The sequence below is a fragment of the Pseudomonas sp. GM60 genome (assembly GCF_000282415.1).
Taxonomy (GTDB): Bacteria; Pseudomonadota; Gammaproteobacteria; order Pseudomonadales; family Pseudomonadaceae; genus Aquipseudomonas; species Aquipseudomonas migulae.
In genome coordinates, this window is sequence record NZ_AKJI01000122.1 from 1 (window position 1) to 52,646 (window position 52,646).

Annotated in this window: 48 protein-coding genes and 2 pseudogenes; 18 read left to right on the top strand and 32 right to left on the bottom strand. The window is 59.2% G+C overall.

The genetic code is table 11. The features are described from left to right. The first annotated feature begins 232 nt into the window (after positions 1-232). Together PMI32_RS04010 and PMI32_RS04005 are read left to right on the top strand one after the other, a co-directional pair. On the top strand, positions 233-1,417 hold the full coding sequence (locus PMI32_RS04010) for an acetyl-CoA C-acyltransferase family protein (protein ID WP_008033866.1): 1,185 nt from the start codon (positions 233-235) through the stop codon (positions 1,415-1,417). Positions 1,418-1,531: 114 nt separating this feature from the next. Then, on the top strand, positions 1,532-3,919 hold the full coding sequence (locus PMI32_RS04005) for a DUF3772 domain-containing protein (RefSeq protein WP_008033869.1): 2,388 nt from the start codon (positions 1,532-1,534) through the stop codon (positions 3,917-3,919). 1 nt (position 3,920) lies between these two features. Here the strand turns inward: PMI32_RS04005 and PMI32_RS04000 are convergent, their stop codons facing one another. Further along, a complete protein-coding gene (locus tag PMI32_RS04000; RefSeq protein WP_008033871.1) occupies positions 3,921-5,411 on the bottom strand; it encodes an aldehyde dehydrogenase family protein in 1,491 nt (496 codons plus the stop codon). Between the two features lie 47 nt (positions 5,412-5,458). Further along, complete coding sequence (locus tag PMI32_RS03995) at positions 5,459-5,848, bottom strand: c-type cytochrome (protein WP_008033873.1); 390 nt, start codon at positions 5,846-5,848, stop codon at positions 5,459-5,461. Between the two features lie 276 nt (positions 5,849-6,124). Here PMI32_RS03995 and PMI32_RS03990 point away from each other — a divergent pair, with 276 nt between their 5' ends. The 3 genes and pseudogenes from PMI32_RS03990 to PMI32_RS31165 all read left to right on the top strand — a co-directional run. Then, the gene (locus PMI32_RS03990) at positions 6,125-7,447 is read left to right on the top strand and encodes an alginate export family protein (protein WP_008033879.1); all 1,323 of its coding nucleotides are present in this window, start codon (positions 6,125-6,127) and stop codon (positions 7,445-7,447) included. Between the two features lie 373 nt (positions 7,448-7,820). Further along, positions 7,821-8,870 (top strand): annotated as a pseudogene (locus PMI32_RS31160) (methyl-accepting chemotaxis protein); the annotation flags it as partial. 261 nt (positions 8,871-9,131) lie between these two features. Continuing rightward, positions 9,132-9,728: pseudogene (locus PMI32_RS31165) on the top strand (methyl-accepting chemotaxis protein); the annotation flags it as partial. 124 nt (positions 9,729-9,852) lie between these two features. On the opposite strand, the gene hpaC reads toward PMI32_RS31165, so the two are convergent. Beyond that, the gene (gene hpaC / locus PMI32_RS03980; RefSeq protein ID WP_008033884.1) at positions 9,853-10,365 is read right to left on the bottom strand and encodes a 4-hydroxyphenylacetate 3-monooxygenase, reductase component; all 513 of its coding nucleotides are present in this window, start codon (positions 10,363-10,365) and stop codon (positions 9,853-9,855) included. Positions 10,366-10,626: 261 nt separating this feature from the next. Here hpaC and PMI32_RS03975 point away from each other — a divergent pair, with 261 nt between their 5' ends. Further along, positions 10,627-11,256 carry a response regulator transcription factor gene (locus PMI32_RS03975; protein ID WP_008033885.1) on the top strand — a complete coding sequence of 210 codons (630 nt, stop codon included), beginning with the start codon at positions 10,627-10,629 and terminating at the stop codon, positions 11,254-11,256. Positions 11,257-11,584: 328 nt separating this feature from the next. Here the strand turns inward: PMI32_RS03975 and feaR are convergent, their stop codons facing one another. From feaR to PMI32_RS03930, 9 genes are all read right to left on the bottom strand, one after another. Next, complete coding sequence (feaR, locus tag PMI32_RS03970; RefSeq protein ID WP_008033887.1) at positions 11,585-12,505, bottom strand: transcriptional regulator FeaR; 921 nt, start codon at positions 12,503-12,505, stop codon at positions 11,585-11,587. A 151-nt stretch (positions 12,506-12,656) separates the two neighbouring features. Beyond that, positions 12,657-13,604 carry a PDR/VanB family oxidoreductase gene (locus PMI32_RS03965; RefSeq protein WP_008033888.1) on the bottom strand — a complete coding sequence of 316 codons (948 nt, stop codon included), beginning with the start codon at positions 13,602-13,604 and terminating at the stop codon, positions 12,657-12,659. A gap of 212 nt (positions 13,605-13,816) precedes the next feature. Next, positions 13,817-14,557: an SDR family NAD(P)-dependent oxidoreductase gene (locus tag PMI32_RS03960; RefSeq protein ID WP_008033890.1), complete on the bottom strand. Its 741-nt coding sequence runs from the start codon at positions 14,555-14,557 to the stop codon at positions 13,817-13,819. A 10-nt stretch (positions 14,558-14,567) separates the two neighbouring features. After that, the gene (locus PMI32_RS03955; RefSeq protein ID WP_008033891.1) at positions 14,568-15,068 is read right to left on the bottom strand and encodes an aromatic-ring-hydroxylating dioxygenase subunit beta; all 501 of its coding nucleotides are present in this window, start codon (positions 15,066-15,068) and stop codon (positions 14,568-14,570) included. Further along, positions 15,065-16,348 carry an aromatic ring-hydroxylating oxygenase subunit alpha gene (locus tag PMI32_RS03950; protein ID WP_008033894.1) on the bottom strand — a complete coding sequence of 428 codons (1,284 nt, stop codon included), beginning with the start codon at positions 16,346-16,348 and terminating at the stop codon, positions 15,065-15,067. Before PMI32_RS03950 ends, PMI32_RS03955 begins: the two co-directional genes overlap by 4 nt. After that, positions 16,345-17,517, bottom strand: coding sequence for an amidase (locus tag PMI32_RS03945; RefSeq protein ID WP_008033897.1), 1,173 nt, complete (start codon positions 17,515-17,517; stop codon positions 16,345-16,347). Before PMI32_RS03945 ends, PMI32_RS03950 begins: the two co-directional genes overlap by 4 nt. After that, positions 17,514-17,999 carry a nuclear transport factor 2 family protein gene (locus PMI32_RS03940; protein ID WP_008033899.1) on the bottom strand — a complete coding sequence of 162 codons (486 nt, stop codon included), beginning with the start codon at positions 17,997-17,999 and terminating at the stop codon, positions 17,514-17,516. Before PMI32_RS03940 ends, PMI32_RS03945 begins: the two co-directional genes overlap by 4 nt. A gap of 3 nt (positions 18,000-18,002) precedes the next feature. After that, positions 18,003-18,374, bottom strand: coding sequence for a hypothetical protein (locus PMI32_RS03935; RefSeq protein WP_008033901.1), 372 nt, complete (start codon positions 18,372-18,374; stop codon positions 18,003-18,005). Between the two features lie 25 nt (positions 18,375-18,399). After that, positions 18,400-19,563 (bottom strand): acyl-CoA dehydrogenase family protein, encoded by a 1,164-nt coding sequence (locus PMI32_RS03930; protein ID WP_008033902.1) that lies wholly within the window; start codon positions 19,561-19,563, stop codon positions 18,400-18,402. Between the two features lie 338 nt (positions 19,564-19,901). Between PMI32_RS03930 and PMI32_RS03925 the strand changes: the two genes are divergently transcribed. From PMI32_RS03925 to PMI32_RS03895, 7 genes are all read left to right on the top strand, one after another. After that, complete coding sequence (locus tag PMI32_RS03925) at positions 19,902-21,383, top strand: PAS domain-containing sensor histidine kinase (RefSeq protein ID WP_008033903.1); 1,482 nt, start codon at positions 19,902-19,904, stop codon at positions 21,381-21,383. Positions 21,384-21,666: 283 nt separating this feature from the next. After that, positions 21,667-22,815, top strand: coding sequence for an amine dehydrogenase large subunit (locus PMI32_RS03920; RefSeq protein WP_008033904.1), 1,149 nt, complete (start codon positions 21,667-21,669; stop codon positions 22,813-22,815). A gap of 13 nt (positions 22,816-22,828) precedes the next feature. After that, a complete protein-coding gene (locus PMI32_RS03915; RefSeq protein ID WP_008033905.1) occupies positions 22,829-23,368 on the top strand; it encodes a MauE/DoxX family redox-associated membrane protein in 540 nt (179 codons plus the stop codon). A gap of 3 nt (positions 23,369-23,371) precedes the next feature. Further along, on the top strand, positions 23,372-23,992 hold the full coding sequence (gene mauD / locus PMI32_RS03910) for a methylamine dehydrogenase accessory protein MauD (RefSeq protein WP_008033907.1): 621 nt from the start codon (positions 23,372-23,374) through the stop codon (positions 23,990-23,992). 17 nt (positions 23,993-24,009) lie between these two features. After that, the gene (locus tag PMI32_RS03905) at positions 24,010-24,531 is read left to right on the top strand and encodes a methylamine dehydrogenase light chain (protein WP_008033908.1); all 522 of its coding nucleotides are present in this window, start codon (positions 24,010-24,012) and stop codon (positions 24,529-24,531) included. A gap of 152 nt (positions 24,532-24,683) precedes the next feature. Then, positions 24,684-25,205, top strand: coding sequence for a hypothetical protein (locus PMI32_RS03900; protein ID WP_008033909.1), 522 nt, complete (start codon positions 24,684-24,686; stop codon positions 25,203-25,205). 384 nt (positions 25,206-25,589) lie between these two features. Continuing rightward, positions 25,590-27,014 carry an undecaprenyl-phosphate glucose phosphotransferase gene (locus tag PMI32_RS03895; RefSeq protein ID WP_008033910.1) on the top strand — a complete coding sequence of 475 codons (1,425 nt, stop codon included), beginning with the start codon at positions 25,590-25,592 and terminating at the stop codon, positions 27,012-27,014. 45 nt (positions 27,015-27,059) lie between these two features. Here the strand turns inward: PMI32_RS03895 and PMI32_RS03890 are convergent, their stop codons facing one another. The 13 genes from PMI32_RS03890 to PMI32_RS03835 all read right to left on the bottom strand — a co-directional run bounded on the left by PMI32_RS03890 (position 27,060) and on the right by PMI32_RS03835 (position 40,157). Then, positions 27,060-28,196 carry a glycosyltransferase family 61 protein gene (locus tag PMI32_RS03890; protein ID WP_008033911.1) on the bottom strand — a complete coding sequence of 379 codons (1,137 nt, stop codon included), beginning with the start codon at positions 28,194-28,196 and terminating at the stop codon, positions 27,060-27,062. Positions 28,197-28,263: 67 nt separating this feature from the next. Continuing rightward, positions 28,264-29,397: a hypothetical protein gene (locus PMI32_RS03885; RefSeq protein WP_032829119.1), complete on the bottom strand. Its 1,134-nt coding sequence runs from the start codon at positions 29,395-29,397 to the stop codon at positions 28,264-28,266. Between the two features lie 343 nt (positions 29,398-29,740). Then, on the bottom strand, positions 29,741-30,475 hold the full coding sequence (locus PMI32_RS03880) for a WecB/TagA/CpsF family glycosyltransferase (protein ID WP_008033916.1): 735 nt from the start codon (positions 30,473-30,475) through the stop codon (positions 29,741-29,743). Then, a complete protein-coding gene (locus PMI32_RS03875) occupies positions 30,475-31,662 on the bottom strand; it encodes a glycosyltransferase family 2 protein (RefSeq protein WP_008033918.1) in 1,188 nt (395 codons plus the stop codon). Before PMI32_RS03875 ends, PMI32_RS03880 begins: the two co-directional genes overlap by 1 nt. Beyond that, positions 31,659-32,861, bottom strand: coding sequence for a glycosyltransferase (locus PMI32_RS03870; RefSeq protein ID WP_008033919.1), 1,203 nt, complete (start codon positions 32,859-32,861; stop codon positions 31,659-31,661). The genes PMI32_RS03875 and PMI32_RS03870 overlap by 4 nt, the downstream gene beginning before the upstream one ends. Before the next feature lie 75 nt (positions 32,862-32,936). Then, entirely contained in the window at positions 32,937-33,872 is a 936-nt protein-coding gene (locus PMI32_RS03865) for a DUF535 family protein (protein ID WP_008033920.1), read from the bottom strand. Between the two features lie 7 nt (positions 33,873-33,879). Then, a complete protein-coding gene (locus tag PMI32_RS03860) occupies positions 33,880-34,857 on the bottom strand; it encodes a glycosyltransferase family 2 protein (protein ID WP_008033923.1) in 978 nt (325 codons plus the stop codon). Between the two features lie 43 nt (positions 34,858-34,900). Beyond that, the gene (locus tag PMI32_RS03855; RefSeq protein WP_008033928.1) at positions 34,901-35,425 is read right to left on the bottom strand and encodes a serine O-acetyltransferase; all 525 of its coding nucleotides are present in this window, start codon (positions 35,423-35,425) and stop codon (positions 34,901-34,903) included. Positions 35,426-35,433: 8 nt separating this feature from the next. Continuing rightward, positions 35,434-36,390 carry a glycosyltransferase family 2 protein gene (locus PMI32_RS03850; protein WP_008033933.1) on the bottom strand — a complete coding sequence of 319 codons (957 nt, stop codon included), beginning with the start codon at positions 36,388-36,390 and terminating at the stop codon, positions 35,434-35,436. Beyond that, positions 36,387-36,998 carry an acyltransferase gene (locus PMI32_RS03845; protein WP_008033937.1) on the bottom strand — a complete coding sequence of 204 codons (612 nt, stop codon included), beginning with the start codon at positions 36,996-36,998 and terminating at the stop codon, positions 36,387-36,389. The genes PMI32_RS03850 and PMI32_RS03845 overlap by 4 nt, the downstream gene beginning before the upstream one ends. Before the next feature lie 75 nt (positions 36,999-37,073). Further along, positions 37,074-38,537, bottom strand: a complete 1,464-nt coding sequence (locus PMI32_RS03840; protein WP_008033939.1) for a GMC oxidoreductase — start codon at positions 38,535-38,537, stop codon at positions 37,074-37,076. Continuing rightward, positions 38,534-38,728, bottom strand: a complete 195-nt coding sequence (locus PMI32_RS30080) for a hypothetical protein (protein ID WP_008033940.1) — start codon at positions 38,726-38,728, stop codon at positions 38,534-38,536. Before PMI32_RS30080 ends, PMI32_RS03840 begins: the two co-directional genes overlap by 4 nt. A gap of 52 nt (positions 38,729-38,780) precedes the next feature. Beyond that, on the bottom strand, positions 38,781-40,157 hold the full coding sequence (locus PMI32_RS03835) for an oligosaccharide flippase family protein (protein ID WP_032829121.1): 1,377 nt from the start codon (positions 40,155-40,157) through the stop codon (positions 38,781-38,783). A gap of 95 nt (positions 40,158-40,252) precedes the next feature. Between PMI32_RS03835 and PMI32_RS03830 the strand changes: the two genes are divergently transcribed. From PMI32_RS03830 to galE, 3 genes are read left to right on the top strand one after another with little or no spacing between them, the layout of a single operon-like run. Continuing rightward, the gene (locus PMI32_RS03830; protein ID WP_008033942.1) at positions 40,253-41,779 is read left to right on the top strand and encodes an O-antigen ligase family protein; all 1,527 of its coding nucleotides are present in this window, start codon (positions 40,253-40,255) and stop codon (positions 41,777-41,779) included. Continuing rightward, positions 41,779-44,400 carry a glycoside hydrolase 5 family protein gene (locus tag PMI32_RS03825; RefSeq protein ID WP_008033943.1) on the top strand — a complete coding sequence of 874 codons (2,622 nt, stop codon included), beginning with the start codon at positions 41,779-41,781 and terminating at the stop codon, positions 44,398-44,400. Before PMI32_RS03830 ends, PMI32_RS03825 begins: the two co-directional genes overlap by 1 nt. Positions 44,401-44,443: 43 nt before the next feature. Next, positions 44,444-45,421 carry a UDP-glucose 4-epimerase GalE gene (galE, locus tag PMI32_RS03820; protein WP_008033945.1) on the top strand — a complete coding sequence of 326 codons (978 nt, stop codon included), beginning with the start codon at positions 44,444-44,446 and terminating at the stop codon, positions 45,419-45,421. A gap of 46 nt (positions 45,422-45,467) precedes the next feature. On the opposite strand, the gene PMI32_RS03815 is transcribed toward galE, so the two are convergent. The 7 genes from PMI32_RS03815 to PMI32_RS03790 all read right to left on the bottom strand — a co-directional run bounded on the left by PMI32_RS03815 (position 45,468) and on the right by PMI32_RS03790 (position 51,550). After that, positions 45,468-46,199 (bottom strand): CpsD/CapB family tyrosine-protein kinase, encoded by a 732-nt coding sequence (locus tag PMI32_RS03815; RefSeq protein ID WP_223415742.1) that lies wholly within the window; start codon positions 46,197-46,199, stop codon positions 45,468-45,470. Between the two features lie 86 nt (positions 46,200-46,285). Further along, positions 46,286-47,851: a GumC family protein gene (locus PMI32_RS03810; RefSeq protein ID WP_008033950.1), complete on the bottom strand. Its 1,566-nt coding sequence runs from the start codon at positions 47,849-47,851 to the stop codon at positions 46,286-46,288. 20 nt (positions 47,852-47,871) lie between these two features. Next, complete coding sequence (locus tag PMI32_RS03805; RefSeq protein WP_008033952.1) at positions 47,872-48,990, bottom strand: hypothetical protein; 1,119 nt, start codon at positions 48,988-48,990, stop codon at positions 47,872-47,874. Positions 48,991-49,016: 26 nt separating this feature from the next. Beyond that, entirely contained in the window at positions 49,017-49,574 is a 558-nt protein-coding gene (locus PMI32_RS03800; RefSeq protein WP_008033954.1) for a polysaccharide biosynthesis/export family protein, read from the bottom strand. A gap of 14 nt (positions 49,575-49,588) precedes the next feature. Next, a complete protein-coding gene (locus PMI32_RS30350; RefSeq protein WP_157214379.1) occupies positions 49,589-49,786 on the bottom strand; it encodes a hypothetical protein in 198 nt (65 codons plus the stop codon). 154 nt (positions 49,787-49,940) lie between these two features. Continuing rightward, complete coding sequence (locus tag PMI32_RS03795; protein ID WP_008033955.1) at positions 49,941-50,438, bottom strand: hypothetical protein; 498 nt, start codon at positions 50,436-50,438, stop codon at positions 49,941-49,943. A 284-nt stretch (positions 50,439-50,722) separates the two neighbouring features. Then, the gene (locus PMI32_RS03790; protein WP_008033956.1) at positions 50,723-51,550 is read right to left on the bottom strand and encodes an AraC family transcriptional regulator; all 828 of its coding nucleotides are present in this window, start codon (positions 51,548-51,550) and stop codon (positions 50,723-50,725) included. Between the two features lie 134 nt (positions 51,551-51,684). Between PMI32_RS03790 and PMI32_RS03785 the strand changes: the two genes are divergently transcribed. Both PMI32_RS03785 and grxC read left to right on the top strand, forming a co-directional pair. Then, the gene (locus PMI32_RS03785) at positions 51,685-52,203 is read left to right on the top strand and encodes a carboxymuconolactone decarboxylase family protein (RefSeq protein WP_008033958.1); all 519 of its coding nucleotides are present in this window, start codon (positions 51,685-51,687) and stop codon (positions 52,201-52,203) included. Positions 52,204-52,230: 27 nt separating this feature from the next. Next, the gene (gene grxC, locus PMI32_RS03780) at positions 52,231-52,482 is read left to right on the top strand and encodes a glutaredoxin 3 (RefSeq protein ID WP_008033960.1); all 252 of its coding nucleotides are present in this window, start codon (positions 52,231-52,233) and stop codon (positions 52,480-52,482) included. Positions 52,483-52,646 lie beyond the last annotated feature (164 nt).

Here is a 52,646-nt window from a genome sequence, read left to right on the forward strand (position 1 = left end):
AGGGGCAAGAGCCCTTTGGTTACTTTGGGGCTTTTCCAAAGTGACTCGCCGTAAGGGCGAAACCAATAGCCGCCGTGACCGAAGAAACGGATATGCCCCCACCCACCGCAAATGGCAAAAAACACCACCCCCCTTGAGCACTTTCGACCTATCCCAACCAAACCACCGCCCCTAGACTCTTGCCCCCAATAACAGCGCCAAACGCGCACAAGACCGAACCAGGGAAACCCACATGAACCCATCCGACATTTTCGTTATCAGCGCCGTCCGTTCCGCCATCGGCAGCTTCGGCGGCTCGCTCAAGGATGTGCCACCGATTCAACTGGCCACCGACGTCTGCCGCGCCGCCATCGAACGCTCGGGGCTGGCACCTGAGCACATCGGTCATGCGGTGATGGGCCATGTGATCCCGACCGAAGCCCGCGACGCCTACATCTCCCGGGCGGTGGCGATGAATGCCGGCCTGCCGAAAGAGACACCCGCCTTCAACGTCAACCGCCTCTGCGGTTCCGGTTTGCAGGCAATCGTCAGCGCCGCGCAAAGCCTGATGCTCGGTGATGCGGGCGCGGCGCTGGCCGGTGGCGTCGAATCCATGAGCCGTGGCGCGTATCTGTTGCCGCAAGCGCGCTGGGGCGCACGCATGGGCGACATGCAGGCCATCGACTACATGCTCGGCGTGCTGCAAGACCCGTTTGCCGGTTTCCACATGGGCATCACCGCGGAAAACATCGCCGAACGCTACGGCATCACCCGTCAGGCCCAGGATGAACTGGCCATGCTCAGCCAGCAGCGCGCTGCCCGGGCAATCGCCGAAGGCCGCTTCAACAGTCAGATCGTGCCAATCGAAGTGGCATCGCGCAAAGGCACCGTGACCTTTGCGACCGACGAACACGTGCGTGCCGAGGTCAATGCCGAGCAACTGGCCAAGATGAAACCGGCCTTCAAAAAAGACGGCAGCGTCACCGCCGGCAACGCCTCGGGCCTGAATGACGGCGCCGGTGCGCTGATCATGGCCACCGGTGAGATGGTGCGCGCACAAGGCCTCAAACCAATGGCCCGGCTGGTCGGCTATGCCCACGCCGGTGTCGAGCCGGAACTGATGGGGCTCGGCCCGATTCCCGCCACTCGTCTGGTGCTCAAACGTGCCGGCCTGACCGTCGCCGACCTGGATGTCATCGAGTCGAACGAGGCCTTCGCCGCGCAAGCCTGTGCCGTGGCGCAGGAACTGGGCTTCGATCCGGAGAAGGTCAACCCCAACGGTTCGGGCATCTCGCTGGGCCATCCGGTGGGCGCCACCGGCGCGATCATCGCGACCAAGGCCATTCACGAACTGCACCGCGTCCAGGGCCGTTATGCACTGGCGACCATGTGCATCGGCGGCGGCCAGGGCATCGCCGTGCTGTTCGAACGCGTCTGATATGTCCACCCTGCCCCCGTTCAACGGGGGCAGCCGAACAAACTATTGCTCGCAGGTTTGACTGATGACCTAACCTCATAGGCTGAATGACTAACAACAGAGTCAGGCACTCCTATGCGTCATGCACTGAAAGCCATGATTTTCGTCGCTTTCACGCTTTTCGGGGCGGGACCCGGAATGCTGTTGGCGGCAGACCCTGCGGACATTTCAATGCCCAGGGCGGTTGCCGCGCCCCCCAGCGTTTCCCCAAGCGACCTCCAGGCGTTGCAACTTCGGCTGGACGCCCTCAAACAACAGATCTCGCTGGTTGATAACTACAGCCAGCTGGAGGCCCCGCAGGACCTGGTCCAGATGTTCATGCTGGATGTCGATCGCCTCTCGACCTCGCTGCTTCCCCTGCAGACTCAACTGCGTGCGCAACTCGGTGTACTGGGGCCTGTCCCGCGCGATGACGCCGCGGCCGAGCAGCCCGATATCACCGCGCAAAGGGTCGCGCTCACCGAGCAAAAAAACAAAGTCGACGCCACCCTGAAAACCCTGGCCACCCTGAAAACGAGTGCCACCGACCTCATCACCCAGATTGCCGGCATCCGTCGCAACATGCTGGAAAGCGAACTGACCCTGAGCACCCGAAGCGTCCTGAACCCCGAATTCTGGTCACCGATCCTGAGCCCTTCGATGGATGATCGACAGCGCTTCGCATCGTTCCTCGGTCAGGCAAGTGAGGTCGTCAAACTGGCCTGGCAACCGGGCCAACGCCTCTACACCAGCGTACTGTTGCTGCTGGCTCTGCTTATCTGGACGCTGGGCCGCCGTCTCGCGGAACGAGGGCTGACGTGGCTTTGCATTCACCGGATGCCAGAAGGACGCCTGCGCCGCAGTTCCCTGGCGCTGGCTTCCGTATTGGCCACGGTGCTGACGGTCGGCCTGTCCCTGCAACTGCTGTTTTATGTCTTCACACGCCAGGCTCCGCTGACGCCGACACTGACGACGTTCTCCCAGGAGTTCGAAAAAGTCGCCTACACCTGCGTGCTGATCACCGCGTTGAGCCGCGCCCTGTTGTCCACGAAGCACCCGTCGTGGCGGCTGCCGGCGCTTGCCGATCAGGTGGCGCTGTCACTCAAGCCTTATCCGCGGGTTCTGGCGGGCGTGCTGCTGGTTCTGGTGACAATGATTCAGATTACCAACGCAACAGGCATGAGCAGCGGCATCGTGATCGCAGGTCGAGGGGTCGTCGCACTGGTTGTTACGTGCGTTCTGGTGGATTTATTGTGGCGCACCGGCAAAGTCCGCAGAGCCGTCGTGGCGTCTGGCGAAGCCTATGAAGCCGGCAGGACGTTCGCGGGCGTGCTTTACACCCTCGCCAGTCTTGCGATGGTGATCTGCCTGGTATCCCTCCTGACCGGTTACGTGTCCCTGGCCAGGTTCGTCACCTATGAACTGGTCTGGGGCTTTCTCATCCTCTCCGGTTTCTATTTGCTGATGCAGTGCTTCAAAGATGCCTGCGAATACTTTTTTTCAATCAAAAGTCCCAGCGGCAAGGCGCTCAAACAGTTGCTCGGCATTGAAGACCGGCGCCTGGAGCAGATCTCGATCGTTCTGTCGGGGGTCGGGCGCGCCGGACTCTTGCTGCTGGCGCTGGTCACGCTGTTCGTCGGCGGGGTCGGCACGACGCTCGGGCAACTGCTCACCAACGTCTTTTCCATTCTCGGCGGCGCCGGGCTGCGCAAACTGAACATCATCCCCGGGCACTTGCTCAATGCCGCACTGGCCTTGCTGATCGGCATCTACCTGATTCGCACGCTGGGCCGCTGGCTGGACAAGGAGCTCCTGCCGAAAACCGAGATGGACCCTGGCATGCGCGCTTCGCTGACCACGCTGTTTGCCAACATCGGCTATGCGTTGGTCATTCTGCTGACGCTGTCATCGTTGGGCGTGCAGTGGACCAACCTGGCCTGGATCGTCAGCGCGTTGTCGGTTGGGATTGGTTTTGGCTTGCAGGAGATCGTCAAGAATTTCGTCTCAGGCCTGATCCTGCTAACCGAGCGCCCGGTGAAAGTCGGCGACCTGATCAGCATCAGCGGGGTCGAGGGCGACATCCGCCGGATCAACGTGCGGGCCACCGAAATCCAGCTCAGTGACCGCTCGATCGTCATCGTGCCCAATTCGCAGCTGATCTCGCAAAACCTGCGCAACGTAACCCTGGGCGGCAGCGCCCAAGGGGTGGCGTCACTCGAACTGACCTTCCCCCTGGACATCGACCCCGAACAGGTGAAAGACCTGCTCTACAACACCTACCGCGAGCACGAGACCATTCTCGACAAACCGGCGCCGATGGTGCGCTTCAGCAAACTGACCCCCGAGGGCATCACGCTGACGGTCACTGGCTATGTCGGCAGCCCGAGAATCGTCGGCGTGACCAAGAGCGACCTGCTGTTTGAAATCCTCAAGCGCCTGAGTGACGCCGGTATCGAGCTGGCGAAGCCGGCACCCACGGTGTGAGTCAGTGGGCGATGCACACTGATTTCAGTTCGGTGTAGGCCTCGATCACCGCACGCCCGAACTCGCGGCCCATGCCGGATTGCTTGACGCCACCAAACGGCATGGCCGGGTCGAGCAGCACGTGGGCATTGACCCAAACGGTGCCGGCCTCGATGCGCGGCACCAGGTTCATCGCTTTGCCGAGGTCATTGGTCCACAGGCTGGCGGCCAGGCCGTAGCGGTTGTCGTTGGCCAGGGCGATCACGGCGTCTTCATCGTCAAACGGCATCACCCCCAGTACCGGGCCGAACACCTCTTCCCGGGCCACCGCCATGCTGTGGTCGATATCAGCCAGAATGGTCGGCTGCACATAGAAGCCCTCGCCTTCCACCAACTCGCCCCCGGACACTACTCGTGCGCCTTCGCGACGCGCCAGCTCGATGTGCTTGAGCACGCTTTGCTGCTGCTTGCGCGAGACCAGCGGGTTGATCGCCGCTTCGCCGTTCATGCCTGCACCGATGGGCATCGCCGAAACGGCGGCGGCGAGTGCTTCAACGAATTGATCGTGGATCGAGCGATGCACGTAGAAGCGCGAAGCTGCCGCACACACCTGGCCGTTGTTCAGCAGACCGCCAAGGATTGCGCCCTGGACGGCTTTTTCGATGTCGGCATCGGCCAACACGATCATCGGGTTTTTGCCGCCCAGCTCCAGCGAGAACCGCGTCATGTTTTCCATGCACGCCACACCGACGCTTTTGCCCACCGCCGTGGAACCGGTGAAGGACACTTTGCTCACCAGTGGATGCGCCGTCAGCACACCGCCGACATTGGCGCCGCCACCGGTGACGACGTTGAACACGCCCGCCGGAATGCCCGCTTCCAGCGCCAGTTCAGCCAGACGCATGGCGGTCAGCGGCGTTTCCATCGCCGGTTTGATGATCACCGTGCAACCGGTGGCCAGCGCCGGCATCAGCTTCCACGCCGCGATCAGCAACGGGAAATTCCACGGCACGATCCCGACCACCACGCCCACCGGCTCACGCTTGGTGAACGCGGTGAATTTCGCCCCCGGCGGCAGCGGAATCGACACGTCAAAGGTCTGCCCTTCGATTTTGGTCGCCCAGCCGGACATGTAGCGCATGAACTCCACGGTGGCGTTCAGGTCCAGTGCGCGCGCCATGTTGATCGACTTGCCCTGACTCAGGGTTTCCAGCTGCGCCAGCTCTTCGGCATGCGCTTCTACCAGCGCAGTGAAGTTCAGCAGGATGCGTTCGCGGTCCGCCGGGCGCAGGCCCGACCACACGCCGGACTTGAAGGCTTTATGCGACGACTGCACCGCCTGTTCGACCACCTCCAGCGGCGCGTCGAGGGTTTCGCACAGGGTTTGTCCGGTGGCCGGGTTGACCACGGCAATGCGCGGCCCTTCGGCGAACACCCATTGGCCATCGATAAAGCAGCCGTGGCGGCGGTCAAGGAATGCAGCAACCTGCGGCAGGATTTCAACGTTGCTCATAAATCACCTTTGGTTCAGACGTGTTGTTCAGCCGGATAACGGGCTGATTACTGTTGTTCTTTGAGGAAACACACGACCGCCTGGCGATCGTCCGCGGAGGCCAGGCCCATGTAGGGCATGTAGGTCCCCGGCACGAAGGCCTGGGGTTGGGTGATGAGTTGCGCGATGTTCTCGGCCTGCCAGTTGATGTCTTTGCTGCGCATGGCCTGGGAATAGTTGAAGCCTTCCAGCGAGCCGGATTTGCGCCCGACCACACCCGCCAGGTTCGGCCCCATCATTCCCGTCATGCCCTTGGTCACCGAATGGCAGACCGCGCATTCATTGGCGAAGACCTGAGCCCCATGCCCCTGGTCGGGCGCGCAGTCAGCGGCCAGCGCGGTGTGCGCGAGGGTGAGTGAGAGCAGACCGATGAGGGGCAATCGCAGCGAGGTGAACATAGGAAAACGACCTTGAAAATCCGCGCTCATCCATTGAGCGGCAACACGGGAGCGCCGACGCAGCGGTGCATCGACAGGGTTGAGAGGGATTGTCGATGGTCAGTGATGCGCAGGTTTTGCCCTGCGTGCCAGTCGTATTGGCGAGGCTGCCAAACCGGGCATTTTGGCAAGCACAGCCAACTCTTTGGCAACCACACAAAAGGCCGGAAAAGTTCCGCGCCTTACTATCGAAAAAGACCGCAAACCTGCGCTCAAGAACAAGAACGGATGCCACACATGCTCAAGTCCCCCTTGCTGCGTCTCTCTACACTTGCCCTGATGATCAGCGCCGGCCATGCCGGCGCGTACGAACTCTACGCCGATGACGACAGTCACCTGAACGCCACGCTGGAAGCGGTCTTCGGCATCTTCCACAGCCAGGAAAACTACGCGCTGTCCGGTCGCCTCGACCCGGGTTCTTCGTCGTGGCGCGAGGGCTACATCAAATATGGCCTGAGCTTCGACAAGGGCCTGGCCGGTGTCGGCACCGCGTATGGCGCGGCGAACCTGCTCAGCTCCGGCACCTGGGGCGACGGCGATGCCGCAGGCTTCAGCGACGGTTCGGAACGCACCACCAAATTCGAAGACGCCTACCTCGGCTGGCGTTCGGGCAAGCTGTTCGACGTGCTCGGCGAGGACGGCGTCGACCTGTCCTTCGGTCGCCAGAACATCGTGGTCGGTGATGGTTTCCTGATTAATGGCGACGCGCTCAACCTGGGCAAAGGTCTGGCCGACGGTGAGTTCAACCGCGGAGGTGCCTACTGGCTGGCGGCGCGCAAAGCCTTCGACGAGACTGCCGTGCTGCGCCTGGGCGGCAAGGAAGGCTGGCGTGGCGACCTGATGTGGTTGAAATCCGATAACCGCGCACAAGCGAAAACCGAAATGTACGTCGGCACGCTTGAGCATGTCGCCGAAGCCGGCACAGTCGGTTTGACCTACATCGACACCACCGATGTCGACGAAGAGTTCGCCTCCCCTTCGCAGCTTGAACGCGACGGCATGAAAACCTACAGCCTGCGCGCAGCCGGCAATGCCGGGGTGAAAAACCTGTTCCTCTCCGGCGAATACGCCAAGCAGGACAAACCCCACACCAGCACCGAAGTCGCCTGGTACCTGGAAGCCGGCTGGACCTTCGCCGACGTGGCCTGGACGCCAAATGCCAGCTACCGCTACAGCCGTTTCTCGGAAGGTTATGACACGCTGTTCTATGGTTTCAGCCGTGGCTTCGGCACCTGGTTCCAGGGTGAGGTCGCCGGCAACTACGCCGGCCCGTTCAACACCAACTCGCGTATCCAGCAAGTCAAGTTCACCGTCTCGCCGCTGGAGAACCTGACGGTCGGTGCGATGTATTTCAACTTCGACACCATCGACCGCAACCTCGGCAATACCGATGGCCACGAAGTCGATCTGTATGCCGAATGGCACGTCAACGAACACCTGACGGTGATGCCGCTGATCGGCCTCTATCAGCCGGACAAAAGCGCCGACGAAGGTGGCACGCAGCTGGGCAGCAACGACAAGAACCTCTACAGCCAGGTGATTTTCGCCACCACGTTCTAAGCCCCCACGCAATCCCTGTAGGAGCGAGCCCGCTCGCGATGGACGTCAACGATGACGCGTGTTGCCTGAATGAACGCGTCGCCCAGACATTTTTCGCGAGCGGGCTCGCTCCTACAGGGGACCGTGTCATGCCTCAAGGAAAAAGGCCTTTCCAATGCACAAAAAATTCCTGACGATTCAGAGCAAAATTGCCCTGCTCGCCGGCCTCTGCCTGCTGTTGGTGGTGGGTTTGCTGATGGGTTTGTCGCTGTATCAAACCCATCGGAGCAGCCAGCAAGTGGCCGAGGCCAGCAGCGAAATGCTCGCCAACGCCGCCAAGGAACACATGCAGGCGCTGGGCAAAGTGCAAGCGATGCAGGTGCAACGCACCTTCATGCAGACGCACGAATATGGCCAAGGGTTGTCGCGCTATCTGCTCTACCTGAGGCAGTTGCAACATCAGGGCAACCTTACCCGTCCACAACTGCGCCAGGAGCTGAGCACCCAGCTGCACCAGGCCCTGATCGACAAGCCCGACCTGCTCGGGCTTTATGTCATTTTCGAACCCGATGCCCTGGACGGCGCCGACGCCGGTTTCGTCGATCAGGCGACCATGGGCAGCAACGAAACCGGGCGCTTTTCGCTGTATTGGGTGCAAAGCAAACCCGGCGAACTGCAAGCGGTGATCGGCGACGAAGCGCTGCTCGCCAACACCTCGCCCGGTCCCAGCGGCGCGCCCTACAACGCCTTCTACACCTGTGCCCGCGACACCCGCAAAGCCTGCGTGCTGGAGCCGTATTTCGACGAGGCCTCCGGCAGCCGCAAACTGGTGACCAGCATCGCGTTCCCGCTGCTGGACCATGACAAGGTCATCGCCGTGGTCGGCCTCGACATCAACCTCGCCGCCCTGCAACAGAACAGCGAAGCCAGCGCGCTCCAACTGTTCGACGGCAACGGGCAGATCAGCATCGTCAGCCCGCGCGGGGTGATTTCCGCCAACAGCCAGGACGTCAGTCGCCTCGGGCAACCGCTGGACAATGCCGAGGTGATGGACACCTTGCGTCAGGGCCAGCCGAAAGTGTTCGTCGATCAACAGCAGATCAAAGTACTTGAGCCGCTGGCACCGATTGTCGGTGCGGCGCCGTGGGGTGTGCTGGTCGGCGTGCCGCAGAACGTGCTGCTCGCCCCGGTCACCACGCTGCAACAGGAACTCGATGCGCAAGCCGTGCGAAGCACCGCGCTTGAGCTGTTGCTGGGCGGCGGCTCGGCGCTGCTTGGCCTGGTGTTGATCTGGTACGCGGCGTATCGCATCACCCGGCCGCTGCAACTGCTGACGCGGGTCATGGAGGATATTTCCCTGGGCGAAGGTGATCTGACCCGACGCCTGGCCGTGCAATCACGGGATGAAATCGGCCAACTGGCGACGGCGTTCAACCGCTTTGTCGAGCGTATCCACCACTCCATCCGCGAGGTGTCTTCGGCGGCGCTCGGCGTCAACGAAGGCGCCAAGCGTGTGCTGCTGGCGTCCAACGCATCGCTGAGCAATTTCGATGAACAATCGACCCGCACCAACAGCGTCGCCGCCGCGATCAACGAACTGGGCGCCGCCGCCCAGGAAATTGCGAACAACGCCTCCGACGCCTCGCAGCAAGCCTCCGCTGCGCGCCAACAGGCCGAAGACGGGCGTCAGGTGGTCGAGCGCACGATTGAGGTGATGAATGAACTGTCCGGCAAAATCAGTGCGTCGTGCGTCAACATCGAAGCGCTGAACAGCAAAACCGTGAACATCGGGCAAATCCTCGAAGTGATCAAAGGCATCTCTCAACAGACCAACCTCCTCGCCCTCAACGCCGCCATCGAAGCGGCACGGGCGGGTGAAGCGGGACGTGGCTTTACCGTGGTCGCCGACGAAGTGCGCAGCCTGGCCGGGCGCACACAGACCTCGGCGGCAGAGATTCAGCAGATGATTGAAGCACTGCAAGTCGGTGCCCGTGAGTCGGTGACGACCATGACCGAGAGCCAGCAACACAGCGAGGAAAGCGTCAGCATCGCCAACCTCGCCGGCACGCGGCTGGGCAGCGTGACGCAACGCATTGGCGAGATCGACAACGTCAACCAATCGGTGGCCGCAGCCACTGAAGAGCAAACGTCGGTGGTCGAGGCGTTGAACGTGGACATCACCGAGATCAACACGCTGAACCAGCAAGGAGTGGAGAACCTGCAATCGACGTTGCAGGCATGTACCGAGCTGGAGCGCGAGGCTGGGCGGCTGAATCAGTTGGTCGGGAGTTTTCGCATCTGAAGGCAGCGGTGCCTGATCTACCGCTATCGCGAGCAAGCTTGCTCCTACAGTGACCGCGTCCGTCCGGGCACCCCGGTCATCTGTAGGAGCGAGGCTTGCCCGCGATGAACGATAACGCGGTGTTTCAGCAAGCCGCCACAGCATGCTCAATCCGATGAAACAACCGGTTGAAATACACCAGGCTATCGCCCTCCCCGCGCACACCCACCTTCGACAATTCCACAAACATCACCGAATGCGACCCGACTTCCTTGCACTCACTGATCCGTCCTTCCAGCTGCACCAGTGCATCACGCAGCACCGGCACGCCCGTGTCGCCGCCGTCCCACAAGTCCCAGGCAAATCGCTCGGCCATCGGCACCTGGGTCATGCCGGCGAAGTGTCGGGCCAGTTCTTCCTGTTCGCCGCACAGCACGTTGACGCACAGCCGGCCGTTGGTGCGGAACACATCGTGGGTGGCGCTGTTGCGGTTGACGCACACCAGCACGGTCGGTGGCGAATCCGTCACCGAGCACACGGCGCTGGCGGTGATGCCGCAGCGTCCGCCGGGGCCGTTGGTGGTGATGATGTTCACCGCCGCCGGCAGTTGCGCCATGGCGTTGCGAAAGTCGATTTGCTGCTGGCTCAGGTTGGCCATGTCGGTGCCCCTTCCTTCAGGATGACCGCGCGTTCGCGGCCCGTGGGTGATGGAACAAGACTAAAGCCCGGCGTGGCGCGCAGCCATTCTGACGATCCCCATGCCGAGGTAGGCTTTCCGCTAGTCGACTAGGTGGTTTCTTTATCGTCAGGGCCCGTCGCAGTGGGTATTCTGCTAAAAGGCGCCAACATAGGTGTCGACGTCCGCCGCAGCGTGCACGCGTGCGAAAACAATAATTAGAAAATCTCGTGGCAACCCCTGATGGAAACCCGCAAACCGATTGTTTATATCGTTGATGACGACAAAGACCTGCGCACTTCGCTGGCCTGGTTGCTGGAGTCGGTCAGCGTCCAGGCGCAATGCTTTGCCGGCGCTGAAGAGTTCCTGAGCCAGTACGACCCCAAGCAACCGGCGTGCCTGGTGCTGGACGTGCGCATGCCGGAAACCAGCGGCTTTCAGCTGCAGGAAATCCTCAACCAGCGTGGCAGCACCCTGCCGACGATCTTCGTGTCCGCCCATGGCGACATTCCGATGTCGGTGACCGCGATGAAGAACGGCGCACTGGATTTCGTCGAGAAACCCTACAACCCGCAGCAGATGATCGACCGCATACAAGCGGCGCTGAAGACCGCCGTGCATGCCCAGGCCGATCAACAGCAACGCCAGCACCTGCAAGGCAAACTCGCCCTGCTGACGAGCCGTGAACGGGAGGTGTTGATGCTGGTGATCGATGGCAAGGCCAGCAAGGTCATCGCCCGGGAGCTGAACATCAGCGTGAAAACCGTTGATGTGCACCGGACCAAGATCAAGGAAAAGATGGGCGTGACCAGCATTGCCATGCTGGTACGCGAAGTGCTGCATTTGCCGGTGGATGAGCCGTCTCGGCATTGAGGGACCTACGGCGGTCATGAGGCCGCCATCGCCGGCAAGCTGGCTCCTACAGGGGATCTCCTGCGATCGCAGGATATGTGAACGGCGGTGACCTACTGTAGGAGCCGGCTTGCCGGCGATGGGGTCGGCACATTCAACATCAATGGCGCCTGACACTCCGCCATCGCCAGCAAGCTGGCTCCTACATTGGAAATCCAGCGAACAGAAAGTATGTGTACGACGATGATCCCCTGTAGGAGTGAGCCTGCTCGCGATGAGGCCGGCACATTCAACATCAATGGCGCCTGACACTCCGCCATCGCCAGCAAGCCGGCTCCTACAGGAGAGGTCAGTTGTGGCTGTAGCGCTTGCGATAAGCGCCCGGCGAGACGCCGAAGCGGGATTTGAACGCCGAGGAGAAGTAGCTGGAATCGGAAAAACCCCAGGCGTAACACAGCGCCGAGAGCTTCTGCTCGTCAGGTGAGCGGCGCAGGTTTTCCGCGCAGAAATCCAGGCGTCGGTGCTTGATGTATTGCGCCACCACCAGGCCGCGCTTGGAGAACATCCGGTACAACCCGCGCACCGAAATCCCTACCTCACGGGCAATCAGCTCGGGGCACAGGTCTTCGGCGCTGATGTGTTCGTCGATGTAGGCGATGATCTTGCGAAACTGCCGCTCGTGGGCATCCGCGCCGCTGTCGCGGGCACTGATCCCGGGCAACAACAGGCTGACCAACGCATCCAGTACCGCTTCGCTTTCCTGCATGTCCAGGCCTTCCTGCTGCCGGGTATCCAGCACCAAGCGGTTGGCCATCGACGCCAGTGGTGTACTGGCCGCGATGCGTGTGGCGCAGTTGACTGCATTGAAATGCGAACCACGCTCGACCACCTGACGCGGCAGGATCAGCGACAACTGTCGGGAATCCTCGTTGTAGGTCATGTCACTCGGGCGGCAGGCGTCGATCAGGGCGATGTCGCCCGTGCCCAGTTGAGCGCGGTTGTCGCCCTGCTCCAGCCGGGAACTGCCACGCATCTGGAACACTGCGTAATAGTGGCCGTCGCTGCTGACGCTGACGTCCTTGCTGGTGCGATACAGGTGCACGTGCGCCATGTCGACGACACTGAGGTTGATCGCGCCGCTGCGATATTCCGCCAGCTCACCGTAGAAATCCGTATCCAGGGCCCGGGCATCGAAACGCCCGCAGGCCTGGTTGACCTGGCTCAGCCAGCTTTCGAACGCCTCGTTGCGAACCGCCGAAGAAGTCATCATCACTGCAAAGCCTCACGCATTTTATTGTTATTTTTCGACCGCTTCGTCGAGCGGTTCGGCAAATGTTACTTACCTTGGCTGTCTCCTCCTTCGACGGCCGCCAGGCCCTATTCAACAGGCTCCGACACTGGCTTGCCAGCCTTCCCTTGCGTTAGATGTCCAATACCAGACGAGCGGAAACGGCGCGGGAAATGCAAGCGCAAATCTGTTTGTTGGACGCCTTTTCCTTGTTCGACAAACAGTTGTCGCGGTGCTCCGGCACACCGTCCAGCACCTCGACGATGCAGGTGCCGCAGATGCCTTCGCGGCATTCGGTGTCGATGTCACAACCGTGGGCCTGCAACACATCGACCAGACTCGCGTTGGCCGGCACCTGAAGCACCACGCCGGAACTGGCCAGCTCTACTTCAAAACCGCCACTCGGACCGGCATTCGCTGTGGGATCGGCCTGGAAGTGTTCAAGGTGGATCGCATCGTCGCAACGGCTGCGCGCCGCCACTTCCACCACTTTGCTCATGAACGGCGCCGGGCCGCAGGTGTACACGTGTGCGGCACTGCCGGCGTGGTTCAGGCATTCACTCAACGTGGCATCCATGTCACCCGGCTCGATGCCGTAGTGGAACTGCACATGCCCGGCGAACGTGCTCGCCAACAGCTCGGCGAACGCTGCGTATTGCGGCGAACGGGCGAAATAATGCAGGCGCCACGGCTGGCCGTTTTCGCTCAGCCGATAAGCCATGCTCAGCAGCGGCGTGACGCCGATACCGGCGGCGCACAGCACATGTTCGCTGGCCGTCGGGTCGAGGCGGAACAGGTTGCGTGGCGCGCCCATTTCCAGCTCCATGCCCTCTTCCACCTCGTGCAGCGCCGCTGAACCGCCACGGGACTGCGCTTCTTTTTTTACCGCCACCAGATACGCGCGGCGATCCTGCGGCGGGCTGCACAGCGAATATTGACGGGTCACCCCGGTTGGCCCGGTCAGGTCGACGTGGGCACCCGGTTCATAGGCGTCGAGCGGCTGGCCGTCACTGCGCACGAGGCGAAAGGAACGGATATCCAGCGCTTCGTCGACGATCCTTTCGATCTTCACCTTCATCATTGCATCACCTGAAATACGGTTGATTTTGTTATCACGGCGCCGGTGGGCGCTCGCGGTTTACTTGGAGAAACACCTTGTAGGAGCCGGCTTGCTGGCGATGGCGGCCTTGAGACTTGCATCGCCAGCAAGCCGGCTCCTACAGATTTGTATCGCCGATGAGGGCGTCATCGCCGGCAAGCCGGCTCCTACAAGGGTTGTGTGTGAGGCCTTGTTTAGCGCATGAACAGGCCGCCGTTGATGTCCCAGCACGCGCCGGTTACGGAGGCGGCGTGGTCGGCGATCAGCAGCAACACGCTGTCGGCGATGTAGCCGGGGTCGCCGAGGGTGCCGGCCGGGATCATTTTCAGGATCTGTTCCAGACGTTCCGGGGCCACGGTTTCGCGCACCACCGGCAAGTCCAGCGGCCCCGGCGAAATGCTGTTGACCGTCACGCCTTGCGGGGCCAGTTCACGGGCGAAGACTTTGGTCAGCGTCGCCGCGCCGCCCTTGGCCGCAGCGTAATGCGCACCGGTGGCGGTGCCGCCGTTTTGCCCGGCGAGCGAGGCGATGTTGACGATGCGGCCAAAACCACGCTCGGCAAAGTGCGCGCCGAACACCTGGCACGCGACAAAAGTGCCGCGCAGGTTGATTGCCATCGACTCGTCGAACTCCTCGGGGGTGATGTCCATCAACGCGGCGACTTTCGACACGCCGGCGTTGTTCACCAGGATGTCGCAGCCGCCCCAATGCTCGACCAGCACGTCGCGGGCATGCTGGAAGTCGGCCTTGCTGCGCACATCCAGCTCAATGGCGACAGCACTGGCACCGCTGGCATCCAGCTCGGCAGCCAGTCGCCGCACGCCCTCGAGACGCACGTCCGCCAGGGCGACACGATAACCCGCCCCGTGCAGACGGCGGGCGATGCACTCGCCCAGTCCGCGCGAGGCACCTGTTACAAGGGCTACTCGACTCATGATGTTGCCCTCATAGAAGGAAGCCGAGCGCGCTCAGGCTGTCGGTGGAGTTGATCAGGCGTACCACTTTGCGCTCCAGCGACGGCACACCGTCGGTGAAACGGATGCGGTGGTTCAGGTCGGCCACAAACGGCGTGTGCACGCCGCGCTTGTAGGCGTACAGCAACTGCGCCGAGTTGACTTCGACGATGTCGCCGGCGGCTTCGACCAGGCGGAAACGCGAGACCGTGCGGATGGTTTTCGCCGCGTCCACTGCCGATGGCGAGTAGCCGGCGGTCAGGCGTTCGATGCGCAAGTCACGCATGCGCGCATCGTCGTAGGCGTAGTTGAGGTTCGCTTCGAAGTCCTCGGTGTCCGGGTCGATCGGCACGATGTATTTGCCGCTGTCGCTCCACAGGGTCGCCCATTCGGCGTAATTCTTGTGGTCGAGCAATTCGGCTTCGCGCCAGATGAATTCGATGGCCTGGGCCAACGGGCCGGAAAAACCGTTCAGGGTGTCGTGATTGCTCATTGGCTCATCATCCTTTTCCACATGTCGTAGGCACCGCGCATGCCGCCTTCGTCGGTGGCGTGGCTGACTTTGTCGCCGTTCTCGGCGGTGATTTCGCGATTGAGGCCACGGTTGACGAGGATCGGTGCATCGACACCGGCGTACGAACCGCGCTGCACTCGGTCCCAGGCCTCGGCATCGTCCGGGCTGCCGAAACCGAACGGGCCCTGGAAGTGTTCGTGAATGCGCATGCGTTCGCGGTTGGCGATTTCCGGGCCGCCGTCCATGCCGAGGGCAACGTGGCGGATCTCGGTTTCGGTCACAGACACCGGGCGCAGCACGCGGAAGAACGACATCGACATCGCGACGTTGGGGAACAGGTTCAGGTTGAAACCGGCGCCGTGCAGTGAGCGCACGATGCGACGGACTTGCGCAGGCTCCATGGTTTTCGACAGCTCTTCCGTCACGTGAGCGAAGCGCTCCTGCAACTGTTCCGTGCCGTCGTCGTGATCAAGATCGACATGCTCCGGCACCATCACCATCACGCTATGGCCGTTGCCCAGCGTATGGGTGACCGCTTGTTCGTCGGTCATGAACGAGAGCATTTCCGAGGTTTCTTCATCCACCGACGACATGAACGACTTGTGCACGATCGGGAAGTGATAACCGTCGGTGGTGTTTTCCAGCTGGATCTTCCAGTTGCCCTTGAAGCTGAACTTGTGTTCGCCCTGGGTCTTGATCGGGAAACCGGCGCCCTGCTTCATGAACAGGTCCATCCAGTGTTTGGCGCCGCCGAGGAAATCTTCCAGCGGTTCGATCTCGTCGTTGTAGCTGGCGAAAACCATGCCGGCGTAGCTTTCCACGCGCAGGCTGGTCAGCGGCAATTCGGACTTTTCCAGGATGCCTTCGTAGCCGTCCGGATACGGCAGCGCACGGAGCTTGCCGTCCAGACCGTACGACCAGCTGTGATACGGGCAAGTGAAACCGGTGGCGTTGCCTTTGTGTTTTTCGCACACCGTGGCGCCACGGTGCCGGCAGCGGTTTTCCAGGACGTTGATGTTGCCCTTCTTGTCGCGCACCACAATCACCGGGCGACGGCCAATGGTCGCGGTCTTGAAGTCGCCGCTGTTGCGCACTTCGCTTTCGTGGGCAACCCACACCCAGGTGCGGTAGAAAATCTTTTCCAGCTCGGCTTCGAACAGCGCCGGGTCGTTGTACAGCGAGACGTCTACGCGGTCGTGCTGGACCAGGTCTTCGGGGCTTTTCGATGATGCGATCAGCCGGTATTCATGAGTGCTCATGCGGTTCTCCTCATGGCTTTTTTTGATTTCTTGTTAGGGGTCGACCGTTCGCCGGCCATGCTCTGTTGCAGTTGCGCACCGAAGGCGCAGACCAACTCGTCCTGACCTTTACGACCGACAATCTGCAGGCCGACTTTCAGTCCGCTGCCCTCCAGTTCGACCGGCACCGTCAGCGCCGGATGGCCGCTGAGGTTGAACGGCCGCACCAACGGGGTCATGCCGGCCACCGCTTTGCTGGCGCTGCGGGCTTCGACCAGCGTCGGTGGCAGGCTCGGCATCGTCGGCAACAGCAGCACCGCGAAGTCCTCCAGCGCGGCGTCCACTTGCTGGCTGAAACGCGCGCGGACTTTCTCCGCTTGCGCCAGGTCCGCCGCACTCGTGCGACTCGCGGCCAACAGGCGTTGCTCGACATCCGCGCCGATCAGGCCTTTACCCGTGAGGTGGCCGAACGCGGCCCAGTTTTCGAAATTGATGACGGTGAGGCCGGCGGCGAACGCGGCTTCAAAATCGCTCAGGTGCAGCTGGCTGCGACGCCAGCCTGCGCGGTCGGCGGCGGCGCCGAGGCATGCTTGCAGATGCGGTTCGCAGTCGACTTCAAGAAAACCCACCGATGCGTTGCCAGAGGGCAAACCCTGCACCTGGAAGCCAGGGCAAATCACTTGCATCGCCGCGATCAGATCCGCCATGTCGGCGGCAAACGGCCCGACACAATCGAGGCTGGACGCCAACGGATGCGCACCGACGCGGCTGACTCGGCCGTAAGTCGGTTTCAAGCCAGCGATGCCGCAGCATGCCGCCGGTACACGAACCGAGCCGCCGGTGTCAGTGCCGATGGCGATGTCCGCCAGACCGGCGGCGACCGCTGCCGCCGAACCGCTGGAAGAGCCGCCCGGCACGCGGTCCGGTGCTTGCGGGTTGATCGGCGTGCCGGTCCAGTCGTTGATCCCGGTCACGCCAAACGCCAACTCGTGCATATTGGTTTTGCCAACGATTTGCCAGCCTGCGTCGAGGATCGCGTCCACCACGTCGGCGTTGCGCAGCGCCGGTTCAGCCTCGGCAAAGGCACGACTGCCCGAGCGGGTCGGATGGCCGGCGATGTCGATCGAGTCCTTGATCGCGACCCGCTTGCCGTCGCCACCGAGTAAAAATTCGCTGATAAACGTGCTCATGCGCCCGACTCCGAGGTGAAGAGGTCCATGTTGAACAAGCGTTGCGTGCGGAAATGTGCGATCAGCCAGACACCCTCGACACAGCGAAAATCGATGTTCAAGCGCGTACCGAACAGCTCGCTGCGCCCGTCGGCGTAGGTCGACACCTGCTGCATGATCCACTGCCCCTGCGCGCTGCTGCCGTCGACCAGGATCGACTCGCTGGTGAGGTAATGCAGGTTCAGGCGAAAGTGCTCCGAGGGCGGCAAGTAGCCGCCGACAAACGCCGCAATCGCCTCACGCCCGCGATGCTCGCCGAAGGTCTGCGCGGTGACGCTGCCGACGCCTTCCCACACGGCGTCGATGCAGAACAATTGCGCCAGCTCGCTGACGTGGGTGATCGCCCTCGGCACGTCGCACAGGTCCATGTAGCGCGCCATCAAGCGGCGCACCTGGCTCTCCCCTTCGAGCGTCGCCAGACGCTGCAACAAGGCCTCGTTCATGGCTTACACCCTGGCGGCATCAGGGATGGTCAGTGGACGACCGATGCGCGCTTCGACCTTGGCGTAACGCCACAGGCTGTACTCGTTCACCGGCGTGGTGCGGAACAGGTTGCAGGCATCGATCACCGATTGGTGGCAGTCGACGTCGGCCATGATGTAGACGGTCCACGGCGAGGTGGTGGAAGGGCCGACCATCAGCCGGTCATCGTCCATCGCGCCGAGTACGGTGATGCCGGGCATGGCGCCGAGCGAGCCCATCATCTGGCTGAAGCCTTTCCAGACGCTCAGGCCTTCGCCGGTCGGCAGGTCGAAAAAGTTCTGGGTGATGCCGATGCAGAAGACGACGCGCAGCGGTTCTTGAGTGGTCTGGGACATGAATATTGATCCTTGAAGAGAGGGTTCAGATGTAGCCAGGGAACGGCGGCACGCCGAGGAACACCGAGCCGGCGCCGTCGTACAGGCCTTCGCTGAGGAACGCGTGCTGGGTGACCACCATCGAATCGCGCAGGTAGCGCTGCAGCGGATGGCGCAGGTAAATCGCGGTGGTGCCGGCGAGGCTGTACGCGCTCTGCACCACGGCGGCGCCCGCCTGGGACACGTGAATCGCGGACAAGCGCAACAGGCTGGTTTGCTCGGCGGTGACCGGGTTGCCGGCCAGGATCGAATTCCACACTTGCTCGGTGGCGTTGTAGAAGAAGCCACGGGCGGCGGCCAGTCGGGCTTCGGCCTTGGCGATCTCGATGCGCACGTAGGCGCGGTCGGCCATTTTCGGTGCGCCGGTGATGCCGCTGCCGGCGGCCATGCGACTGACTTCGTCGAGGGCGGCACGGGCCAGGCCAAGGTTGACCACGGCCAGCACTTGCGCGGCGTAGGCAATCGACGGGTAGCGGAACAGCGGCTCGTCGATGGTCGCGGCACCGCCACGGATGAAGGTCCAGCGTTCGTCGACGCGTTTGTCGCTGACGCGCAGGTCGTGACTGCCGGTGCCTTTGAGGCCGACCACGTCCCAGTTCTCGATGATTTCGACCTGATCCGCACGGAACACCGCGGTGCGCGGCTTGCCTCCCGCCGCGCCAATCCCCACGCCGAGCAAGTCGGCGCCCTTGCAGCCGCTGGCGAATTTCCAGGTGCCGTTGACCTGCCAGCCGCCCTCGACTGCTTCAGCGGGTTGCAGCGGGAACAGGCCACCGGCGAACACCAGATCAGGGCTTTGGGCGTAAATTTCGGCGAGGGTTTCCGTCGGCAAGGCGGCGAGATAGACACCGGCGCTGCCGAAGCTGGCGACCCAGCCCGCAGAGCCGTCGGCTTCGGAAATACGCTCGATCATCTGCAGGAACAGCGCCGGCGCCAGGGCGTCACCGCCGAAGCATTTCGGCGTGGCGGCGCGGTAGATGCCCACGTGCTTGAAGCGCTCGATCATGTCCCGTGGCACGTGGGAACCGGCGTCGAATTCATCGCGACGCTGGCGCACTTCCGCCAGCACCTGCTCAAAGGCCTGGCGGTGGACGGTGTTGCCGTCGACGCCTGGCAGAGGGTCTTTCTCCGCGACAGCTGAACGCAGCATGGGCTTCTCTCCGTTTTACTTATTGTTAGTGGGCCGAGGCTGGACAACACCGATCCCTGTAGGAGCGAGGCTTGCCCGCGAACGAGGCACCGCGGTTTCAATGGCAGACCGCGTTATCGTTCTTCGCGGGCAAGCCTCGCTCCTACAGAGAAGATGCGTGGCTGCCCTTGCATTGAGGCCCAGTGTAAAAACCGCGTCGGGTCGCCACTATTGGTGCGTGCAGCCTCTTCACTAAAGGAATCCCCTAGCCCGCCCCCGGTTACCTCTGAGCGCATCCCCACGCGCAAGCGGGTATAAAAAGCCATACTTTCCCTTCACCGGTTCTTCAGGACTGCGCGATGTACCTGCCAAAACCGCACGACTTTTTCACCCTCATCGAAGCCATGCCGCTGTGCATCATTCTTCACGATGCGCAGAGCAAGGAGATCCTCTGGGCCAACACCGCAGCCCTCGACGTGCTGGGTTTTACCCTCGAAGAACTGACGCCGCTGAAAGCCCCGGACATGACCCGCGACGCGCCCAAGTACCGGCGCTCGGTCGGCCTGCGTTGGCTGGAAGGCGCAGCGCGCACGGGCCAGCGCGCTATCGAGTGGTGTTATCGCTCCAAACAAGGCGTGGAAATCCTCTCCGAGGCGGTCGCGACGCTGGTGCACCTGGAGGGTCGCGATGTGCTGATGGTGCAGTTCCGCGACATCTCCAGGGAGGACAAGGTCAAGCGCGACCTCAAGCGTTTCGAAAGCCGGCTCAAGGCATTCATGCAGGACCTCGCCGAAGGTGTCGCGGTGCTCGGCCCTGAAGGTGATATCCGCTTTATCAGCGACTCCGGCGCGCACCTGCTCAACAGCGAAGAACACACGCTGATCGGCGAAAACTTCCTGTCATGGTGCGACGACGATTCGCGCCGCCGGCTGCTGCAACAGCTGGCCAGCGAGACCCCGGAACATGCGCCGTTCCGCGTGCACTACCACCTGCAACGCCGCGACGGTGAATGGCGCTGGCATGAGGCGACGTGTCGTTTTATCGAGATCGAAGACGACCTGGTCGGGCATCTGCTGCTGTTTCGTGACGTCACGGAACAAGTGCAGGCAGAAGAAGCGCGGCGCGTCAGCGAGCAAAAGCTCGAGTACCTGGCCCGCTACAACGCCATGGGCGAAATGGCCGTGGCCATCGCCCACGAGTTGAGTCAGCCATTGGCCGCTACCCGCAACTTCATCGAAGGGGCGGTGATTCGCCTCGGCAAAGAACCCTCCACCGATGAGGGCGTGACCTGGGGTTTGCAAAGCGCGGTGCGACAAATCGAGCATGCCTCGGTGATTATCAAAAGCGTGCGCGATTACGTGGTCAAACTGGAACAGTCGGAAGAGCTGATCGACCTCAATGAACTGCTGCGCGAGACCCGCTACTTTATAAGCCTGCGCGCCGATCCGAGCCTGGTCCGCGTCGAGATTGTCGCCAGTCCCGCGCCGCTTTGGGTGAGCTGCGAGAAGGTGCTGATCGGTCAGGTCATTCTTAATCTGGCGTTCAACGCGATTGAAGAAATGAGCGACCTGCCTGTTGAACGACGGGTGCTGCGCATTCACGCCAGCCGCGAAAACGACGTGGCGTTGGTGCGCATCGAAGACTGCGGTCGCGGCATTCAGGCCCAGGCGCAAGAGAAGCTGTTCGACGGCTTCTTCTCCTCCAAGGTCAGCGGCAACGGTATTGGCCTGGCGCTGTGCAAAAACATCATCGGCCGCCATCGCGGCGATATCTGGGCGCAAAACCTTGAGCCCTGCGGTGCCGTGTTCACCTTCACCCTTCCCCTCGCAACTCCCGCCTGACACCGCCGAAGTACCTGAATCAAACCACGAACCTGTAGGAGCCAGGCTTGCCGGCGAAGGCGTCCTTGAGTACGCCTTCGCCGGCAAGCCTGGCTCCTACAGGTCAGTGGTTTTGGCTTGCAATTGCGGTGTGTTCAGCCGGTTTTTCGAGACTGGCACAGACACACAAACGCTTGGCAGCCACAGCAATTCCCCCCTTCTGCCAGCGAGGCAGAATCGAACTGCAAAAATCTGCCAATGCACTTGCGATTTGCACGAACAATAATTCAGGGAGTTCCCCCTAATGCGAGCCACCAGGATCACCGTACAGTCAGCGCTGAGTCTCAGCCTGCTGGTACTGGGTTTGAACAATGCCAGCGCGGATCTGCCCGCTGACACGATCGGCCAGACCGTTCTGGCATTTCCGCCGGAAGTTCATCGGGCCTTTATCGTCGACGTCGAATTCGAAAGTTTCGTGGCAGGCCGTGTCACCGTGGTCGACCCCGATAAAAAGCGCGTGCTCGGCATGGTGCCGACTGGTTTTGCTGCGCCCTCGACGCTCAGCCACGATCAGAAAATCCTCTACAGCGCCGACATCTGGTATTCGCGCGGCACCCGTGGCACCCGCACCGACGTGCTGACCGCGTGGGACAGCTCGACCCTGTCGCCGGCCTGGGAAGTGCTGATTCCGAACAAGCGCGCCGAGTCGCTGACCCAGCGCTACGGCTTGAAGACCAGCGGCGATGACCGCTTTGTCTACGTCTACAACTTCACCCCATCAACCTCGGTGACCGTAGTCGACACTCAGGCCAAAGCCGTCACCGCCGAACTGGCGATTCCCGGTTGCGTGCTCAACTACCCGATCGGCAATCGCCGCTTCGCCTCGCTGTGCGGCGACGGTAGTTTGCAAGTGATCACGCTGAACGATCAGGGCCAGGAAACCGCACGCAGCCGCACGCCGTTCTTTGACCCGAACGCGGAAAAACTGGTGGAACGCGCGGTGAACGTCGGCGACACCTATTACTTCACCACCACCACGGGCACCGTGCGCCCGGTGGATTTCTCGGCCGACGCACCGAAAATCCTGCCGTCCTGGTCGTTGACCAGTGACGAGGAAAAGAAGGCCGGCTGGGCACCGGGCGGCTGGCAGCTGATGGCCGTCGCGCCGAAGCTGAACCGCTTGTACGTGCTGATGCACGACGCGCACGAACCGATGAAGTGGGAAGACCCAAGCCCGCTGATCTGGGCGTTTGATCTGAAAACCCACAAAAAGGTCGCCACGCTGGAGGCACCGGTTCCGGTGTGGAGCATGCAGGCGACCGGCGACGACAAGCCGCTGCTGCTGGGCGCCGACGTTGCAGGCGGTTTGCAGATCTTCGACCTGAAGACCAACACGCTCACCGGCAGCATGGCGAAGGTCGCGAAAACCGCGACTCAGGTCATGAGCTACTAACCGAGGTTCGGCCATGCACTTAGATCCGATCTTCATCATTGCCAGCGCCCTCGCCATCGCGGTGTTGCTGGCCAGTGCCGCGACCCACAAGGTGCGCGCGCCGGCACGTTTTGCCCGGCAACTGGCGGACTACCAATTGCTGCCCGACGTGGCCGTACGCCCCGTCGCACGCGTCATTCCGCTGGTTGAACTGGCCATCGCCTTTGCGCTGCTGGTACCGGTCAGCCGTGCCTGGGCAGCGTTGGGCGCCGCCAGCCTGATCGCGCTGTACGCCGCGGCCATTGGCATCAACCTGTGGCGCGGTCGTCGCGATATCGACTGCGGTTGTGCCGGCCCGGATCAGGCCCAGCCGCTGCGCCCGGTTCTGCTGCTGCGCAACAGCGCGCTGGTGGCGTTGGCGTTGCTGGCCAGTGTCTCGCCGGTGGTTCGTGACCTGGTTTTTTTCGACGGCTTCGTGACTGTCGCCGCCAGCGCCGTCGCGCTGCTGATTTACGCCGCAGCCGATGGCTTGCTGGCGAACTCCCCTCTTCTGCTCAAACTGATTGGTAGGTGATCAATGGAAGGCTTAATCGTTTCCAACGTTCTGCTCTGGGTACTGCTGGTGGCCGTGGCGTTTGCCGTCATGGGCCTGGTCCGGCAGATTGGTGTGCTGCACGGCCGTCTGGCCCCGGCCGGTGCGTTGATGATGGACAAGGGCGTGGCGGTCAATGAGGCCGCGCCACAGGTCACCGCTTCCGACCGCAAAGGGCGCCCGGTGAACTTCGGCTATGCCGGCGAGAAATCGCAACTGTTGTTCTTCCTCTCGCCAACCTGCCCGATCTGCAAGTCGCTGCTGCCGGCGATCAAATCCATCGCCAAGGAACAGGCCGATCGCCTCGACGTGGTGTTCATCAGCGACGGCGACATGGACGCTCAGCAAAAGCTGATCACCGAACACAAACTGGAAGACGCCACTTATGTGGTCGGGCCAGAGGTGGGCATGACCTACCAGATCGGCAAGCTGCCGTACGCCGCGCTGATCGACAAGACCGGCATCCTGCGCGCCAAAGGCCTGGTCAATTCCCGCGAGCACCTGGACAGCCTGTTCGAAGTCGAGCACCTGAAAAGCGCGACGCTGCAGGAATACCTCAACAGCCAGCCGCATGCACACGACCATAGCCACGGCCATAGCCACTGATAAGGCAGGAGACTTTCATGAAACTGCTGGATCTGTTGTTTGAGCGTTCGACTCGTCGTGTTGCCGACACCACTTCGCGACGCAAACTGCTGTCGCGCATGGGTTCTCTGATGGTCGCCGGCGCCGCGTTGCCGCTGTTGTTGCCGCTGGATCGCACCAGCAAAGCCCTGGCCGCCGACAACCCGAAAGCCGGTGACCCGGGTGATCCGAACACCTGCGACTATTGGCGCTACTGCTCCATCGATGGCTTTTTGTGCAGCTGCTGCGGAGGGTCGGTGACGTCCTGTCCGCCGGGCACGGAAGTGTCGCAAGTGACCTGGATCGGCACCTGCCGCAACCCGGCCGACGGCAAGGATTACATCATTTCGTACAACGACTGCTGCGGTAAGCAGAGCTGTGCGCAGTGCGCCTGCACCCGTAACGACAGTGAAGAACCGGCCTATCGCCCGTTCAACAACAACGATGTGAACTGGTGCCTGGCCGCCAAATCGCACATCTACCACTGCACCGTTTCGATCATTCGTGGCGTCGCGGTTTAACGCTTGATTGCGGTTGGCTATTTGTAGGAGCCGGCTTGCTGCGGGCGGCGTTCCGGCGATGGCGTCTCTGAAAACGCCATCGTCGGAACGCCGCCCGCAGCAAGCTGGCTCCTACAGGTCCGATTTCTCCTGCACAGGTGGAGGTGCTGCTTATGGGTAGGTTGCTCATCCTCGGTCTTGTCTGCGCCATGACCGCCCCGCTCGTTCATGCCAGGGCCATCCCGGACCCGGCGCAACGGCATGCGCCGGGCAATGAAGCCCTGCAAAAACCGATTGCCCAGGCCGGGTACAGCGTTGGCGTGAACTACCAACTGCAATGCGCCGGTTGCCACTTGGGCAATGGCATGGGTTCTGCCGCGAATGACACGCCCCGGATGGCAGGGTTTGTCGGCAACTTTCTGAAAGTGCCGGGCGGCCGCGAGTTTCTCGTGCGCGTGCCGGGCATGTCGCAGTCCGCGCTGGACAACGCGCAATTGGCTGACCTGCTCAACTGGTTGATCCGTGCCGACGGAATGGCGGGTAAAAGCACACCGGCTGACTATCAGCCTTACAGCGCCGAAGAAGTGGCGGCACTGCGCGCAGAAACCATGCTCAACCTCCCCGGCACCCGCGCCGGCCTGATCCAGCAAATGCGTGCGCAAGGCATCGCAATTGAAGACGGGATGAACAACTGACAACGGCTTGAAGCAAAGCCGTCATTGCTAAAACGGGGGCCTGGTCCCCCGCCCTTCCGCTGCGCCAACTCTCCTCTGCGATAACAAGACGACCTTGCGGCAAACGCCGTGCAGGCGTCTCACCGTGGTTTGCCCGGCACCTTGTGTCCGAGCGCATTTTTATTTATGGATGTTGTCTGAATCCGTAGCTATAGGATGAATGTCTGCACAGTGGTGCTAAAGTGACAGCACCTGTCTTCGTCTCACCGGATTTACGCATTTGAGGGTGCAAACCTGTCACAAGTATGAGCAGCTTGTCGGTGACGCTGAGGCTCTCGAATGAGGGCTATGTTGACCTGAATCTCGTCATCACCGAGCGCAAGGGAAAGCAAATGAGGTCTAAAGATGATATTTGAGCCCAACAGTACCCGTTCCGTTCTCCAGCGAAGAAGCAGCACCAGTATCGTTATTCAGGCCGGTCTCGATTGCGTTGCGGTAACCGGTGTTGCGTGGTTCTTGATCAATTATCACATCGGCTTCATCTCGCAAGACTACGTCATCATGCTCTTGCTGCTGCTTGGCGCGTTGGCCGTCGTGTACGACCACTATGCCATTTACCGCAGCAATGTCGGGTTCACTGTCAAAGCCTTCAAGCTTCTGAAGGCATGGACCGCGACCTTTGGTTTTCTCGTTGCCATGGCTTTCCTGACCAAAACCAGCGAACGGTATTCGCGGCTATTGGTTGGGGAGTTATTTGTTCTCGGCTATTTCGCCCAGTTGTTTTTGCACCTCGCCACACGGGAAATGCAGAAGAAATTTCTGGCCCACCCGACGCAACTGGAAAACTCGCTGATCATTGGCTCGGGCGAGCTGGCGAGCTACCTCCACAAGAAAATCAGTAACAACCCCTGGCTCGGTGAACGCATCGTTGGCTGTGTGTTGATTGGCGCGGACGATGACTGGGCAAAGGAAGGCGTGGAAGGCGCACCACGCCTGTCGATACTGGGCAATATTTCTGATCTTGATGAATTGGTTGTCAAACACGCCATTCGTACCGTCTATTTTGTGACCCCAGTGGGTGGCTCCGAAGTTATCCAGAAGGTTTATTTAAGCCTGTTCGATAAACACGTCAGGGTTAACTGGGTGCCTGACATTTTCGCCTTGAAGTTGATCAACCACAGTGTTCGCGAGATTGCCGGCATTCCCGTGCTGACCTTGTCCGAAACTCCGCTGATGGGGATGCGACTGTTCCTGAAGAATCTCGAAGACAAGGTCGGCGCTTTCCTGATCCTGCTTTTTGCGGCGCCCGTATTGGCGTTAGTTGCCCTTGCGATCAAGATCGACAGCCCCGGCCCCGTGTTCTTTCGTCAGCAACGCATGGGGTGGAGTGGCGAAGTTTTCCGTATCTGGAAGTTCAGAAGCATGGTGGTCCATCAGCCGTCGGACGGCACCGTCAAGCAGGCACAAAAGAATGATCCACGCGTGACCAGGGTGGGCGCCTTTATTCGCAAAACCAGCCTCGATGAGCTGCCGCAATTGTTCAACGTGTTGATGGGCGAAATGTCGCTGGTGGGGCCTCGCCCGCACGCGATTCAACACGATGTGCAGTACTCGCCCGATGTCTCGGGCTACTTTGCGCGACATAACATTAAACCGGGTATCACCGGGCTGGCGCAGGTGCGGGGCTTGCGTGGTGAAACGAGGGATATCGAGCAGATGATTCGGCGGGTTGACTCGGACATCGAGTACATCAACAACTGGTCGCTCTGGCTCGACTTCATCATTCTGGTACGAACGATATCGGCCTTCTCCGGCAAACAGGCCTATTAATGCGTGGTGAAACTGTAGGAGCAGTCGAGCGTCGACCGGCTGCTCCTAAAGTTCGTCGCACAATGACGGGAACAGGTCCAGCGTGCGCTCGACCTCATCGGGGTCGATAGTAAAGCCATTGCCCGCGGGAGTACCGACGACAAAACCAAAGTGTTGATGATCACGATCGGTCAGGTACTTGAAATAGCAGATGAAACGATCAGGAGGTTGCAACACCAGCAGCGAACCACCCGGCGGCAATACATTAACCCCATGGATCAGTTGACTGCCCTCGACCCCTACCACGGTTCTCGCCCCGGCGCAGGTTGCGACGATGGTCGGAACATCGCACAGCGCAGGGTCGAGAATGCGAAAACCTCGACGATCACGCAGGCGTTCAGCCAGCTCCATTTCGTTACGCAACAAGCGTAAATCGCCGCGGCCACCTCTCAGGATGAACACGCCTGGATGAGCGCTTGTGTTGACGTGGGACAGCAACTTTTCGCCCATTGCACGGAAGCGCAGATGCTTATGGCGATTTTGGCTTATGTCGTCAAAGATCACGAGCTCACGAAAAAACGTATTACGTAAACGAACTGGCTTCATGCCAAGCCAGTCCTCATAACCGGGCGTGTGAAGGATGCCGTTCCTGCTGGTGGAAACAATGTTGGCGCAAGCCGCCGTCGTCACTGGAACGCCTTCGTTGCAGGCCAGTGAATAGGTCAGGCAATCGTCCGTTAACCAACTGCCAAACCATTTGTTGCCCCCCGCCGTGCAGTACAAGGCCCCGCGTTCGATTTCGTTTTCGACGCGAACCCCTGGCAACCGGCCAACGCCAGGCGTCAACCAGGATTTGGCGTTTCCTTTGTAGAGCGCACCATCGATCAACCAGGCATCTTTGAGCAAATATCCTCGGGTCGGTCCATGGTCAACACGACCGACGCCTTCCATTGTGCGACGAGGATGCTCATGGGGATAAAAAAGTTTCTCTTCCCACCCCGTCACACGTTCAAGTTGATTGGGAAGAAAGAAGGCGGGTTGAGCAAACGCGATTTCACCCGGCGCAATGTCCCAGGTTTTCACCGCCATACTTTGCAGCGTTAACGCTGGTTTGCGGGCAAGGCGTGTTTTAAAAAGGTGTTTATACGCAGCCAGGCTCCACTTTGCCGGACCGCCACTTGCCAACGCGTTGAATTCCGACATAGACACCCCCGCGTAATATGATCAAACAGCACTTACAGCCAAATACTTTTTAAAATCGCCCACCTATTCAGGTACAGAGAATAGTTTGCAGAATGGGCGGCGATTTCAAATGAGCATAGCGACTACGCAAGTTATCGAGCAGCGCGGCGCTCGGTTCTCTGAAACAATGGAGGTACAGTTTGAACAGTCCCCCAAAGCCCATTTCACGATATCGATTAGCAACTTCTTCATCACTTGGCCCGTCGGGTATTCCAAGATGAAGTGTCAAATGTTTGCCTTCAACAGCAAAAAGCGGCGCCTCCCACAGAAACTGCGCAGCGCCAATCCTGGGCAGCCGAACAAACACATAGCCATGGTTTCCCAGCGTATCGACATCACCGCCGCGCCTTCTTTTCCACTCAAGAAGTCCGTCGTCCGGACGTGCCAGACACGTCCCAATATCGTAGTAATCAAATCCGTTTTCTATTGCCCACTCAAGCGCCATGAACGTGGTGATGGAATTGATTTCACGTAATTTTTTGGCATCCGAGAACACCTCGTCAGGGTAGCCGAAACGTACGGTGCTCCAGTAGCGCTTGCCCGCGCGGGTAACGACGCACCCCAGATGGCAGGCAACAATCTGGTCTTCCAACACCACCAGATCGAGGCGTCCGGCACTTTTAGCCACCCGTTGAACTTCATGTGATGCAATTTGCGAGGCGGCTGCGCCATGACGGGCCCTGGCATAGGGTTGAAGCATTTCCCGATCCGCCGTTTCAATCTCGTCATCGTTCAATGCTTGCTTCATACCGTAGCGCAACCGGTTCTTGCGTAAATTGCGCCGTAACTCGGTGTTGTATCGCGCCGTAATTTCATCAATGGATCGGCGCAGCGGCACGACAGCACTCAGGTATTGCGGCACATACAATGCACCCCAGGTCGGCATGTCACTGACAACGACCGTGCGGTCTGATTTCGGCAGGCTATCAACCCCTTGAGCTTCAGCCCCCAAGAGCACCTTCACAAATTCCCGCTGGGATTTTCTGCCCACATAAAGAATGTCGTAACGGCTGTTTTCCCGCAGTTTGAACCTGGCAATTTCCCAGCGCCAAACACAGGCGCGTGCGGCTATATCGCGTAACCAGGCGAGCGCTTTTCTTAGCTCAAATCGCATGGAAGGCGACATTAACTTGCGTATCAGTGTTGATATATATGCTTTCATTTGAGTTTTCAAACCAATAAATCAAACACTCGAAATGAGAGTCGATAGCTCATCACGCTTTTCAAAATATGCGGCAAACCATAACTACCGATATGATGTGCGCTGTTTCTTGAATGTACGCCCAGCTATGTTTCTTGCGAAAAACTCGCCATTCACTCTCTGAAATCAAGATTTTCTGACGTCATTTATTCGTCTCCAACCTAACAAAAAACACTCCCCAACTCACCCGCCGAGTCGGTAATACAAGGCTGAGTAAAGATGCTGGCGCATAGTTTTGCAAGATATTTCAGACGTGTTTTTCAGGCAGCCCGAAGATTAAAACTGACGTCAAATTCCTGTTACGTCAGGAACTTCGACAGATGAGTGTGCGTAATAAAAACTTTGGGTTACCCACGATATAGCGAGTGAATAATCGCTTTGGCTCACTGAGCAGCCTGAACACCCACTCACAACCGAGGCGACGCACCCATTGCGGAGCACGCGTCACCTTGCCGCCGAGAAAATCCAGGATCGCCCCACCGCATACCACCAGGCATGGCACGCCGCTGGCGGCCAGCCTCGCGGCAACGACTTCCTGCTTGGGCATGCCCATCCCCAGCACCACCAGCTCAGGCAGTGACTTGCGGGCAAGGTTGACGTAATCATCCACTGCAGCAAAACCATGGTGAGCAGAGACGACATTGACCGCAAACACCGCTTCGCTATGCCGCACCGCATTGGCCAGAAAGGTCTCCTCAGTTCCCCAGAACGCCACGCGCCGGCCCTTGTAGGCGGCCAGTAATTTGGGGATGAAATCGGTGCCGTTCATATTCAGACCCGGTTCGAGACCGAGTCGACGAAACAGGATGGCCATGCCGGAGCCATCCCGTAACAACACGTCAGCCGCCGACAACGCGTCGTAGTAAGCGGGGCTGACCGTCACCAGGTTCATGGCATGGGCATTGACGAATCCAAGCACTGTCGTCCCCTCAGACCGGGACAACGCATCAATCAATTGTTGTTCGTCGCCAGCATCGCGAACCACCCTGAGTTTGCGCAGGATGGTTTGCCAGTTGTGCTGCCAGGATAAGGGGCGCATCAGGTGTCATCTCGCTTCGAACGTACCCAGTCGACCTGGCGCTTGAGCACAAAGCCAATGTACAGCGGGATTTTCTTCAACGCGTAGAACGGCGCATACAACAAGGCTGAAAACGCGATGATCCCGCGACCGAACCGACTCCATGCCAGCAAGACAGACACGCCCAACAGCGCGAGCCCGAAAGACGCTATCAAGGCTGGCGCCAACGCGCCGCCGAGCAACACCACCAGCCAGGAGAGGCTAAAGGCGACCACCAGCAGCAACGTCAGCAAGGCCAGCGGCGGGACCAGTAAATCCGCGGTCATTGCCAGAAGGTTCAAGTTCCCTTTGCGGATAGCCTCTATCAGCAACGTTGGCGCATCACTGAGGATGACCCCGAGATGACCATGCTCCCAGCGTGTACGCTGGGTACTCAGGCCTTCGTCGCTGCGCGGGAAATCACTGCTGACCAACGCACCGGGGCAAAACAGGGGCGGTTTGCCGCTTCGGCAGAAATCCAGGCCCATCTTCAAATCTTCGACGATGTGGCCACTGGCTAATTCGATCAACGCCAGATCCCGCCAGGCGAACGCCATTCCCGAGCCCATCAACGAACAAGGTAACCCCAGGCGGGCCCAACCCTGCGCTCGCACCCGATTCTTCACGCACCAGGCAAACTCGGCAATCTGCACTTTCAACCCGGAACCTGCAGGCGCATGCATCAAGTACAGGGCCTGTGCTGGACGGCCGGAGTCGATGCAGCACAGTGCCAAACGCTCAATCGAGCCTTCACTCACCCTCGAATCGGCATCGACAACAATCATCACGTCCGGTGCATCGCTGGCCAGGTAACGCACCCCGAAGTCCAGTGCATACCCCTTGCCTCGCTGCTGAGCATTGCTGCGTTCCACCACCTCGGCACCCGCGGCGCGGGCCAGCGCGGCCGTGTCGTCAGAACAGTTGTCCGCGACAACCACCATGCGATCGCCCGCCAGCAGTTGCGGCAGAATGCTGTTCAACGTCGCGACGATCAGCGAGGATTCATTGTGAGCCGGCACCAACACCGCCACCCTCGGTCGCGATCCTTGTGCCGGTGCAAGCGATCGCACTGGCAGGCTGGCCAGCAGCACCTGCACGAACAACACCAACACCGGCAGGACGATGAGTATCAGCAGTGCACTGAACAGCCAACCCAGTAACGTGATCATGCGTGCACCTTGAACAATTCAGCCAGCTTGGCCGCTTCGGTATCGATATCGTGCCGCTCCAGCACGCGCTGATACGCGGCATCGCCCATCCGTTGCAACACCTCGACAGGTTGCGCGAGGCAGTCGGCCAGCGCCACCGCCAACTCATCCACGGCGCCCGCGGGAAACAACCAGCCGTTCTCACCCTGACGCACCAGTTCGGGAATACCCGCCACGTAGGTCGTCAGCACGGGCCGGCGCAAGGCCATGGCTTCCATGATGACCACCGGCAAGCCCTCGGCGAAGCTCGGCAATACCAGGGCCCGCGCCGCCAGGATTTCCGTCCGCACCTGATCGCTGCTGATCCAGCCGGTAATGCGCACCTGCGCCTGCAAGCCATGCCGCGCAATCAGGGTTTCGATCTCTGCACGCATTTCCCCGTCGCCGGCCAGTACGATCTCGAACACCACGCCTTGCGCCGCCAGTTTTCGCGCCGCCTCAAGCAACAACAGTTGCCCCTTCTGCTCGCACAAGCGTCCCACGCACACCAACCGCGGCACGGACGGCACAGCGACAGTCGGCACCTCATGAAACGCCCGCTCCAGGCCGCAGTGAACCACCTTGACCTTTTCCCAATGCGCATGCTCAACCCAGCGAAACAACTGGCTGCGCCCATAAGAACTGATCGCTGCGACAAACGCCGCACGGCGGACTTTTTCGCCCAGATGGATAAATTGTGGTTTGTCGAACTCTTCCGGGCCGTGCACGGTAAAGCTGTACGCAGGCCCGCCGAGCGCATGGGCCAACATCACCACCTCGGTTGAATTGGTGCCGAAATGTGCGTGCACATGCCTGGCATCGAACGCTTGCAACCAGGACAACAACCGGCACGCCTCGAACAAATAGATCACATGGTACGGCCACGGCCGATCGGCACGCTGGCCCATGCGCAACGCCAGCCACAGCGTCGAAAAAAAGCGTCGCGGCTGAGCGCGCAGCACTTGCAGCACCGGCCCTGCCAGCGCTTTGACTCCGCCCTGCAACACATAGTGGGTCTGGGCTTGTTCGGACACGTCCTCGGCATCCACCAACTGCGCATCCCAGCCGCGCAGGGCAATGCGCTGCACTTCAAAGCCCTGACGCTCCAATGCCAGAATCTCGCGACGAATGAAGCTATGGCTGACTTTGGGGTATTGATTGATGAAATAAGCGATACGCATAAGCACCAAGCCTGGCTGTCGTTGCGGTGAATGATTACAGCGGGGCATCCCGCAGTAGTTCAGTGACCTGGAACGTCAATCAGCCCCACGCGGGTGGCTATAACTGCCAATCAACACGCCGTCTATCTTTTTGAACGTGTCCTCCAGCAACTCGTAACGCCTGCGGTACATGGCGCGTTTTTTCGAAGCGATACTCTCAAGCGGTTTGCTCGACGGGGCCATGGGGATTTCAAAGAAGTCTTCCCGCGCTGACGGCGTCGCGCCATGCTCCAGCCAGATCACATCGTAATTGGCCGCCAGGTCCTGGGCTTTTTCAGCACCAAAATAGGCGTGCCGGTGATGACGGAACCCGTCGCTTACTGCGTATATCCTTTCAACGCCAATCCGGGTTGCGATGTATTTAATGACTTCAATCAGAAAACTTCGCGGCCGAAGACCTTCGAAACTTTTTGTCAGCTCCCGATAAATATCCAGGGAGCGTTCGCTCTCCACTCCTTTGTGAATCCCTTGCACGGCACCGATGAAAATACACAGTTCACCCTCGGTGCAACACAAGGTGAACGCAATCGATGCAATGCGTAAATCACCCTGAAACAGGTTCAACACCAACTCGCCTTCACGCATAAACCAAATGGGGCGATCCAGTACCAGGGAACAATCGGCAGCGAAGGTCGACAAGTCACTCAACACCAGACTTTCACTTCGACCAAACAGCAATAACTGCGGACAGCTTTTTGTCACCACCTCATAGTGCGAGGCCAACACACTCAGTCGGTCCTGAGGGTTCCAGCTTTTACTGATGTAGGGCCAATGAACGACCCCCACACAATCCCCGCCCAACTTCGCAAAACCGGCGCTGCCCAGAGCGTTCGACATGCGCCCCGTGAACAGCTTCAGTTCAGCCCAGTTCTTCGCCACTAAAATCATTAGCTTGAGCTTGTTTTTCACGGCTCTCAATGAATAACCTGCGTGTAAAGAAAACGCGTTTTTCAGCAGCTGCCAGTTATTCATTTAAGTCTCACTTGTATTCGATCAACGCGGACTTGCGAGCGCCGAACCTGTTCAAAAGAAACTTCAATTGCCCCAGCATCTCGGGAAACTTTCCCAGCACCAGAAAGAATGCCTGCAACCAGTTTTCCCGCGCGGAACCCGCACCCCGACGGGCCAGGCGCACGACCTGCAATGGGTAGACCAGCAACAACAGCAGGCCGGCTCCTCCCAGCACCAGGCTGGCGAGAACAGTTGCCAGCGGAATGCCCAGGCCCCAGAACCAGGCGCGGCGTGACTCACGCAACCAATGCTGCTCGGGGGCCGCCCCATGCAAATAAGCACCTTCGGCAAAAGCGTAGCCGCCGCGCAGGGTTCGCTTCCACCATTGGCCGAACCGGGTCATGGTCGCATCGTGCAGGGTCATTTCCTCTGGCAGCCGCCAGACTTTCCAGCCCTTGGCACGCAGCCGCACACACAACTCGGGCTCTTCCCCGGCAATCAGATCCGGTCGAAACCCGGACACTTCGGCGAAGGCGTCAGCGCGCATCAACGCATCGCCCCCGCAGGCCTTGGCCTCACCTATCGGCGTGTCCCATTCGAGATCGCACAACAGGTTGTAAATCGAATGCTGAGGAAAGCGTTCACGGCGCCTCCCACATACCACCGCTACCTCAGGATGCGCATCCAGAAAGGCTTGCGCCTTTGACAGCCAGCCGCCGACGACCTCGCAATCACCATCGACGAACTGCACATGACGCAGCGAAGGCAACACGCGTTGCACGCGGGCAAATCCTTCATTGCGCGCGCGTGCAGCGGTAAAGGGGATGCTCATATCCAGCTCGACCACCTCGACACCAAGCGCCTGCGCCATTGACACCGAACCATCGGTTGAGCCCGAGTCGACATAAACAACCTGCTGCGCCGCATCAACCAGCGACGCCAGGCAACGCTGCAACCGCAGGCCTTCATTACGACCGATGACAACAACACCCATGCCGGTAGTCATGACGTTCACTCAGCGCCGCCATCGAAACAGGTCTTCGGATAACTCATGAGTATTCCTCTGTTTCTACTGACTTCCTTTTCTTGATGGTCGCGGGCACCCCCACGGCTACCGAGTCGTCGGGTACGTCGGTCAGTACCACGGCGTTGGCGCCGATCACGACATTGTTACCAATGCGGATGTTGCCCAATACCTTGGCCCCGGTGCCGATATCCACATTATTGCCAATCACCGGGGCAATCGGCTCGTTCACATTCTTCAGGCCCACGACGACGCCATTGCGGATCCGGCAATCATCACCAAACTGCGCATAGCCACTGATCACAATGCCGCCGAAATGATCAATGACGAAGTTGCGCCCGACCACGACTTCACAGGGCAACTCGATGCCCGTCATGATCTGCACCAGTTTGAAGAGCACTTTATAGATAAAGGAGAGCAGTTTACGCAGCAGTGCCGGGCGCACACCGTAGCGCCAGCGCCCGAAGCGATAAACCAGCATGACCCAGAATCCCTGAGCGCCCCAGTCACCGCCATAGGCACGCAAGTCCGCCCGTATATTCTCGAACATTGATTGACCTACCGTGTGGGTTGGGTAGCGAATCGGGTATCACGCAGCAGCGCCCAAGTGGCACGCGTATGCTGCCAGCACACCGAGATGGCGGCACGGCCGCGACCTTTGAGCAGCGCCTTTAGCGCCAGAATCAGATCCCCCAGGCATACCAGGAACATATGCCAGGCCAAGCCCAGCAGACCGTGGTGCTTGCGGAAGTACAACAGTTCGCTTTCGATTTGCATCTTGGGTATTTGCCGACTGACCGCGTTGAGCTCAACCACCGTTTTGGCACTTTCACCACCGATATGCACCACCGTGGTATGCGGGTAAAAAACCACTTTCCAACCGGCCTGTTTAACGCGTTTGCAGTGGTCAACTTCCTCGTAGTAAAGGAAGTAGCGCGGGTCGAACAAGCCCACCTGGTCGATGACTTCCCGGCGAATCAGGTAATAGCACCCGGGCACCCAGTCGCACTCACGGACCGAGGCGTGATCCCAGTCCATGTCATCCACCCTCTTCACCACGGGGAAAAACCGTTCAAGCCCGGTACGCGAGAGGAAGACATTCAGCGGCGTCGGGAAGTAGCGACACGAAGGCTGCAAATCGCCTTCCCGACCAACCAGCCGAACGCCGAGGACACCGCAATCCGGATGAGCCTCCATGTAGTCGAGGGTTTTTTTCAGGGTATCGGCGGCAACGAAGGCATCGGTATTGATGAGCAACGCGTACTTGCCCTGCAAGTGTTCAACCAACTGATTGTTGGCGCGGCCAAAGCCCACATTGTTTTCATTGGCCACCAACAATGCCTCTGGGCAAACATTTTCCAGACGCTCCAGTGAATTATCGGCAGAGGCATTGTCCACGACCAGATAGCGCGTCAGATCCGCACTGTTTGACTGGCGCAATGCATCAAACATCGGCTGCAACAGCTTCGCTGTGTTGTAGTTGACGACCAGCACATCGAGGGGAGTATTGATCATTTTGGTGACTCGCCAAAAAAGTACTGCACTCGCATGGCCATCAGCGCCGGCTCCACGCTTGGATCGTAGGCACCGTTGCGCTCTCTGATCATGTCCATCCACGGATAGTCGTTGCAGCGCGTCTCGAATTTTTTCATCAGCTCGTCAACGGTACAAATGACCCTCGCTGGATTGCCCGCGACCACGACACCAGGCGGAACATCTTTCCTGACAACAGCACCTGCGGCGACAATTGAACCCGGACCTACGGTCACGCACGGCATGATGATCGCAGCATGCCCGACAAAGCAGTTGTCACGGATGTCGACAGGTCCGACAGAATCGAGTTTTACGTTGTAGATAGTGGAGAAGAAAACGGCTCCATCGTGGCAGAACAGCGTGCAATCCGCTAAAGCGATGTTGTTGCCGAGGCGCACCAGCGAAGGGTCCGCGATATTGCACCCGATATTGATCCACACATTGCTGCCGACGGAATGCAGCGATCCCCAGCGCGCCAGATATCGAGCCCACTCGAACCCGTCAGGATTACAAAACCGTTTAAAGAGCCAGCGTCCCCGCCCCGTTTTGTTGACGTAATAACTTACAGCACGTCTTGCCAGCCCTATCATCCTGTCAGCCTCACAAATCCTGCGATGTTCATCCGTGCCAGAGCCAGGTACACCCCGGTTTTTTTGATTGTAGTATCAGGAATATCTGCCCGCCGGGCCTGCTTGATGATTGAGATGATCTGCCAGCCTCAGGGCAAGCTGTAAAAGTGGCATGGTCGGATTGCTCGCACCGGCTGTAGGAAAGACACTACTGCCCGCCACGTAAAGATTGTCGGTGCCGAACACTTTGCAGTTCTCGTCGACCACACCGGACTCAGGCGCCGAGGCCATCCGTGTAGTCCCCATATGATGAGCATGGGGCGCCACTTTCAGTGGCACAGAGACGTCATACACGTACTCATCCAGCTTGACGAAGCCCAGCCCCGTCTCGGCAAAACACTTGGCGACCTCCAGCCCTATCGATTTGATGGTGTGTCTGTCTTCGGGGACCAGCTCCCAGTTGATGTTGACCTTGCGCATCCCCAAGGCATCTCGCGCTTCGAGCAAATTGACGCGACTGTTGCGGTTGGGAAATTGTTCGATGAGGGTGGTAATCACCCCGTCGCCAGGGCAATTGAAGTTCGTAATGAAATCGATCTTGTGCGCCAACCCGACGTCGCAGACGAGGGTCTCCAAAAAGTCCTTGATGGCTGCCATTCGCCCATAGGCCTTCACTTCCTCCAGCAGCGCAGCAGAGATGTTCCCTTTACCTGACTGATAGTGCGCGACAAACGCGTCGGTGGTGAAATACTGCCGAGGCTCGGTACTCTGCCCCTCCCCCAGAATGAAGGTGCCCAGGTCGAGGTTCAGGTGTTCCATGAAACATCTGCCGACGAAACCGTCCTTGCTGACAATGCCGGCGGATGCCAGGGACTCGCTGTTCATCAGTTGCCGGGCATTCTCGATGGCGCCCATTGCCAGAATGAATTGCTTTGCCTTCACTCGTTCCCGGTGTTTCTCGTAATCGGACACAACGACGGTGGCTATGCCGCCGGTCTTGGCATCGAACTCAAGATCGACACAGTTGCAATTGATAAAGACATCAAGCCCCTCGGTCTCTTGAAGTTCCTTGGCGTACTTTTGTGCAAATCGTGTCGGCGGGCTCAGCAGGAAACGATCCGCTTCAAAGTCGTCGCCGCCCATAGACACATTGATGGCCTTGAACCCCGCATCCGCCGGAAGATCCACGATGGCCATGGCCGCCGGCAGATAACGCTCGATCTCGGAAAACGCGATGGGCCAGCCGGGCAGTTTGACGGGAGGGGGCACGTCAAAGTCTGACTTCTCGAAGGGCCGGCAACGCCCCGCCCAGTGGTTGGACGTGCCGCCGAGAAAGCGCAAGCGTGTTTCTTGTGCGTAGACATCCATGCCTGTCGAGGGGCAGTCATAAAGGGCTTGCGAGGGCTGCGAATATTCGTGCCCCCCGCCCTCGAGAAGCAGCACGTGTCGACCATTCCCGGCCAGGCGCAACGCCAGCGTGATGCCCGCCGGCCCGGCCCCGATGATGCAGAAGTCATAGTGATCGCGGAGTTCTTTCTGCGATTGGTAATCTTTGATCATGTTCGCGTTTGCCGAAAATACTGGGCCGGCAACACCCAGCCGTTGACGACGACAAACCCGCTTTTTTCAGAAGAAGGTGAAGCAAGGAGCGAGGGCAGTCCAAATGTCATGCCCCCCAGACTTAATAGAGCAAACGCCTGGAGGAGTTCTCTGCGCCCCATCGCAAAGGTATTCAAATCAAGTTCACTCATGCTTCAAGCTCCCCGACATTGAAACTGAAAACCGCAAAAGACTTGAATCAAGTCAAAGCCATTTGGCAATGCCCAACACCAACTCCCCACACCCAATCCCCACCAACACCATTGGCAGCACAGCCAGCTCACGCTTGAGATCGAACAGCCCTATACGACGATTCACATAAACTATTAGCACAAGGGTCGGAAATGTATGCAGAGCGACGCCCCAAATCGCATATTTCACTCCGCCAATGGCCAGCAACAGCGGTAGCAACACCCATAACGAGAGGGCGCGAATAATGTTATCCATCGCCTGGAATTTCGTGAGTCCCTGGGCAAGCCACGCCTGATGCGACACCGTGTAGCGCAAGGTGAAGAAAGACAGTGAAAGCACGGCCATCATGTTGCCGGCCTCTGCATAACGCTCATCGTACAACCAGTGAATGATGAGTGGGCTGATGGTCCAGAACAACCCGCAGGCAAACAGCAAGGCGATGTCGATAATCAGCCTGAAACGGTAGTACAGCGCGCGAAACCGCACGGTGTCATTGTTTCTCGTGGCCTCGCTGAAGGCTGGCAAGGCTACGGCGCCCACCAACCTCTGCACGCCGAGTGCAAAAGCACCCAGAATCAGCACGGCAATGGAGTAGACCCCTAGTTCGGCGGCCGACATGCTGCCGCCGAACCAGATGCGATCACCATTCATGGCGAGTACGCCCACTGCCGAAGACAACAGGATCCAGCGGCCGAAGACGACTAGTTCCTTGAGCGCGGTACGGTCCCACAACAGGCGGTTAGGTGGCCCCTGGAACCAGATATGACCTAGCAACGTACTGACCAGAGCAGCGACGAGACCCGCCCCCACCAGCGACCAGATCGACCGGGTGAAGTAACCGATCACCAGCATCACCAGCAGGCCGGAGATCTGGGACGCGAACTCGGCGAGCACGACTTTCTTTTGCTGGAATGCGCGCACGGCCACGTCGACTTTCGTCGACTGCAGACCATAGAGGACCGCGGAGAAACCGGTAAGGGCCAACACCAGCGGCAACTCGGGTGCCGCGTAGGTGGATTCTGGCGACCACAGGTTGATGGTTTGCGCAAACCAGGCGAAACCCGCGATCAGTAGCGTCGAGACAAAAAGGACAAAACCGCGCACGATCTGCACGGTCCAGACAGTATTGAGAAACACCGGATCGTCGCCACGCGGGCTCTGGATGATGTTCTGCCGCAAACCCGCATCAGACAGCAAGTGCAGGACCACCGAAACGGTGGTGGCGATTACCATGATGCCGAACATCTCCGGCATCAGCAGTCGGGCCATAATCAGGTTGCCGCCCAAGCGAATGGCCTGAGATGTCACCAGCGCGCCAAGATTCCAAGCCCCGGCAAATATCGCTCGCTTACGAAGGCTCAACGATGGCGATAAATCAATTGAAGGCATAACATCAATCCCGGACTCAGTGGTACGAAAGTTACTATAGCCGCAATCAGGCATTCCACTATCCTTCGCTCACCATTCAATAAGTTTGAAAACTCATGCCTGAGCACTTACGCGCGTTAACCGTCATTCTGGTTTTGGCCGGCATCGTTTTTACCCTTTCACGCCGAGCTGCAGCGGACCTTGTCCCCTACAGTGACGTCACACGCCGCCGAAATCTGTGGTTTGTATTGACGTTCCTGGCCTTCGTCTCGCACAGTTTCTGGGTGTATGCAGCCGTTGCCACCATCGTCTTGACCTTTGCAGGAAAACGCGAGCGCAACCCTATCGCGCTGTTCTTCTTTCTGCTGTTTCTGATCCCGCCGGTCTCGGCACAGATTCCGGGCCTGGGCGTGATCAATTACTTTTTTGACCTCAACCATATTCGCCTCCTGTCCTTGTGCGTTTTGCTGCCGGCGTTTTTTGTGCTGCGCAGACGTGCAGACACGCCGGCATTCGGGCGGACCTGGCCCGATAAACTGTTGGCCGCCAACCTCCTGCTGTCGAGCCTGCTGTTGCTGCGCGAAACCACGCTCACCGACACCTTGCGCCAAACGCTCTATATGTTCATCGACGTTTTTCTGCCGTACTACGTGGCCAGCCGGGCACTGAAAAACCTCAGTGACTTCAAGGACGCACTGTTGGCCTTTGTCCTCGCGGCCATGGTGTTGTCGATTATCGGCCTGTTCGAATTTGTCCGAAGCTGGCTGCTGTACAGCGCGTTGATCGACGCTTTGGGCATGCACTGGGAAATGTCCAGCTACCTGAGCCGTGGCGGCTCGTTACGCGCCAGCGCAACGACCGGCCAGGCGATTGCGCTGGGCTTCGTGATCAGCACTGCCATCGGCCTTTATCTGTATTTGCACGAAAACGTGCGCAGCAAGTTCCAGCGCCGCCTCGGCGCACTGTTGCTGGCCGGCGGGTTGTTTGCACCGCTGTCGCGTGGCCCGTGGATCGGGGCCGCGGTCATGATCGCAACCTTCATCGCCACCGGCCGCAGTGCTGTCAAACGCCTGATCCTGTTGGCGTTGGCCGGAGTGCTCGCCCTGCCCTTGCTGGCAATCCTGCCTGGCGGGCAAAAAGTGCTGGACCTGCTACCGTTCTTCGGCACGATCGAAGTAGAGAACATCACCTACCGACAACGCTTGATCGATAACGCACTGATCGTGATCCAGCGCAATCCCTTGCTCGGCGCTTTCGACTTCCGCAACACGCCGGAAATGCAGTCCATGATTCAGGGCCAGGGCATCATCGATATCGTGAACACCTACATCAACGTGGCGCTGCAGGTCGGGTTGATCGGGCTGACACTGTTCGTGGCTTTTTTCGCCACGGTGCTCTTCGGTCTGCGCAAGGCAATGCGTTCTTTTTCCGACAAGGACGATGAGACGCGCCGACTGGGACGTGCGCTCTTCGCGACCCTGGCGGGGATACTGGTGACCATCGTTACCGTCAGCAGCATCACGGTTATCCCCGTGGTGTATTGGTCGGTGGCCGGGCTGGGCGTTGCCTATGCTCAGATGGTTCGCAGGCTCAAGCACACCTCACGTGCAATCGCTGTGAGTGCCCACCCTCAAATCCGGTAATGCCAATGCCCACCTCGTTTCGCCGCTCCCCCCTGCTACTCATAGCGCTCCTGTGCCTTGCCGTCTGGCCGTTCAGGAGTTGGGCGTCTGACTGGGTCGCGAGCGTGGATGAGCGTAGCGGCCTGCCGATGCTGACGCGCGGCGGCAGCCCCGTCGTGGCGTCGATATTCACCTTCTGGGGGAGCAATTGGGACTGGTCGTATTTTGCATCCCGGTTCAAGATAAACAGCCCCTACAGCTACTCCCTGGAAGGACAGAACAAAGACCTGGACTTCGACTTGACGGCGCAGATTCAAAAGGACGGCGAGCAAAAGCTGACCTGGAACTTTGCCCTCGATGCGCACGGCACAAAATCGGGCGTGATGGGCGGGGGCATCGTCTTCAAATTTGACCCGGCACTGTTCGCTGAAGAAATGGGCGAACCAGTGCTGCTCCCTGACAACAGCGGCTGGGCGTGGGGAAAGACACAAGGACGACGCATCGAGATGCGTTTTGAGCCGGCACTGGCGAGTGTGTATTTTGAACCCGGCGACCGATCCGAAGTGCGCGCCTTTTTCTACAAAAACACGATCAGGCCCGGCCACCAGAACGTCAAAGCCACCTTGAGCGTCTCGGGTGATGTGACACTCGGCCCGACCCTGACCGAACGCTTCGGCCTGGAGGACCCGACAAGTTGGCCGAGCGACAAAGTCGACGTAAAAACCTCACCGGTCGATCTGTCGTTTCTGAATGCTGACGAAAAACCTGCCGGCAAGCGCGGTTTCGTCAAAGCATCCGGCGAGCAACTGATGTTCGCCGACAACACCCCGGCGCGTTTCTGGGGCACCAACATCACGTCCTATGCACTGTTTCGCACCTCAGACGAGGCCATCAAGCAACAGGCCAAACGCCTGTCAGCCCTCGGCTTCAATCTGGTACGCCTGCACCACCATGACTCGCCATGGGTCAGCCCGAACATTTTTGGCGACCGCGACCAGACGCGTGACACCCAGCAACCCAGCCCGGAGTCGCTGAAAAAAATCGACTGGTGGATCAAGTGCCTGAAGGACGAAGGCATTTATGTCTGGCTCGACATGCATGTCGAGCGAACCTTCACTGAAAAGGACAACATCTTTGGCTTCGATGAGATCCCGAAGAACAATCAGAACAACGCGGACCTCAAAGGTTATGCGTATGTGAACGTCACCATCCAGCAGGCCATGAAGCGCTTTGCCGAAGCCTATCTGACCCATGTAAACACCTACACCGGCCTCGCCTACAAAGACGATCCGGCCATCGCCGCCGTACTGATCACCAACGAAAACGACATCACCCATCACTTTGGCAACGCCCTGTTGCCGGACAAAAATGTGCCGAAGCACAACAAAGTCTACATGGCCGAGGCACAGGCCTTTGCCAGCCAGCATGATCTGCCTGCAAGCAAAACATGGCGTTCCTGGGAACATGGTCCGTCCAAGCTGTTCCTCAACGATCTGGAGCGACGCTTCAACGTCGACATGATTCAGCACTTGCGTGAGCTCGGCGTAAAGGTGCCCATCGCCACCACCAGCAGCTGGGGCGGTGATGGCCTGAGCTCCTTGCCAGCCCTGACTGCCGGCGACGTCGTCGACGTTCACAGCTACGGTGGCGCAGGCCAGCTGGAGAAAAACCCGCTCACCACCGCCGGCATCATCGACTGGATTGCCGCCGGCCAAGTGACGGGCAAGCCCCTGACCGTCACCGAGTGGAACAATGAACCGTTCCCGACACCCGACCGTCACTCCTTGCCACTCTATGTCGCCGGCACCGCCAGCCACCAGGGCTGGGACGCGCTGATGCAATATGCCTACAGCCAGCAATCACTCGACGGCGGCTGGGTAACGGCCGATAACTGGCACGCCTACAACGACCCCGCCATGCTGGCCACCCTGCCCGCCGCCGCCTTGCTCTATCGTCGCGGTGACGTCAGCGAAGCCAACACGACGTATGTCTTCGCGCCGACACCAAGCACCCTGTTCAACCATCCGATCACGCCGGCCAACTCCGCGCTGCTGCGCACCGCCATGGAGAAAGGCAAGCTGCAAATCGCAATGCCTCAGACGCCAGAACTGCCCTGGTTGCAGTCGGGCGCTATCGCGAGCAATGCACAGGTGTTTCATGACCCTGACCAATCGTTGCTGGACGCCAATGCCAGCGAGTCGACCACAGACACCGGCGAACTGAAGCGCAACTGGAACCAAGGCGTCTACACCATCGATACGCCGCGTAGCCAGGCTGCCACCGGCTGGATCGGCGGCGAATCGATCAGCCTGGGCAACATCAAGGTGCAAGTGAAAACGGCGAATGCCAGTGTGGTGGTGCAGAGCCTGGACAACGCCCCCCTCGGACAATCGAAGGATTTGCTGATTTCATTGGGCACCCGCGCCGTCCCCAAAGAAGACGAAAAAACACCGTTTTACGTGGAGCCTCTGGAAGGCACGCTGAGCATCCAGGCACCGCCTGGCCTGACGCTATTCACCCACGGCACGCTCGCGCAAATGAAGAAACTGCCCGCGACCTATGTTGATGGACGCTATACGATCAAGTTCGACGACCTGCAGATGTCCAATTGGTTGTTTTTGAGAAAAAACGCCACCCGCTGAGGTTGTAATCCGCTTGCACAGGAACAGTTTCCAGGAGGCCAGGATGAAATTTTTGGTGATTGGCGGCGCAGGCTACATCGGCTCGCACATGGTTAAGCAATTGCTGCGTGCGGGTCATGAGCTGGTGGTGGCAGACAACTTTTCCACTGGCTACCGCAGCGCCTTGCCGGGCGGAAAACTGGTCGAACTGGACATCGCCGATGCGCAAGCCCTGGACGCTGTATTTGCCACAGAGCACTTTGATGCGGTGTTCCACTTCGCTTCATTTATCCAGGTCGGCGAATCCGTCACCGAACCTGCCAAGTATTACCAGAACAACCTCGCCGCTACTTTGACGCTGCTACAAGCCATGGTGCGTGCGAAGGTCAAACACTTGGTTTTTTCTTCGACCGCCGCCGTCTATGGCGACCCGGTGTACGTGCCCATCGATGAAGAACATCCCAAGGCTGCCATCAACCCTTATGGCCGCAGCAAGTGGATGGTGGAGCAGATGCTGGAAGACTTCGACCGCGCCTACGGTCTGAAATCGGTCTGCCTGCGCTACTTCAATGCCGCCGGCGCCGACCCTGAAGGACAGCTGGGTGAACGCCATGAACCGGAAACCCACCTGCTGCCACTGATCCTGCAAGCGGCCTCGGGCCGACGTGAATCCATCACCGTATTTGGTCGGGATTACGACACGCCGGACGGCACCTGTATTCGCGACTACGTCCACGTGGTCGATCTCGTTGCCGCTCACGCACTCGCCGTGGATTATCTGCTGGCCGGGGGCGCAAGCACGGCGTTCAACCTCGGTAACGGCCAAGGGTTTTCAGTACAGGAAGTGATAGACACTGCGCGTCGTGTTACCGGCCAGGACTTCTGCGTCAGTGAAGCGCCCCGCCGTGCCGGCGACCCGCCACGGCTGGTGGCCGATCCACGAAAGGCCAACGCAATACTGGGCTGGCAAACACAATTTGCCTCGCTTGAAGAGATCGTGACGCACGCCTGGAAGTGGGAGCAGAAGCACCCTTGGCACTGACAGTCGGCGCTGGCGCATTGAGCGCCATGCGCCGAAGGGTGACGCGCTAGTAGTAAGAGCGGTTTTGCGGCTCGGCCTTGTTCAGCACCGTGCCAATCAGATTGGCTGAGCCCAGGTGATGCAGGCTTTCCTCGATCTCTTTCTTGCTGTTCATGCCGTTGGCGACCACGAGCAGAACGCAGTCGAATTTGGGCAGGACGGTAATCACATCGTCCGAGCTGAGGATTGGCGGCAAGTCGAAAATCACGATACGCGAGTTGTAGCGTTCACGCAGATCACTAATCAAATGGGTCACTGCGGGCGATGACAACACCTCGGTGGAGAGAGGAATCGGTTTACGGGTCGGCAGGACTACAAAGCGCGGCAAGGTCGGGTTGACCAGAACCTCTTGCAGTTCTGCTTCGTCGGCCAGGTATTCATTGAGCGACTTCTCCATCGGCAGCCCCAGGCAGGCACCCACCGTCGGACGACGCAAGTCAAAATCCACCAGCAATGCAGTCTTGGTAGTGTGATGGGCGATGCTCATTGCCAGGTTGATCGCCAGGACCGTCTTGCCTGCCTCCGGCGTCGGCGAGGTGATGGCAAGTGTACGCCAGCCGTTTTCTTCCATGATTTTCAGAACTTGCGTGCGCAGCAGATCGAACGCCCCGCCCATGTTCGAATTCTTGTTGTACGCCACAATGCGGTTGCGCTCGAGATGGTCCGGGCGCAAAGGCACAACTTTGGTTTGCACATAGCTGAGCGCATTCAGACCCGCAGAGTGCCCGGTTGCGGTCATGGCTTTTGGCGTGGTCACGAGAGCCGAGGAGGACTGTTGTACATCACCTTCGGTATCGGGCTTGTTTATTTCCATGGCTGTATTCCTTATGCAAACCGGCCCAAAACTTTAAATATCAAAAGATCCAGTGGCATGTAGAGGAAGTGCAGGAGCACCAGAAAGATCACAATTGCCACTATCCCACAAATGATCAACCGCGTTCGCCACTTCTTGCGGCTCGCCAGCTCCGCCTTGGTGTGAATGTAGGGAATGGCAACCAGTACACGCCGCCCCAACACACTGCCCAGGGCTTCAGCTCCACGCACGCGCTGGGTCAGCATTTCCAGGAGCATCACCAATGCGCTAGCGCCCACCGGGGCGAGGATGAAGCCCATGGCAACCACTTTCTTTCGGTTCGGCCGTACCGGCTTTTCAGGCATCAACGGCGACTCCAGGAGAACAAAACGCTCCGCTTTGTTTTCCTGTTCCAGGCTTTCGGAAATTCTGGCACTCATCTCCTTGGCGCGCATTTCCTCATATTTCTTTTTCGCGTTGTCATGGTCGCGCATCAGAGTGATCAGGCCACGCTCGACTTGTGGCGTTTCAATAATCTGCGCTTCGTATTCGGATATTTTCCGCAGCGTCTGCTGCTTCTGATCGGCCAGTGACTTGATACGCGCTTCGGTGGCGGCGATCCGCGCCTGAGCCTTCGCTACATCCATACTGACGGGCACTGCCGCACTACCCGCCACCGCAGTGTTCTTCTCAAGTGCAGCAATCTTGCGCTTCACGGCACGCACATCGGGGTGGGCTTCGGTATACAGCGTCTGCAAACGGACGTACTCGGCCTTGAGGCTGTTCAGATCCTGAGGTTTCTCAGCGGCTGCACCCGCTACTCCAGGCGTGGTCACTCCGCCGGCATTGGCAGCGATAAGCTCCAACTCGTTGAAACGCAAATCCTCACGGGCAGCCTTGTAGTCACGGTCGACCTCTTTGAGGTCGTTTTCGGCGCGCGTCAACATGTTGGTGAGCAATTCCCGATTCTCGGGCAGCGCATTGCTGTGCTTCTGCTTGAAGTCTGCCACGAGATTATCCTGGGCATTCAGGGCAACCTCGAGCTTGTCCGCCTCCTGCTTTGCGAACTCTGTATTTTCATTGGCGCGCTCGGTGCGCTGCCTGATGTTTTCATTCAGGAACAGCGTCACCAGCTCGTTGGCCACTTTGTTGGCAATCTCTGGCTGACGGTGCTCAAAGGAAAGTCGAAACGCAATCGTCACTTCCCCGCGCCCCTTGATCGCGGCGCTGACCAGGGTGACTCCAATCGCATTGCGCATTTCATCGATTTTCTCGGAAACGCTCAAATTCCGGCCTTGAGAAGAGAACAGATTGTATTTGTCGATGATCGCGGCAAGATTCTCCCGGGTCATCACACGCTGGCGAATGACCTCGATGCGCTCATCGGCGAAGGTGCCGTTGTTTGCCGCGACCAGTTCAGGCGAGATCTGCTGCGACTCGATCAGGATCGTGCCCGAGGACTCGAACGTGGGCGGAAGCGACATCGCGACCGCGATGCTCACGCCAAGTATGGCCGCGCAACTCACCATCAACAGCACGGCGTGGTGTTTGACGATAGCTATGTAGTCGTTGACCGACATTTCGTATTCAGAGGCCATATTTCTCACACACCTGAATTTCAGAGTCCGGGGTAACTGTAAACCAGGGTCAACCCGACAATATTTGCGCTGGCATCCGGCAAGCCGTCCTGCTGGCGCTCCTTGTACGTGAAGGATAGGCGCGCAATCCAAAAAGGCGAGAGTTCTTGACTGATCCAGGCACTGTAATTACTCAGGGTGTTCGGCGTCTGGCCTTTGCTGTCTTGCCAGTAGGCATCAAAACCGGTGCGTCGAATCTCATCAATGGCGTAACTGAATGCTCCCCTCAGACTATCCGTCTCGACGAACCCGCCGTCACCGCTGGCGACCGTACTGCGACCGGCGTCGACGAGTGCATCAAACCGCTCGCCGGTGTATTGCAAGGTCAATCCGCCCTGGCCCCTTGGACCTTCACCCGAACCGGAAACCTGATTGATGCCTGCGTACACCGTGCCCTTGAACTGCTCGGAGACCAGGAAATTCACGCCGACCGTGGGTGTATAGCTGTTTGAGGAAGACGCCACCGTGGAGCCCTTCTCAGGTTCGTAGCGTCTGACGCCTAAACGGGTGAACACCTCGGTCTGCTCGCTCCACGCGTAGTTCCACGTCAAGCGGGTGGCCAGCTCGTCGTAGTTGATCAGGGTGGGAATGTCGTAAGTGACATGAGTGTAGTCAGTCTCGTTGAGCAAGGTACTTCGCTCGCTGAGAGCCCTGCTCCAGTTGCCGCCCAGGGTATAAAGCTTCTGCGTGCCATCGGCCGCCACTACGCCGGTTTCCTGAACGGCAGTGGAGAGCGTTGAACTCTCTTCATACTTGGCCGTGAGTCCAAAACCGCCCGTTTCGGTTTCGCGCTGCCACCCCAGTTTCAATCGGGGGTCCTCACGGTCCGTCACGATGTCGGTATCGGAAGAGCGCACGACGTATACACCGAGACCGAATTGAAACTCATCCCGACCGGCAGTGCCGACAAGGCCGTACTCGGGGGCGATGATGGTGCGGGTCACGCCCTTCTCGCCACTCGTGAGCAACAGTGGATTGCTGTCGTACTCGACAGTAGAAGGCACCGCGATTGATGATTGCCAGGTCGCCGCATGGGCCACACCGGAACACGACAGGATCAGGGTTGCAGTGGCAACCCCGGTGGTTCGAAGAGCAAGCAAGGTAATCCTTAATGCATCGCGCAAGTCTAAGGCACGACCAGCGTATCGCCGGCCTGGAGGAGAATATTGGTGGACATGTCACGCCCGGACATCAGATCGCCGTAATTGACTGGCAGGATTTGTTGCTTGGACCCGGTGAGTCGCACGACCTTGATTTCATCCTTGTCGGCAAACTTGTCGAGCCCGCCCGCCACGCTCAAAACCTGCAGCACTGACGTTTGACCTGATAAATGGACACTGCCTGGCTTCAACACTTTGCCCTGCACGTACACGAGATTGCCATCCGTGCTGGTGACGACAACGCTCACCTGCGGATCGGGTATGTACTTTACAAGCTTGGCAGCAATTTTCTCTTCGACTGCGGTGGTATCGAGACCCGCCACATCGACTTGCCCTGCCAGCGGGAAGGTAATGCTTCCGTTGGGAAGAACGATCACGTCCTGCTTGAGCTTGTCTTCGCCCCAAACGGAAACGGCAAGCTTGTCACCCGGACTCAACCGGTATGCAGCATCGTTTGCGACGGCATTGGAAATGCTGGGCATAACTGCCAGCGCGCAGACCACAGGTAACCAGAAACGCGACATCGGGATCCCTCCGCCTAAGTAGCCTTGCCAAGAGTCTTGCATAAAATCCGGGGTAAATCACTCTTGCTCATTTTCAGGTCAAGGAAACGATCAAGGGGCAGTTTTTTGCGCTCGACGCCGTCCGGTTTTCGTCGGCCCGACGCCTCTATTGCCTGCCGGGAAACAGCTGGCGAAGGAAGTTTTTTATTTAACAATAAGTTGTCGTTAAACATATCGTCCTCGATGTCTGCCTGCCAAATTAATAGCACTCTGTTTAATAGAGCCCGTCATTCAGCTAATACATCGCCAAACCCACTAGCAGATCAAATTGATATCAATCACTAGTGTCAATGCGCCACACAATCGCCAGCAAAAACAAAAAGCTAGCTACACCTTCCGCCGGTTGGCGACCATAACAAAACCGAATAACGCGGATGAAAACAACCAGGCGGCAGCAGCTAACGGAACTGCATTCGATTGATTGGTGAGGGCATCATCCCCGCCACTCAAAACTTTACTTTGCGTACCTGAATCTGCCGTTAACTTGTCAATGGCAAGTTGCGCCATTAATCCGTCACAGGAAGAACTATTGACGGTGGTGCCCACCTTGGTGGCGGATTCTATAAGGCTGTTGATTTGATTTTTTGCTGTATCAGCGAAGCTGGTATCGCTGGCCGAAGCTGCCGCGCCAGGACCGTTTGCTACGGTTGAAGGGGCACCACCCTGCTCGGCGGCGGTCATGCCCGCTTTTGGACCATACGCTTGGCAAGCATCGCCCATGCGGTTAATTTCACGGGTCAAATTGGCCGTTTGTGCGGTGGCAATGGCCGCACCATTAAAGAGCACGCAGAACAAAACGGATTTGAGAACCAGTGATGAACGCATTGAAGCCCGCCTCCCTGCACACAGGGTGTTCCTGATATCGAATGAAGGATTCGTTACCCAGCTGATTGGAGCCTATAAGCACATAGCCAGCACGTCAATGCTCTGTCACAACAATAAACTAAAATAAAAATCAAGGCAGAATGGCGTCAATAAATCGACAATTAGTCCTCATCACAACAAGGGTCTCTATCTCCTTGAAACGACTCAAACATGGGCATCAGCCCTGCCGAAAACGGGCCTGAATGCTTTGCTTTTCCCCCTGCCGAAACACCGGCGACAAAAAACTATCGACGCTGGCCGCCATGCATCCACTCTCGTGGACTGACGCCGGTCTTGCGCCGAAATGCCCGGGCGAGCGCCGAAGGGCTTTCATACCCCACTTCATCGGCAATCAGGGCAATGGACTTGCCTTCACGCAAGCGTTTCTGGGCCAGGCTGATGCGCCAGCTCACCAGGTAATCCACCGGGGTCTGCCCCACCACCTGACGAAAGTGTTCGGCAAAACTGGCCCGGGACATGTTGGCCGCCGTCGACAACTCAGCCACAGTCCAGGACTTGCCGGGCGTGTCGTGCATCAGGCTTAACGAGCGTGCCAGGCGAGGGTCGGCGAGACCGGCCATCATGCCGGGGCTTTGTTCGCGATTGGTCAGAATGTGCCGCAGCAACTGGATCACCAGCACTTCGAACAAGCGGTCCATCATCGCTTCACGACCGCAAATGCCACCGAAGGCTTCGTTGAACAGCCAGTCCAGCGTACCGGCCATGGTCGGCACTTCATCGAGATCAAGTACCAGGTAATCGGGCAACGCCGCCGCCAGCGCATTCCCCGCACCGCCATCGAACGTCAGCGAGGCGCACACCAGTTGCGTGTCGGACGTGTCAGCGGCAATCAATCGGTGGCGGTAAGGCCGAGGGAAGAAAATCAAGGTGGGTGTATTGAGCTCAATCGCGCGCTCATCGGCCAGTTTCAGGGTCAGCTCGCCGGATTGCAGCAGATGGAGGTGCCCGCAGGCCTGATCACCGTCAAAACCGGTGGTGCCGCAAAAGGTCCCGCTGTGGAAGGTACCGGCGCTGACGCCGAAATGGCTGAGCAAGGTGGACAAGCGATCCATGGACAGGCTCCTGATGGCATATCTGGACGATCAGTCGCATATCCTCGACGATTTGCAGCCAATAGACCAGCACTCGTCATTAGCATGGACCCCGTACCCAGCGCACACCGCGCCGTCATCTACGGAGATCCACCATGAGCCGCATCAACACCCTGAGCCTCGAACACGCCACCGACGCCACTCGCCCGCTGCTGGAAGGCGTGCAGAAAAAAATCGGTTTTTTGCCCAATGTCTTCAAGACCCTGGCGCATGCTCCCGCCGTGCTGTCCTCTTATCTGCAACAGTCTGCGACCCTCGGTAAAACTTCACTGAGCGCCACCGAGAAAGAAGCGATCTTCCTCGCCACGTCCCAGGTGAATGGGTGCGACTACTGCCTCGCGGCCCACACATTGTTTGCCGGCAAGGCCGGGTTGTCCGCGCAAGACATCCTCAGCGCCCGCAGCGGCCAGCTCAATGCCTTTGCCACTCTTGCCCGGCAGATCACTGAAAGCCGTGGCCATCTGGGCAGCGAGCAGATCGCAGCGGCACGGGCAGCCGGGATCAACGACAGCAAGATTGTCGAAGTGATCGCTCACGTGGCCTCGCAGACCTTGACCAATTACCTCAACAACGTCGCCCTGACCGAGATTGATTTTCCGGCCATCGATGCTTGAACGACTGTCTATTCGGGAGAACCGCTGATGAACACCGTGACGCTCTATACCACTGACACTTGCCCTTACTGCCGCAACGCCAAGATTTTGCTGGCCAGCCGAGGCATTGCGGCACAGGAAATAAACGTTCAATCGGAACCTGGGAAGTTTGAGGAGATGCTCAGCCGTAGCGGGCGCCGTAGCGTGCCGCAGATTTTTATCGGTGATGTGCATGTTGGAGGGTTTGACGAGCTGGCCAAACTTGATCGTCAGGGGGGGTTGATGTCGATGCTTGCTTGAGGCCGGCGACGTTTTTTTTTGGGGGGGTACATATCCGTTGTTGTGGTAACGGCGGCTATGGGTTTCGCTTTTACAGCGAGTCACTTGGAAGAGCCCCAAGTAACCAAGGGCTTTTGCCCCTTTCGTTCGGTGCCTCGCTAATGCTCGGCATGCCCTCGCTCCGG

Excerpts from the sequence above, each read along its gene's own strand:
- PMI32_RS03840 (WP_008033939.1), bottom strand. The coding sequence starts at position 38,537 with ATGATCAAAGATTACCAATCGCAGAAAGAACTCCGCGATCACTATGAC.
- PMI32_RS03860 (WP_008033923.1), bottom strand. The coding sequence starts at position 34,857 with ATGACTACCGGCATGGGTGTTGTTGTCATCGGTCGTAATGAAGGCCTG.
- PMI32_RS03875 (WP_008033918.1), bottom strand. The coding sequence starts at position 31,662 with ATGATCACGTTACTGGGTTGGCTGTTCAGTGCACTGCTGATACTCATC.
- PMI32_RS03835 (WP_032829121.1), bottom strand. The coding sequence starts at position 40,157 with ATGCCTTCAATTGATTTATCGCCATCGTTGAGCCTTCGTAAGCGAGCG.
- PMI32_RS03920 (WP_008033904.1), top strand. The coding sequence starts at position 21,667 with ATGCGAGCCACCAGGATCACCGTACAGTCAGCGCTGAGTCTCAGCCTG.
- PMI32_RS03890 (WP_008033911.1), bottom strand. The coding sequence starts at position 28,196 with ATGTCGGAATTCAACGCGTTGGCAAGTGGCGGTCCGGCAAAGTGGAGC.
- PMI32_RS03995 (WP_008033873.1), bottom strand. The coding sequence starts at position 5,848 with ATGTTCACCTCGCTGCGATTGCCCCTCATCGGTCTGCTCTCACTCACC.
- PMI32_RS04010 (WP_008033866.1), top strand. The coding sequence starts at position 233 with ATGAACCCATCCGACATTTTCGTTATCAGCGCCGTCCGTTCCGCCATC.
- PMI32_RS03865 (WP_008033920.1), bottom strand. The coding sequence starts at position 33,872 with ATGAATAACTGGCAGCTGCTGAAAAACGCGTTTTCTTTACACGCAGGT.
- PMI32_RS03990 (WP_008033879.1), top strand. The coding sequence starts at position 6,125 with ATGCTCAAGTCCCCCTTGCTGCGTCTCTCTACACTTGCCCTGATGATC.
- PMI32_RS03855 (WP_008033928.1), bottom strand. The coding sequence starts at position 35,425 with ATGTTCGAGAATATACGGGCGGACTTGCGTGCCTATGGCGGTGACTGG.
- feaR (WP_008033887.1), bottom strand. The coding sequence starts at position 12,505 with ATGATGACTTCTTCGGCGGTTCGCAACGAGGCGTTCGAAAGCTGGCTG.
- PMI32_RS03965 (WP_008033888.1), bottom strand. The coding sequence starts at position 13,604 with ATGATGAAGGTGAAGATCGAAAGGATCGTCGACGAAGCGCTGGATATC.
- PMI32_RS03930 (WP_008033902.1), bottom strand. The coding sequence starts at position 19,563 with ATGCTGCGTTCAGCTGTCGCGGAGAAAGACCCTCTGCCAGGCGTCGAC.
- PMI32_RS03850 (WP_008033933.1), bottom strand. The coding sequence starts at position 36,390 with ATGATCAATACTCCCCTCGATGTGCTGGTCGTCAACTACAACACAGCG.
- PMI32_RS30080 (WP_008033940.1), bottom strand. The coding sequence starts at position 38,728 with ATGAGTGAACTTGATTTGAATACCTTTGCGATGGGGCGCAGAGAACTC.
- PMI32_RS03885 (WP_032829119.1), bottom strand. The coding sequence starts at position 29,397 with ATGAAAGCATATATATCAACACTGATACGCAAGTTAATGTCGCCTTCC.
- PMI32_RS03900 (WP_008033909.1), top strand. The coding sequence starts at position 24,684 with ATGGGTAGGTTGCTCATCCTCGGTCTTGTCTGCGCCATGACCGCCCCG.
- hpaC (WP_008033884.1), bottom strand. The coding sequence starts at position 10,365 with ATGGCCAACCTGAGCCAGCAGCAAATCGACTTTCGCAACGCCATGGCG.
- PMI32_RS03905 (WP_008033908.1), top strand. The coding sequence starts at position 24,010 with ATGAAACTGCTGGATCTGTTGTTTGAGCGTTCGACTCGTCGTGTTGCC.
- galE (WP_008033945.1), top strand. The coding sequence starts at position 44,444 with ATGAAATTTTTGGTGATTGGCGGCGCAGGCTACATCGGCTCGCACATG.
- PMI32_RS03955 (WP_008033891.1), bottom strand. The coding sequence starts at position 15,068 with ATGAGCAATCACGACACCCTGAACGGTTTTTCCGGCCCGTTGGCCCAG.
- PMI32_RS03800 (WP_008033954.1), bottom strand. The coding sequence starts at position 49,574 with ATGTCGCGTTTCTGGTTACCTGTGGTCTGCGCGCTGGCAGTTATGCCC.
- PMI32_RS04005 (WP_008033869.1), top strand. The coding sequence starts at position 1,532 with ATGCGTCATGCACTGAAAGCCATGATTTTCGTCGCTTTCACGCTTTTC.
- PMI32_RS03825 (WP_008033943.1), top strand. The coding sequence starts at position 41,779 with ATGCCAATGCCCACCTCGTTTCGCCGCTCCCCCCTGCTACTCATAGCG.
- PMI32_RS03925 (WP_008033903.1), top strand. The coding sequence starts at position 19,902 with ATGTACCTGCCAAAACCGCACGACTTTTTCACCCTCATCGAAGCCATG.
- mauD (WP_008033907.1), top strand. The coding sequence starts at position 23,372 with ATGGAAGGCTTAATCGTTTCCAACGTTCTGCTCTGGGTACTGCTGGTG.
- PMI32_RS03790 (WP_008033956.1), bottom strand. The coding sequence starts at position 51,550 with ATGGATCGCTTGTCCACCTTGCTCAGCCATTTCGGCGTCAGCGCCGGT.
- PMI32_RS03960 (WP_008033890.1), bottom strand. The coding sequence starts at position 14,557 with ATGAGTCGAGTAGCCCTTGTAACAGGTGCCTCGCGCGGACTGGGCGAG.
- PMI32_RS03785 (WP_008033958.1), top strand. The coding sequence starts at position 51,685 with ATGAGCCGCATCAACACCCTGAGCCTCGAACACGCCACCGACGCCACT.
- PMI32_RS03945 (WP_008033897.1), bottom strand. The coding sequence starts at position 17,517 with ATGAGCACGTTTATCAGCGAATTTTTACTCGGTGGCGACGGCAAGCGG.
- PMI32_RS03915 (WP_008033905.1), top strand. The coding sequence starts at position 22,829 with ATGCACTTAGATCCGATCTTCATCATTGCCAGCGCCCTCGCCATCGCG.
- PMI32_RS03975 (WP_008033885.1), top strand. The coding sequence starts at position 10,627 with ATGGAAACCCGCAAACCGATTGTTTATATCGTTGATGACGACAAAGAC.
- PMI32_RS03845 (WP_008033937.1), bottom strand. The coding sequence starts at position 36,998 with ATGATAGGGCTGGCAAGACGTGCTGTAAGTTATTACGTCAACAAAACG.
- PMI32_RS03810 (WP_008033950.1), bottom strand. The coding sequence starts at position 47,851 with ATGGCCTCTGAATACGAAATGTCGGTCAACGACTACATAGCTATCGTC.
- PMI32_RS30350 (WP_157214379.1), bottom strand. The coding sequence starts at position 49,786 with ATGTTTAACGACAACTTATTGTTAAATAAAAAACTTCCTTCGCCAGCT.
- PMI32_RS03815 (WP_223415742.1), bottom strand. The coding sequence starts at position 46,199 with ATGACCGCAACCGGGCACTCTGCGGGTCTGAATGCGCTCAGCTATGTG.
- PMI32_RS03795 (WP_008033955.1), bottom strand. The coding sequence starts at position 50,438 with ATGCGTTCATCACTGGTTCTCAAATCCGTTTTGTTCTGCGTGCTCTTT.
- PMI32_RS03935 (WP_008033901.1), bottom strand. The coding sequence starts at position 18,374 with ATGTCCCAGACCACTCAAGAACCGCTGCGCGTCGTCTTCTGCATCGGC.
- PMI32_RS03950 (WP_008033894.1), bottom strand. The coding sequence starts at position 16,348 with ATGAGCACTCATGAATACCGGCTGATCGCATCATCGAAAAGCCCCGAA.
- PMI32_RS03830 (WP_008033942.1), top strand. The coding sequence starts at position 40,253 with ATGCCTGAGCACTTACGCGCGTTAACCGTCATTCTGGTTTTGGCCGGC.
- PMI32_RS03895 (WP_008033910.1), top strand. The coding sequence starts at position 25,590 with ATGATATTTGAGCCCAACAGTACCCGTTCCGTTCTCCAGCGAAGAAGC.
- PMI32_RS03940 (WP_008033899.1), bottom strand. The coding sequence starts at position 17,999 with ATGAACGAGGCCTTGTTGCAGCGTCTGGCGACGCTCGAAGGGGAGAGC.
- PMI32_RS03870 (WP_008033919.1), bottom strand. The coding sequence starts at position 32,861 with ATGCGTATCGCTTATTTCATCAATCAATACCCCAAAGTCAGCCATAGC.
- grxC (WP_008033960.1), top strand. The coding sequence starts at position 52,231 with ATGAACACCGTGACGCTCTATACCACTGACACTTGCCCTTACTGCCGC.
- PMI32_RS03880 (WP_008033916.1), bottom strand. The coding sequence starts at position 30,475 with ATGCGCCCCTTATCCTGGCAGCACAACTGGCAAACCATCCTGCGCAAA.
- PMI32_RS04000 (WP_008033871.1), bottom strand. The coding sequence starts at position 5,411 with ATGAGCAACGTTGAAATCCTGCCGCAGGTTGCTGCATTCCTTGACCGC.